We start from the raw sequence: 56,372 nt of genomic DNA, 5'->3' as shown, positions 1-56,372 counted from the left end.
CCACCGCACACTAAGGCGCCTCTCACGGGCGTCCCCGCCGCCGCGGCACCGGCCGACGCGGCTCCCGGCCCCGGCGCCCAGATCACGGACCGCCTGGCCGGCTGGGTCTCCGACCTCACCACCCTCCACGAACTCACCGAGCGGCTCATCAGGACCGCCACCCTCGACGAGGCCCTGCACGAGCTCCTCGGCGCCGGAGCCGCCCTCGTCGGCGCCCGCCGCGGCATGGCCGTCCTCGAACCCGCCGACGGCCTCGGCCCCACCACCACCGTCGGCCTCGGCCTCGCCCACGCCGACCTCGGCACCATCGAGACCGTCCCCCGCGGCGCCACCAGCTACGGCCGCCTCCTCGACGGGCTCCCCGACCCCTCCGATCCGGACCGCGTCCCGGAGCCCATCGCCATCCACGACGTCCGCACCGAGGAAGGCCTCGACCCCCGCCACCGCGAGGTCGCCGCCCGCCTCGGCTACGCCGCCAGCTACGCCCTCCCCCTCGCCACCGAGGAGACCGGCCGGCTCGGCGCCGGCGTCTGGCTCTACGACGAGCCGGCCGCCCCCACCGACCGCCAGCGCCACCTCGTCGGCCTCTACGGCCGCTTCGCCACCGAGCACCTCGCCCACCTCCTCCAGATCGAGCGGGCCCGCGTCCAGGTCTCCACGGTCGCCGAGGAGCTGCTCCCGAGCCGGCTCCCCCGCGTCCCCGGCGTCCGGCTCGCCGCCCGCCACCGCACCGGCCCCCGGGGCGGCGGCGACTGGTACGACGCCCTGCCGCTGCCCGACGGCGCCCTCGGACTCTCCGTCGGCTCCGTCTCCGGCACCGGGCCCAGCGCGCTGGCCGCGATGGGACGGCTGCGCGCCTCGCTGCGCGCGTACGCCGTGATGGAGGGCGAGGACCCGGTCGCCGTCCTCTCCGACCTGGAGCTGCTGCTCCGGCTCACCGAGCCGGCCCGCTCGGCCACCGCCCTCTTCGCCTACGCCGAGCCGGCCCGCCGCCGGCTCGTCCTCGCCGGCGCCGGCCACACCCCGCCGCTGCTGATCGGCGAGCGCCGCACCGAGTACGTGGAGACCTCCCTCTCCGCCCCGCTCGGCATGCTCTCCTGCTGGGAGGCGCCCAGCGTGGAGCTGTCCCCCGCGCCAGGAGAAACGGTGCTGCTGTACACGGACGGGCTGCTGCGGCGTACCGGCGACCCCATCGACCGGGCCTTCGCCCGGCTCCACGCGGCCGCCGCGAGCGTGCCCAGGACGGACCGGGACGATCCGGGCGCGGTCGCCGACCACGTCCTGCGGACCGTGCTTCCGGACGGGCTCGACCCGGCGGTGGAGGGCGAGGACGTGGTCCTGCTCGCCGCCCGCTTCGACTGATCCCGGCGGTGACCGCTCGGTAACGGGCCTTCCGGCCCTGGGCCCCCTTCCGTACGACCGTACGATGGAGGGGGTTCAGTGTCGTACCAAGAGGAGGCAGACCCGTGGCCGAAGAGCTCACTCCGGAGACCCCGGACGAGGCCGAGGAGCCGATCAAGCAGCGGAAGAACGGCCTGTACCAGGGCGTGTCCGACGAGCTGGCCGAGAGCATGAAGTCCGGCTGGGCCGACACGGAGCTGACCGGCCTCGTGCCGATCCCGCAGGCCGAGCGGACCGCCGCCCGGCGCTCCGCCCTCTCCGCCCGCTTCCCGGGCGAGCGCCTGGTGATCCCGGCCGGCAGCCTGAAGACCCGGTCGAACGACACCGAGTACAGCTTCCGCGCCTCCACCGAGTACGCGTACCTCACCGGCGACCAGACCCACGACGGCGTCCTCGTCCTGGAGCCGGTCGCGGACGGCCACGAGGCCACGATCTACCTGCTGCCCCGCTCGGACCGCGAGAACGGCGAGTTCTGGCTCGACGGCATGGGCGAGCTGTGGGTCGGCCGCCGCCACTCCCTCGCCGAGGCGGAGCAGCTGCTCGGCCTCCCGGCGAAGGACGTGCGCGAGCTGGCCGCCGCCCTCACCGAGGCCACCGGCCCGGTCCGTGCCGTGCGCGGCCACGACGCCGGCATCGAGGCCGCCCTCACCGACAAGGTCACCGCCGAGCGCGACGAGGAGCTGCGCGTCTTCCTCTCCGAGGCGCGGCTCGTGAAGGACGACTTCGAGATCGCCGAGCTGGAGAAGGCCTGCGCCTCCACCGCCCGCGGCTTCGAGGACGTCGTGAAGGTCCTCGACAAGGCCGAGGCCACCAGCGAGCGCTACATCGAGGGCACCTTCTTCCTCCGCGCCCGCGTCGAGGGCAACGACGTCGGCTACGGCACCATCGCCGCCGCCGGCCCGCACGCCTGCACCCTGCACTGGGTCCGCAACGACGGCGCCGTCCGCTCCGGCGACCTGCTCCTGCTCGACGCCGGCGTCGAGACCACCGAGCTCTACACCGCCGACGTCACCCGCACCCTGCCGATCAACGGCCGGTACACCGACGTCCAGCGCAAGATCTACGACGCGGTGTACGAGGCGCAGGAGGCGGGCATCGCCGCGGTGAAGCCCGGCGCCGCCTACCGCGACTTCCACGACGCCGCCCAGCGGGTGCTCGCCGAGAAGCTCGTCGAGTGGGGCCTCGTCGAGGGCCCGGCCGAGCGCGTCCTGGAGCTGGGTCTCCAGCGCCGCTGGACCCTGCACGGCACCGGCCACATGCTCGGCATGGACGTCCACGACTGCGCCGCCGCGCGCACCGAGGCGTACGTCGACACCACCCTGGAGCCGGGCATGTGCCTGACCGTCGAGCCGGGGCTCTACTTCCAGGCCGACGACCTGACCGTGCCGGAGGAGTACCGCGGCATCGGCGTCCGGATCGAGGACGACATCCTCGTCACGGAGGACGGCAACCGGAACCTGTCGGACCAGCTGCCCCGCCGGTCGGACGAGGTCGAGGCGTGGATGGCCGGCCTGAAGGGCTGACCCCGCACGCGTACGGGCCCCGTCGGCGACCTCGCCGGCGGGGCCCCGTCACGCCATCAGGAGGGACGGGCTGTCCTTCCACTTCAGGATCTTGTCGAAGCTGACGACCGCCCCGCCCCGGCCCGAGCGGCCGAACTGGACGTGGTCGGAGAGCTCCTCGATCAGGCGCAGGCCGCGGCCGCTCTCGGCGTCCGGACGGGCGGCCGGAGCGGGCGCCGGCGTCCCGGGGAAGCCCGGGCCCGCGTCGGCGACCTCGATGCGGCAGGTCTCGCCGTCGAGGAAGGCCGTCACCCGGTACGCCTCCGAGGCCCGGCCCGCGGCGGGGCCGCCGCCGTGCTCGACCGCGTTGGCACACGCCTCGGTCAGGGCCACCGACAGCTCGTAGGAGACGTCGGGATCGACCCCGGCCGTCTCCATGGTGCCGAGGAACAGGCGCCGGGCGAGCGGCACGCTCGCGGCCTCGCGCCGCAGATGGAGTGACCACCAGATGCTCATGCTCCAGCCTCCCGGCAGCGGCTCGACATACCCCTAGCTATTGCCGCGCGCGGCGGTCCGTAAGCGCCCGGAAGCGTCAAGAGCGCCCGTTCGGCGGACGCGAGGGGGTCGGACCCCGGTGTATGTCCGCCCGAACACCCCCAAGGCCGACCTTGCGGACCTGCCTCCTGCGGGCGGGTGCCCTGGTGCGATGATGGGGCCGCCATGTCTGCCCCCGCGCTCGCTCCACGGCTGCTGAGGGCCGCGGTGTTCACCGCGGTCTGCGTCGTGCTGTCCGCGCTTGGCCACGCCCTCGCCGCCTGCGCGGGCATCGCCCTGTGGACCCTCCTCGCCGGCTTCCTCGGCGTCTTCGGGGTCACGGTCCTGCTCACCGGGCGCGAGCGCTCGCTCGGCTTCGTCGTCGCCACCCTCGCGGGCGGACAGCTCGGGCTCCACCTCCTCTTCGGCCTCGGTCAGCGGCAGCTCGCGCCGATCGCCCAGGCCGACGACACGCTCGTCCGCATGGCGGCCAAGCTCGTCTGCGGCTCGGGCGCGGCCAACCTCACCCCCGGCGACGCCGCCGGGATCCTCGGCCGCGCCGGGATCGACCCGGCCGCCGCGTCCGCCCACGCGGGCGCGCACGGGGCCGGCGCACCCGCCGACGCGCTGCTGCCGAGCCTGCCGATGGCCCTCGGGCACCTGCTCGCCGCCCTGGTGGCCGGCTGGCTGCTGCGCCGGGGCGACCTGGCCCTGGTCCGGCTCGTGGAGCTCTCCGAGCAGCGCGCCGGCGAGCTCGCCGAGGGCGTCACCGTACGCTCCCTGCGCGCCGCGCTCCGCCTCGTCCGGGCGCTCCTCGCCGGCCTGGCGGCGCTGGCTCCGGCCGGTCCGCGCGGCCGGCCCCGCACCGCCCTCGACTCCCCGCCGCCGGTGGCCGGGGCGCTCCAGCACACGGTGATCCGCCGCGGCCCGCCGGCCGCAGCCTGCGTCCTCGCAGCCTGACGCGGTCCGCTCCAGGGGGAGCGGGGCCGCGCCCGTCCGCGCCCCTCCGCCCGGGTCCTCCCGTGGCGCCGCGGGCCGCCGGACCGGACCGCCTTCTCTCTCGCGGGCCCGCCACGGGTCCCCTCACCGAGCCGGAGTGTCTTCCATGAACCTGTCCCGCGTCGCCCTCGCCGCCGGCACCGCCGCCGCCTCCGTCGTCCTCCTGTCGGGTACGGCCTTCGCCCATGTGAGCGTGCAGCCGCAGGGCGAGGCCGCCAAGGGCGGCTACGCGACCGTGAACATCAAGGTCCCGAACGAGCGCGACAACGCCTCCACCGTGAAGCTGGAGGTCAACTTCCCGCTCGACCACCCGCTCGCCTCCGTCATGCCGCAGCCGGTCCCCGGCTGGAAGGCCGAGGTCACCAAGTCCAAGCTGGACAAGCCGCTGACGCTGCACGGCAAGCAGATCAACGAGGCCGTCTCCAAGGTGACCTGGACCGCGGACGGCTCGAAGATCGGCCCCGGCCAGTTCCAGCAGTTCCCGCTCTCCCTCGGCCAGCTGCCGGAGGACGTCGACCAGCTCGTCCTCAAGGCCATCCAGACCTACGACAACGACGAGGTCGTGCGCTGGATCGAGGAGCAGAAGGGCTCCGAGGAGCCGCAGAACCCGGCCCCGGTCCTGAAGCTCTCGGCCGCCGGCGCCGACCACCACGGCGGCGGCGCCACGCCCACCGCCTCGGCCACCGCCGCGACGGACGCGAAGGCCGGTCACGAGGACGGCGCCGGTGACCACACCGAGACCGCGTCCGCCTCCTCCAGCGACACCACGGCCCGTGTCCTCGGCGTCATCGGCATCCTCGTCGGCATCGCCGGCGTCGCCTTCGGCGTCCTCGCCGGCCGCCGCCGCTCGGCCTGACGCTCACCCCGGTCGGCATACCCGGCCCGCCGCGGCACACCCGGTACGCCTGGTGTGCCCGGCGCACCCGGCGCCCCCGGCGCCCGGTGAGAGCCGCACGTCCCGCACCTCCCGCACTCCGAAAGACACTCACCGCATGTCCACAGAGAAGACGTCCCCGTCGCAGAGCGGCGGGGACGGCACCACAGGCCGCCCCGGTCGGCGCACCCCGCTGATCATCGCGGCCGTCGCGATCGTCGCCGCCCTCGGCATCACCGCCGCGGTCGGCCTCGGCGGCGACGGCAAGAAGGACACCGCCTCCTCCGGCGTCGCCCAGATCGAGGGCGTCACCGAGAAGACCCGGGCCGCGACCGTCCTCGACCGGCCGTTCACCAAGCCCGACCTCGTCCTCACCGACACCAAGGGCGAGCGCTACGACCTGCGCGAGCGCACCAAGGGCAAGCCGACGCTCATCTACTTCGGCTACACCAACTGCCCCGACGTGTGCCCGCTGACGATGAGCAACATCGCCATCGCCAAGAAGCAGCTCCCCAAGGCCGACCAGGACAAGCTCCAGGTCGTCTTCGTCACCACCGACCCCGAGCGGGACACGGCCGCCTCGCTGGCCAAGTGGCTGCCGGGCTTCGGCGACCCGTCCTTCACCGGTCTCACCGGCGACTTCACGACGATCCAGGCGGGCGCCCGCTCGATCGGCATCGGCATCGACCCGCCGAAGAAGGAGAAGGACGGCACCGTCGTCTCCATGCACGGCGCCCAGGTCGTCGCCTTCTCCCCCACCACCGACCAGGGCTACGTCCTGTACGGGGAGGACGCCACCGTCGACGACTACGCCAAGGACCTGCCGAAGATCATCAAGGGAGAGAACCCGTGAACCGCCGCACCACCGCCCTGTCCGCCTCCGTGGCGCTCGCCGCCGCGCTCGCGCTCACCGGGTGTTCGTCCGACAGCGGAAAGCCCGAGCTGAAGGTCAGCGGCGCTTACATGCCCCAGCCCATGATGGACATGGCCGGCGGCTTCCTCACCATCGAGAACACCGGCGACACCGCCGACAAGCTCACCTCGGTCACCAGCCCGCTCTCCGACGACGTCACCATGCACGAGACGAAGAACCAGAAGATGCAGATGGTGAAGGCCTTCGACATCCCCGCCAACGGGGAGCTGAAGCTGGCCCGGGGCGGCAACCACCTCATGTTCATGGAGCTGAAGAAGAAGCTGAAGCAGGGCGAGAAGGTCAGCATCGAGCTGCACTTCGAGAAGGCGGACCCGATCACGGTCGAGCTGCCCGTCGAGGCCACCAACCACAACCCGCAGCAGCACTGAGCTCGTTGACGGAGTGACACAGTGACGACACCCACCGCCCCCCGCCTCGGCACCGCCCTGGCCCGGCTGCTCGTACTCGCGGCCGCGCTCCTGGGCGTGCTCCTCGCGGGCGCCGCCCCCGCCTCCGCGCACGCGGCGCTGACCGGGAGCGACCCCGGCGACGGGGCGGTGGTCGCCACCGCCCCCAAGGAGGTCGGCCTCACCTTCTCGGAGCAGGTCGCGATGAGCGCCGACTCGATCCGGGTCCTCGACCCCTCGGGCCGGCGCGCCGACACCGGCGAGATCATCGACCTGTGCAGCGGTGCCGTCGTCAAGTACGGCGTGGCCCTGCGGGCCGGTCTGCCGGACGGCACCTACACCGTCGCCTGGCAGACCGTCTCCGCCGACAGCCACCCGATCGCGGGGGCCTTCACCTTCTCCATCGGCGCCCCCTCCGCCACCTCGGTCGCGCTGCCCGAGCAGACGGCCGGCGGCGGGGTCGTCGGCGCCCTCTACGGGATCGCGCGCTATCTGTCGTACGCGGGCTTCGCCGTCCTCGTCGGCGGCGGCGCCTTCGTGCTGCTGTGCTGGCCGCGCGGCGCGGGCGTCCGGCCCGTGCAACGGACCGTGGTGCGGGGCTGGCTGACCCTCACCGGCGCCACCCTGGTCATGCTGCTGCTGCGCGGCCCGTACACCGGCTCCGGCAAGCTCGCCGACGTCTTCGACCTGGCCGGGCTCCAGGCCGTGCTCCAGACCAAGACCGGGGCCGCGCTCACCTCCCGGCTGCTGCTGCTCGGGGCCGCCGCGCTCTTCGTCGCCGTCCTCTTCGGCGCGTACGCCCGGCGCACCGACCCCAAGGAGCGCAAGGACCTCGCCTTCGGCCTGGGCCTCGGGGGCACCGTGGTCGCCGCGGGCATCGCCGGCACCTGGGCGCTCGCCGAACACGCCTCCACCGGCATCCAGCCCGGCGTCGCCATGCCGGTCGACATCCTGCACCTCCTGGCGGTCGCCGCCTGGCTCGGCGGGCTCACCACCCTGCTGGTCGCCCTCTACCGGGCGCCCTCCGTGGAACGCGCGGCCGTCGAGCGCTTCTCCCGGGTCGCCTTCGTCTCGGTCGCCGCCCTGGTGGCCACCGGCCTCTACCAGTCCTGGCGCCAGGTCGGCTCCTGGTCCGCCCTCACCGGCACCCGGTACGGGCAGCTGCTCCTGGTGAAGATCGGCCTGATGGCCGTACTCGTCGGCATCGCCTGGATATCCCGCCGCTGGACCCGACGCCTGGCGGAACGGACGGCGTCGGAGACCGAGGAAGAGGAGCTTGAGAAGGAGCTTGAGAAGGACCTTCAGGAGGAGCCCGAGGACGGGCTTGAGGACCGGCTTGAGGAAGATCTCGCGGGAGAGCTTGAGGGAGAGGGCCTTCAGGAGGGGACGGGCACCGCGGAATCCGCTCCCGGGGACGAGCCCGATCCCGAGCGGGCCGCCCAGCTCGCCCGCCAGCGGGCCGCCATGGCCACCGCGCGCCGGAAGAAGGCGCGGGACGCGGACCCCGAGCGGACCGGCCTGCGCCGCTCGGTGCTGACCGAGGCCGCCGTGGCCGTCGTCCTGCTCGCCGTGACCACCGTCCTCACCTCCACCGAGCCCGGCCGCACCGAGGAGGAGGCCGCCCGGAACGGCGGGACGACGGCCGGCTCGGCCGCGGTGCCCGACCGCCCGGTCGACATCCGCCTCCCCTTCGACACCGGCGGCGTGGACGGCAAGGGCGTCGTCCGGCTCAGCCTCGACCCGGGCCGCACCGGCGCCAACGCCCTGCACCTCTATGTGGAGCGCCCCAACGGCAAGCCGCTGGACGTCCCCGAGATCAAGGTGAACCTCACCCTGGAGGAGAAGGGCGTCGGCCCGCTTCCCGTCGCCCCCGACCGGATCCAGACCGGGCACTGGAGCGCGAGCGGCGTCCAGCTCCCGCTCCCGGGCGAGTGGCGGATCCAGGTGACGGTCCGCACCTCCGACATCGACCAGACCACCATCGAGAAGAACGTCAAGATCGGCTGAATGACCGTGAGCAACCCCGTGACCGGCCCCGCGCCCGACGGCGCCCCCGCCCCCGCCTCCGGCAGCGGCCACCTCGACATCTCCCGGCGCCGGCTGCTCGGCACCGTCGGCGCGGCGGGCGCGGCCGGCCTGGTGATCGGCGCCGCGGGCGGTGCCGGGATCGCGGCGGCCGTCTCGGAGGACGGCACCGCCACACCCGGGGCCGGCGGCTCCGGCGCCCTCACCTCGGTGGGCGCCACCGAGGTGGGGTTCCACGGGCGCCACCAGCCCGGGATCACCACCCCGCTCCAGTCGCGGGGCCATCTGATCGCCTTCGACCTCGCGCCGGGCGCGGGCCGCCGGGAGGCCGCCGCGCTGCTGCGCCGCTGGTCGGCGACGGCACGGACGCTGATGGCCGGGGAAGCGCCGGCCGAGGACACCGGGATCGCGCTGGACGCGGGCCCGTCCTCCCTCACGGTCACCTTCGGCTTCGGCCGCACCTTCTTCGACCGGACCGGCCTCGCCGCCCGGCGCCCGGCGCAGCTCGAACCGCTGCCCGCCTTCTCCTCCGACGCGGTCGACCCGAAGCGCTCGGAGGGCGATCTGTGGGTGCAGATCGGGGCGGACGACGCCCTGGTCGCCTTCCACGCGCTGCGCGCGCTCCAGAAGGACGCCGGGGACGCGGCCCGGGTCCGCTGGCAGATGAACGGCTTCAACCGCTCGGCGGGGGCGACCGCGCGCCCGATGACGGCCCGGAACCTGATGGGGCAGGTCGACGGCACGAACAACCCGAAGACCACCGACCCCGACTTCGACCGGCGGATCTTCGTCCCGGCCGGGGCGACGGGCGCCCAGGACTGGATGGCGGGCGGCTCCTACGCGGTCGTGCGGCGGATCCGGATGCTCCTGGACGACTGGGAGCGGCTGGCGCGGGAGAAGCAGGAGCAGGTCATCGGCCGCCGCAAGGCGGACGGGGCACCGCTCTCGGGCGGTTCGGAGACCACCCCGCTGGACCTGGACAAGCTGGGCCCGGACGGGAAGCCGGTCATCCCCGGCAATGCCCACGCCCGGATCTCCGCCCCCGAACAGAACGGCGGTGCGGCGATGCTGCGCCGGCCCTTCTCCTTCCACGACGGGATCGGCGCGGACGGCACCCCGGACGCCGGGCTCCTCTTCATCTGCTGGCAGGCCGATCCGCTGCGCGGCTTCGTGCCGGTGCAGCGGAAGCTCGACCGGGGCGACGCGCTGTCGGCCTTCATCCGGCACGAGTCGAGCGGTCTCTTCGCCGTGCCGGGCGGTGCCGCCGAGGGCGAGTACGTCGGCCAGCGGCTGCTGGAGTCCTGAGACCGACCGGGAACCGGAGGCCGACCGAGACCCGGAGGCCGACGGAAGCCCGGACGCCGGCCGAGGCTGCCCCGAGACCGGCTCCGAGGCCGGCTCCCGGTGCGGTCGGGGGGTCCGGGTCCGGGGCGGGTCGAGGGCTGAGACGGGGCGGGCGGCGGGGCCGGGGCGCATTAGGGTGACGGTATGTCCGCCACCCGGTACACCTACCTCGGTCCCGAAGGCACGTTCACGGAGGCCGCGCTGCGGAGCCTGCCCGAGGCGGCCACGCGGGAACTCGTCCCCATGGTCTCGGTCCCGGCCGCGCTCGACGCCGTACGGAACGGGGAGGCGGCCGCCGCGCTCGTCCCGATCGAGAACTCGGTCGAGGGCGGGGTGACGGCGACCCTCGACGAGCTGGCCTCCGGCGAGCCGCTGATGATCTACCGCGAGGTGCTGCTGCCGATCACCTTCGCGCTGCTCGTCCGCCCCGGGACCGCGCTGTCGGACATCAAGACGGTGACCGGCCATCCGGTGGCCCAGCCGCAGGTGCGCAACTGGCTGCGCAAGCACCTCCCGGAGGCGGTGTGGGAGTCGGCGGCGTCCAACGCGGACGGCGCCCGGCTGGTGCAGGAGGGGCGGTTCGACGCGGCCTTCGCGGGTGAGTTCGCGGCGGCGACGTACGGCCTGGAGGCACTGGTCAAGGAGATCCACGACGCGGAGAACGCGGAGACGCGCTTCGTGCTCGTGGGCCGGCCGGCCCGGCCCGCGGCGCCGACCGGCGCGGACAAGACCTCGGTGGTGCTGTGGCTGGGTGACGATCATCCGGGTGCCCTTCTGGAACTCCTCCAGGAGTTCGCGGTGCGTGGGGTGAACCTGATGCTGATCCAGTCCCGGCCGACGGGGGCGGGGATCGGGAACTACTGCTTCGCCGTGGACGCCGAGGGCCATGTCTCGGACCGGCGGGTCGCCGAGGCGCTGATGGGTCTGAAGCGGATCTGCCCGCAGGTGCGCTTCCTCGGCTCGTATCCGCGGGCGGGTGCGTCCCGCGCGGACGTCAGGCCGCTGCGGCGGGGGACCTCGGACGAGGAGTTCACGGCTGCCTCCGACTGGCTGGCGAGGGCCCAGGACGGCAGGGCCTGACCGCGATAGTGACCGAGCGGCGCGGTTCGCGCGTTCGTTCGTCCACAGGCAGGCATTGTTAGTCCTACCTGCATACTTTTCGGTTTCCCACATCAGTTATCCACAGGCCTGGCGAGCAGGCTGGGGACAAGTCGACACCCGCCCCCGACAAGGTCGACAAATCACCCCCGTCACCCCTCGCGCGCATGGCCTCCATCCACAGGGCCCACGGCCGTACGCGTCAGAGCAGGCCCACCGCACTCACCCTCCAGAGCGAGCGATTCCCCTCGAAATGAGTGCGGGAATCGTGTTTGATCACGCAATTCAGAGGTGGCGGACCCGGAATCCACAGAACTTCCTCACACCCTGTGGATAACTCGATTCCCCGGAATTCCCCGGACCCCAACAAGAGGCCCCAATTCGGGCATACCAACACGCCCTCTTTAATCCGGTGAGGGCGCGCGAGCGCACACCGGTAGCCTGGTGGGGTGATTGACCTTCGCCTGCTCCGTGAGGACCCCGACCGTGTTCGCGCCTCCCAGCGCGCCCGTGGAGAGGACGTCGGCCTCGTCGACGCCCTGCTCTCCGCCGATGAGCGGCGCAGGTCGTCCGGCGTCCGCTTCGACGAGCTCCGTTCCGAGCAGAAGTCGCTCGGAAAGCTGATCCCCAAGGCCACCCCCGAGGAGCGCGCCGAGCTCCTCCAGCGCGCCGAACAGCTCAAGACCGACGTCAAGGCCGCCGAGGCCGAGCAGAACGAGGCCGACGAGACGGCCCGCGCGCTCCTCCTCCGGCTCGGCAACATCGTCCACGAGGACGTGCCGGTCGGCGGCGAGGAGGACTTCGTCGTCCTGGAGACGCACGGCACCATCCGCGACTTCGCCGCCGAGGGCTTCGAGCCCAAGGACCACCTGGAGCTCGGCGAGGCGCTCGGCGCCATCGACGTCGAGCGCGGCGCCAAGGTCTCCGGCTCACGCTTCTACTACCTGACCGGCGTCGGCGCGCTCCTGGAGCTCGCGCTGGTCAACGCCGCCATCGCGCAGGCCACCGAGGCCGGCTTCATCCCGATGCTCACCCCCGCGCTGGTCCGCCCGCGCGCCATGGAGGGCACCGGCTTCCTCGGCCAGGCCGCGGAGAACGTGTACCACCTGGAGAAGGACGACTACTACCTGGTCGGCACCTCCGAGGTCCCGCTCGCCGCGTACCACATGGACGAGATCATCGACGCCGACAAGCTGCCGCTGCGGTACGCGGGCTTCTCGCCCTGCTTCCGCCGCGAGGCCGGCACGTACGGCAAGGACACCCGCGGCATCTTCCGCGTCCACCAGTTCGACAAGGTCGAGATGTTCTCGTACGTCGCGCCCGAGGACGCGGAGAACGAGCACAAGCGGCTCCTGGACTGGGAGAAGCAGTGGCTCACCTCCCTGGAGCTGCCCTTCCAGGTGATCGACGTCGCCACCGGCGACCTCGGCGCCTCCGCCTCCCGCAAGTTCGACTGCGAGGCGTGGATCCCGACCCAGGGCAAGTACCGCGAGCTGACCTCGGCGTCCAACTGCGACAGCTTCCAGGCCCGCCGCCTGTCGGTCCGCATGCGCGAGGAGCAGGGCGGCAAGAAGACCGTCCAGCCGCTCGCCACGCTGAACGGCACGCTGTGCGCCGTCCCGCGCACCATCGTCGCCATCCTGGAGAACCACCAGCTCGCCGACGGTTCGGTGCGCGTCCCGGAGGTCCTCCGGCCGTACCTGGGCGGACGCGAGGTCCTGGAGCCGATCGCCAAGTGAGCGCCTTCCCCTACCGTCTGGTCGCGACGGATCTCGACGGCACGCTGCTGCGGGCCGACGAGTCCGTCTCGGACCGCACCCGGGAGGCACTCGCCGCGGTGACGGCGGCGGGCGCCGCGCACATCGTCGTCACCGGCCGGGCGGTGCCCTGGACCCGGCACATCCTCGACGACCTCGGCTACGAGGGGATCGCGGTGTGCGGCCAGGGCGCGCAGGTCTACCACGCCGGCGAGCACCGGCTGCTGACCTCCCTCACCCTGGACCGGCAGCTCGCCGGGCTCGCCCTGTCCAAGATCGAGGCGGAGATCGGCCCGCTGGCGCTGGCCGCGAGCCGGGACGGCCTGGAGGGCGAGGTCCTGGTGGGCCCCGGCTACCGGGCCCAGGAGGGCCCGCTGCCCTTCGTGTCGTACGAGGACCCGGCCGAGGTGTGGGCGGCGCCGCTCACCAAGCTCTACCTCCAGCATCCGACGCTGAGCGACGACGAGCTGACCGCCGTCGCGCGCGCCACCGTCGGCGGCCTCGTCGACGTGGTCATGGCGGGCCCGGGGATCGTGGAGATCCTGCCGCTCGGCCTGAGCAAGGCCACCGGCCTCTCGCTGGCGGCGCGCCGGCTGGGCGTGAAGGCCGCGGAGACCATCGCCTTCGGCGACATGCCCAACGACATCCCGATGTTCGGCTGGGCCGCGCGCGGCGTCGCGATGGGCAACGCGCACGAGGAACTGCGGGCGATCGCGGACGAGGTGACCGACTCCAACGAGGAGGACGGCATCGCGGTCGTCCTGGAGCGTCTGCTGGCGCTCTGACCCGCGTCCCGTACCGCCGGGAATTCCGTGCGAAGGCCCGCTCCCTGAAGGAGCGGGCCTTCGTCGGTCGCGGCCCGCGCGGACCGGAGATCCGCGCGCTCGAAGCGGCCGCCACCGGGGGATCCCCCGTTTCCCCCGCACAACTAGTGTGCGCCGGGGGGACGTTCGGTCGCGAACGGTTTTCCGTGCGCCGGATGCCGGGTGAGCGGGTAGCAGGCGAGGCCGATGGCGAGCGAGAGGGCGTGCCCGAGGTCGGTGAAGGTGCGGTCCGTGAGCAGCGGGACGAGGAAGAAGGCCACCGCGGCGGCCAGGTAGAGCCATCGCCAGGGCCGGGCGACGCGGTAGGCGAGGATCCCCGCGGAGGCGGCGAGGCCATAGCTGACGCCGATGTCGACGACGTGCGCCATGCTCCGCGGCACGTCGTGGTGGGTGATCGCGTAGAGGACGACCTGCTGGCTGACGAGGGTGGCGGCGATGTGGGCGGCGGCCACCGTGAAGAGCCACTTCGGCGTACCCAGCCATCGCTCCACGGGCGCGTGGAGGAGCTCGAAGAGGAGCGCGTAGAAGACCAGCGCGGCCGGATCCTGGATCCAGAAGGCGCTGCCGAGCAGCGCGCGGACCGGGTGGCGGGCGAGCTGGTAGAGGTTGCTGCTGTTGCGGTGCAGCAGATAGGTGTCGAAGCCGTCGGGGGAGAGGGCGAGGACGAGGCTGGTGGTCGCGATGACCGCGAGCCAGAGATGCGTACCGGGTGACGAACGCACCCACGACCTGATCGGTCGGGATGGTTCGCCACCCGGAGTGGTTTCGCTCGGCACCCGTCAGTGCCTATCACCTGAAGCCGTGGGGCCCTGTGAGGCCCGGCGGGGCCTCAGAAGTTGATCATGTGGCCCGCGATGCCGTGGACGGCTTCCTTGACGGCCTCGCCCAGGGTCGGGTGGGCGTGGACGTTCCGCGCGACCTCGTGGACGGTGAGGTCCCACTGCTGGGCCAGGGTCAGCTCGGGCAGCAGCTCGGTGACGTCCGGGCCGATCAGGTGGGCGCCGACGATCTCGCCGTACTTGGCGTCGGCGACGATCTTGACGAAGCCGGTGGAGTCGCCGAGGCCGTGCGCCTTGCCGTTCGCCATGAAGGGGAACTTGGCGACCTTGACGTCGTAGCCCTTCTCGCGGGCCTGCGCCTCGGTGTAGCCGAAGCTGGCGATCTGCGGCTGGCAGTAGGTCGCGCGCGGGATCATGGCGTAGTCCAGCTCCATGGTCTCGGCGCCCGCGATGGTCTCGGCGGCGATGACGCCCATGGCCTCGGCGGTGTGCGCGAGCATCAGCTTCGCGGTGACGTCGCCGATGGCGTAGATGTGCGGGACCGAGGTGCGGCTGCGGCCGTCCACGTCGATGGCGCCGCGCTCGGTGAGGGCGACACCGGCGGCCTCCAGGCCGTAGCCGGTGACGTTCGGCGCGAAGCCGATGGCCTGGAGGACCTTGTCGGCCTCCAGGACCTTGCTCGCGCCGTCCTTGCCGGTGACGGTGACGCGGACCTGCGGGCCGGACTCGTCGATGGCGTCCACGCGGGTCGAGGTGAGGACGTCGATGCCGAGCTTGCGGTACTGCTTCGCCAGCTCCTTCGACACCTCCTCGTCCTCCAGCGGGGCCATCCGGTCGAGGAACTCGACGATGGTGACCTTGGTGCCGTAGTTGTTCAGCACGTACGCGAACTCGATGCCGATCGCGCCGGCGCCGGCGATGATGATCGACTTCGGGGCGTCCTCGGCGAGGATCTGCTGCTCGTACGAGACGACGCGGTCGCTCAGCGCGGTGCCGGGCAGCAGGCGCGGGCTGGCGCCGGTGGCGATGATGCAGTTGTCGAAGGTGATCGTCTGCGTCGTGCCGTCGGCCTTCGCCACCTGGAGGGTGTGCGCGTCGAGGAAGGTGCCCCGGCCGTCGAACTCCGTGATGCCGTTCTTCTTCATCAGGAAGTGGACGCCCTTGACACGGCCGTCCGCGACCGAGCGGCTGCGGCGGTAGGCGTCGCCGTAGTCGAAGGTCACCGAGCCGTCGACCTTGATGCCGAAGGTCTTGGCCTCGTGGTTGAAGATGTGCGCCAGTTCGGCGTTGCGGAGCAGCGCCTTGGTGGGGATGCAGCCGACGTTCAGGCAGACACCGCCCCAGTACTTCTCCTCGACGACCGCGACCCGCTTGCCCAGCTGGGCGGCGCGGATGGCGGCGACGTAGCCGCCGGGGCCAGCTCCGAGTACGACGACGTCGAAGCGGTCTGACATGACTGACTCCCGAGGGTGATGAGGGTGTTCGGTGCACGTACGAGCCCACAGTAGTCCGGTCGCCGGGGAGCGGCCGGGGAGATCCGCCACACCTGTGGACGAGTTGTAGGATGACTGGGCAACCGGGTGATCGATCGGATCGGGAGGTACGGGACGGATGGCGGCACTGAGAGCGGCGGGGCGGACCTCGCTGGTGGACTCCGCGGTGGAGCAGCTGCGGGCGCAGCTCGCCGAGGGCGAGTGGTCCGTCGGCGACCGCATCCCCACCGAGCACGAGCTCGCCCAGCAGCTCGGCGTCGGCCGCAACACCGTCCGCGAGGCGATCCGGGTCCTCGTCCACGCCGGGCTCCTGGAGTCCCGGCAGGGCAACGGCACCTTCGTCCGCTCCACCGCCGACCCGGCCGCGGTCCTGCGCGGGGTCCGGCACGCGGGCGCCCGGGACGTACTGGAGCTGCGGACCGCCCTGGAGGCGGAGGCCGCCAGGCTGGCGGCGGAGCGGCGGGACACCCACGACCTGCTGCGGCTGCGGGCCGCCCTGACCACCCTGCGCGAGGAGGGCGACCGGGACGCCGACGCCGACCTCGCCTTCCACCTCGCCGTGGTCGGCGCCACCCACAACGCCGCCTTCATCGAGGTCTACCGCTTCTTCTCCACCCAGGTCCACGAGGTGCTGGTGGAGGCGCTCGGCGACCGCGCGATGCCGCCGGTCGACATCGACGCCCACGAGGCGCTGATCGCCGCCGTCGAGGCGGGCGACGCGGACGCCGCCGAACGTCAGGCCCGCGAGCTGCTGCGGATACCGGCGGAGACCGTGGCGGCGCTCATGGCGGAGCGCGCCGACGGGACGCGGGCATGAGGGGCACGGAGACGGACCACGCGCGCGTGCTCGTCGACGCCGAGGCGGACGTACGGCCCTCGGCGGCGGGGGCGGCCGCCCGGCGGGCACTGCTCGCCCATCCGGTGCTGCTGCTCGTCGGCATCGTGCTCGCCTCGCTCAACATGCGGATCGCGCTGGCGAGCGTGGCGCCGCTGGTCGGCGAGATCGCCGGGAAGTTCGGCCTGTCCTCGACGGCCGGCTCCCTCATCACGTCGATCCCGGTGCTCTTCCTGGGGCTCGGCGCGCTCGTCGCCCCGTGGCTCGGCCGCCGCTTCGGCGCCGAGCGGATGGTCCTCGCCGCGCTGCTGCTGCTCGCCGTCGGCATCCTGGCGCGCCTGCTGCCGTCGGTCCTGGCGCTGTACGGCGGCGGAGTCCTCGTCGGCACCGCGATCGCCCTGCTCAACGTGCTGATGCCCGGGATCGTCAAGCGGGACTTCCCGGACCGGGCGGCCGCGCTGACCTCCGTCTACACGGGGGCGATGGTCGCCGGAGCCACGGTCGCCGCGGCCGCGGCCGTGCCCCTGGAGGAGGCCCTCGGCGGCGGCTGGCAGGGCTCGCTCGGCTTCTGGTCGCTGCTCGCCGTCGTGGCGGCGGTGGGCTGGCTGCCGCAGGTGCTGATCGCCCGGGGCCGTACCGGGCACGAGGTACGGGCCGTTCCGGCCGCCGGCGCGGCGCCCGCGCGCGTATGGCGCTCGGCGCTCGCCTGGCAGGTGACCCTCTTCATGGGCCTGCAGTCGGTCTGGTCGTACGTGCTCATCGCCTGGATGCCGACGATCTTCACCGACCACGGGATGAGCCGCTCCGAGGCCGGCGTGGTCTTCGCCTTCAACAACCTGATCCAGATCGCCGGGGCCTTCGTGGTGCCGCTGCTCGCGGGCCGCAGGCGCGGCCAGCGCCCGCTGGTGGTGCTGGTGACGGCGATGGTCGCGGCCGGGTACGCGGGGCTGCTCGTCGCCCCGGCCGAGGGTGCCTGGCTCTGGGCCGCGGTCCTCGGCGTCGGTCAGGGCGGTGCCCTGGGGCTGGCCCTGACCCTGATCGTGCTGCGGACCGGGGACGCCCCGACGGCCGCCCGGCTCTCCGGGATGGCGCAGACGGTCGGCTATCTGATGGCGGCCGCCGGGCCGCTCGCGGCCGGGGCCCTGCACCAGGCGACCGGTTCGTGGACGGTGCCGATCGCGCTGGTCCTCGGGGTGTGCGCGGCGGCCGCGGGCGTCGGCCTGCTCGCCGCCCGCGACCGTACCGTCTGACGTTCCGTCCGGAGGGGTGTCTACTCCTCGCCGGCCAGCGTCAGCGTGCGCAGCTTGTGGCCGGCGAACCAGGTGGCGCCGAGGGTGACGGCGACCAGAAGGACCGTCGCCGTCGGCAGGGCCACGTCCGAGCTGATCAGCCCGTCGCCGGTGACCTTCTCGGCGAGCGCCAGCGCCCACTGCTGGACGCTGAGGGTGCGGGCGCCGGCGATCAGGGAGCCGAAGAGCGCCTCCCAGACCAGGGCGTAGACGAGGCCGATGACCACGGCGTGCCGGCTGATCGTGCCGAGCAGCAGGAACAGCGCGCTGTAGGCGATGGAGGCCACCAGCGCGGCGACCGTGTAGGCGACGGCGACCTGCTGGCCGTTCCCGTTCAGGATGAAGCCGGCGATCAGGGTGGGCACGGCCGAGAAGGCCATGGTCACGGCGATGGCCACGATCAGCTTGGTCATGATGATCGTCGGGCGCTTCACCGGCTTGGAGAGCAGATAGACGATCGAGCCGTCGTCGATCTCCGGGCCGATCGCACCCGTGCCCGCGATGACGCCGATCAGCGGCACCATCGTGGCGAGCGCGAAGCCGCCGAGGAGATCGGCCGCGACCTGGTCGTCCGCGCCGTTGATGACGCGGACGGCCGTGGCGATGAGCAGGAGCAGCCCGGGCAGCAGGAAGAGGATCGCCGCCCGGCGGCGGCCGAGGAGGGCCCGGTAGGTGAGCCGGGCGACCGTGGGGTCGTACATCGGGGTCGTGCTCCTTTCAGGCCGCGACGAGATAAGAGAAGACGGATTCGAGGGACTCGTCGGACGGCGAGACCGTCAGCAGCCGGATCCCACGCGCGCGTGCCACCTGCGGCAGCAGCTCGGTGAAGCGTCCGAAGTCGACGGCCTGGATCCGAAGTCCGCCCTCCACGACGTCGACCTCGATGCCGGCCGTGGACGGGTCGGCGATCAGCGCGGCGGCGAGCGCCCGGTCGTCGCTGGAGCGGATCAGGTAGCGGTGCGGCCGGTCGGTCATCAGGCGGCGGATCCGGCGGAAGTCGCCGGAGGCGGCGTGCCGGCCGGCGACGATCACCTCGATGTGCGAGGCGAGCTGCTCGACCTCCTCCAGGATGTGCGAGGAGAACAGGACCGTGCGGCCCTCGGCGCCCATCCGGCGCAGCAGCTCCATGAGCTGCATCCGCTGGCGCGGGTCCATGCCGTTGAACGGCTCGTCGAGCAGCAGCACGGACGGCTCGTGGACGAGGGCCGAGGCCATCTTCACGCGCTGCCGCATGCCCTTGCTGTACGTGGCGATCTTCCGGTCCTGCGCGTGCTCCATCTCGACGGTCGCGAGGGCCTTCTGGGCCTCCGCGGCGCCGAGGCCCTGGAGTTCCGCGTTGGCCACCACGAACTCGCGGCCGGTGAGGAAGTCGTACATCGCCTCCCGCTCGGGGACGACGCCGATGGAGCGGTAGACCGACTCGTTGCGCCAGACCGGCTCGCCGTCGAGGGTCACGCTGCCCGTGGAGGGGTCGAGGAAGCCGCCCATCATGTTGATGAGCGTGGACTTCCCGGCGCCGTTGGGGCCGAGGAGGCCGGTCACGCCGGGGCCGATCGACATGGTGACGTCGTTGACGGCGACGACGTTGCCGAACCAGCGGGAGACGTGGTCGATGTGCAGGGTACTCACAGGCCGACCTTCCGGTAGCGGGCCATCAGGATGCCGTAGCAGCCGGCGATGAGGCCGAGGACCACCACGAGGTAGACCACGCCGGCTCCGGTCCCGACCGGCACCTCGCCGGGGAAGGAGGCGGGCGCGCCGAGGAAGGCGTTCTGCAGGCCGATGATCAGGGTGAGGGGCGAGAAGAGGCCGAGCCAGGCGATGGCGTCGGTGTTCTCGGTGGCGTAGGAGATGCCCTGGAGGGTGGAGACCGCGCCGTAGGAGATGGTGAGGACGGCGATCACCGCGGCGACGCCGAAGCCCCGGCGCGGGGTGAGCGCGGCCATGACCAGGCCGACGCCGCCGAAGAGCACCGACAGGAGCGCGACGGAGACGAGGCCCTGGCCGAAGAGCTTGGCCTGCTCGGCGAAGTCCATCTTGGCCAGCATCGAGCCGATCCACAGGATCAGCAGCGGGGACGCGGTGAGGATGAAGAGGGCCGAGGCCATGGCCCCGTACTTGGCGAGCACGTAGTCGACCCGCTCGATGGGGCGTGAGAAGTACAGCGGCACCGTGCGGAACCTGAGGTCCCGGGAGACCGACTGGGGGGCCTGGGAGGCCAGGTAGACGGCGATGACGAGCTGGAGGAGGACCGCGTACTGGGTGTACTCGACGAAGAGCTTGTCGGCCTTGGTGTACACCGAGATGGCGACGATGATCAGCGCCGGGGTGCACATGACGCCGAAGAGCAGCATCGGCAGCACCTTCGACTTGGCGCTGCGGCCCAGGCCGTACGCCCCGCGCAGCGACTGCGAGAAGAGCGAGCGGCGGGCGTAGGAGCGGCCGAGCCTCGGGCCGTCGTAGGACCGGTATCCGATGTTGTGGATCCGGGTGGTGTCGGGGGCGGCCCCGGGGGCGGGGGTGCTCATCGGGCCTTGACCTCCTCGTGCTGCGCGGCTGCCTCGGGACGGAAGACCTCGGCGATGTGGTGGCGGCGCTGCTCCATGCGGACCAGGCCGAGCCCGAGGCCGGCGACGGTGTCGCGCACCAGGTCGTACGTCTCCTCGCCGGGGGCCTCCAGGAGGAGGATGTGGCCGGCGCCGGGCAGGCCGTCCTCCACGCCCGCGTGCAGGGTGACGCCGGCGGCGGTGAGCGCCGCGCGGAGGGCGGCGGTGCCGTCCGGGTGGGCGTCGGAGTCGGTGACCTCGACCGCCAGGGTCGTGGTGGTGCGGGTGAAGTCGCTGGTGGAGCTGGACCTCAGCAGCTTGCCGCCGTCGATGACGACGACGTGGTCGCAGGTCCGCTCCAGCTCGCCGAGGAGGTGGGAGGTGACGAGCACGGAGATGCCGAAGTCGGTCCAGACGCGGCGGATGAGGCCGAGCATCTCGTCCCGGCCGACCGGGTCGAGGCCGTTGGTCGGCTCGTCGAGGAGGACCAGCTTGGGGTCGTGGACCAGGGCCTGGGCCAGCTTCACCCGCTGCTTCATGCCGGTCGAGTAGCCGCCGATGGGGCGGTAGCGCTCCTCGTACAGGCCGACGTGACGCAGGGTGTCGGCCGTCCGCTCGCGGGCGGCGGTCGGCGGCAGGCCGGACATCCGCGCCATGTGGACGACGAACTCGGTGGCCGAGACGTCCGGCGGCAGGCAGTCGTGCTCGGGCATGTACCCGACGCGCTCGCGGATCTCGGGGCCGTGCGTCGAGACGTCGAGGCCCAGGACCTCGGCGCGGCCCTCCGTGGCGGGGGAGAGGCCGAGCAGGATCTTGATCATCGTGGACTTGCCGGCTCCGTTGGCACCCACCAGTCCGGTCACACCGGGCCCGATGTCCAGGGAGAGCCGGTCGAGAGCGGTCACCCGGGGGAACCGCTTGCTGAGGCTTTCGGTGGCGATCACAGTCACGCTTCGACGGTAGTGGCGCGCGCCACAGCAGTCGTCAGCCCTACGGATCGATCCCTCTCCGACTTCCGGCGTACGAACCCTGAGAGCGCTCGCGACGAAAGTCGTCGCGGTCTCGGGGACGGAGTTTTCCACAGGGTCTCGTGCACACCCCTTGACGTAGCCGCCAGGCATTGTCACATTCATCGGTGTCAAGTTACGGACGCGTAGGGCGACCAAGCGCTCACACGGGACGGGCGGGTGGCATGACCTCAGCAGTGGCAAGCGAACTGACCGCGGAACTGCGGGGGTTCAGGGAAGTACAGCAGCTCTCCTACGCCTGCGCGGAAGCGGTCGCGGCCCAGCTCAGGCCGGGCGTGACCGAGCGCGAGGCGGCGCGGATGCAGCGCGAGTGGCTGTACGAGCGCGGGGTGAAGGACTGGTTCCACCGTCCCTTCGCCTGGTTCGGGGACCGCACCGCCTTCGTCGACTTCAGGATCCCCCTGCAGTTCTTCCCCACCGACAAGCGCCTGGAGCCGGGGATGCCCTTCATCCTCGACATGGCGCCCGTCTACAAGGGGTACACGGCCGACATCGGCTACAGCGGCTGCCTCGGGCTCAATCCGCTGCACGACAAGCTCCTCGCCGATCTGCGCGAGCACCGCGAGCTGATCCTCCGCGAGGTGCGCGAGCGCCGCAGCCTGCGCGAGATATACGAGGACGTGGACCGGCTCATGGTCCGCCAGGGGTACGCCAACCGGCACCGGGCCTATCCCTTCGGCGTGATCGCCCACAAGATCGACCGGGTGAAGGAGCGGAGGTTCGCCCCCACCCTGTTCGGCTTCGGCACCCAGTCCCTCAAGGGCCTGCTGAGCGACGCCGTGCACGGCCACCGGGACGGCTGGTCGCCGCTGTGGTCCCCCTACAAGTTCTCCGACCACCCGCCCACCCCGGGCCTCTGGGCGGTCGAGCCGCACCTCGGATTCCGGGGGACGGGCGCGAAGTTCGAGGAGATCCTGGTCGTCACCGACTCCAGGGACCCCGAGCAGAGCGCGTTCTGGCTGGACGACGACCTGCCGCACGTGCGGCGGTGGAACGAAGGAGCGGTCTGATGGCGGGCGCGGGACTCAAGGGGGCGCGGGAGCGCCGGGTCCGTACGGGCGGGATCGAGCTGTGCGTCGCCGAGCTCGGCGACGCCGACCGGCCGACGGTGCTGCTCGTGCACGGCTACCCGGACTCGAAGGAGGTCTGGTCCGAGGTCGCGGCACGGCTCGCCGAGGAGTTCCACGTCGTGCTCTACGACGTGCGGGGCCACGGGCGTTCGACGGCGCCGGCGCCGCTGCGCGGCGGCTTCACCCTGGAGAAGCTGACCGACGACTTCCTCGCCGTCGCCGACGCGGTCAGCCCGGACCGGCCGATCCACCTCGTCGGGCACGACTGGGGCTCGGTGCAGTCGTGGGAGTTCGTCACCGTGCCGCGCACCGAGGGCCGGATCGCCTCCTTCACCTCCATGTCGGGCCCGTCGCTCGACCACTTCGGGCACTGGATCAAGAACCGGATGACCCGCCCCACCCCGCGCCGGGTCGGGCAGCTCCTCGGCCAGGGCGCCAAGTCCTGGTACGTGTACATGCTGCACACCCCGGCGCTGCCGGAGATGGCCTGGCGCGGTCCCCTCGGCAAGCGCTGGCCGAAGCTCCTGGAGCGGATCGAGAAGGTCCCGGCCGGCGACTACCCGACGGCCTCGCTGCCCGACGACGCGGCCACCGGCGCCTGGCTCTACCGGGACAACGTCAGGGCGCGCCTCTCCCGGCCCCGCCCCGACGCCTTCGCGCACGCGCCCGTGCAGCTGATCACCCCGACCGGGGACTCCTTCCTCTCCGAGCGGCTCTACGACGACCTGGGCACCTGGGTGCCGGAGCTCACCCGGCGCACCCTGCCCGCGAAGCACTGGGTGCCGCGCACCCGCCCCGACCAACTGGCGGCGTGGATCACGGACTTCGTCCGCACCCACGAGGAGCCGGAGACGCGGGCGCCCCGACCGGTGGCGGAGTCGACCGCGAAGAGCGGCGTGAAGCCGGAGTACGCGGAGCGGTTCGGCGGCCAGCTGGTGCTGGTCACCGGCGCCGCCAGCGGCATCGGGCGGGCCACCGCCTTCGCCTTCGCGGAGGCCGGTGCCCGGGTCGTCGCGGTCGACCGGGACGCCGAGGGCGCGGCCAGGACGGCCGAGATGGCCCGGCTGATCGGCGCCCCGGAGGCGTGGGGCGAGGCCGCGGACGTCTCCGACGAACAGGCGATGGAGAAGCTGGCGGCCAAGGTGGCCGACGAGTACGGGATCGTCGACGTCCTCGTCAACAACGCGGGGATCGGCCTCACCGGATCCTTCTTCGAGACGACCGGCGAGGAGTGGAAGCGGGTCCTGGACGTCAATCTGTGGGGCGTGATCCACGGTTGCCGGGTGTTCGGGGCGCAGATGGTGGCGCGCGGCCAGGGCGGCCACATCGTCAACACCGCCTCGGCGGCGGCCTTCCAGCCCTCGCGGGCGCTGCCGGCGTACAGCACCTCGAAGGCGGCGGTGCTGATGCTCAGCGAGTGCCTGCGGGCCGAGCTGGCGGACCGCTCCATCGGGGTGAGCGCGGTCTGCCCCGGGATCGTCAACACCAACATCACCGCGACCGCCCGCTTCGCCGGGGTCACGGACGCGGCGGAGGAGAAGCGGCGGCAGCAGAAGGCCTCGCGGCTGTACGGGCTGCGGAACTATCCGCCGGAGAAGGTGGCGGACGCGATCCTGGACGCGGTGCTGCACGACCGGGCCGTCGTGCCGGTCACCCCGGAGGCCCGGGGCGCCCACGCCCTCTCCCGGCTGGCCCCGGGCGCGCTGCGCGCCCTGGCCCGCTGGCAGCCGCCGGCGTAACCGCGGGGGCCCGGGCGGGCGGTCGGTCGTACGATCCCTCGCAGCAGGGGCCCCGCGCGGGGTGGAACGATCGGCCGGTGGGAGCGGGATGTCCGAGCAGTCAGCAGTGCGAGCGGAGTACCGGATCGAGGACCTCTCCCATCACAGCGGGGCCACGGTCCGGACCATCCGCGCCTACCAGGACCGCGGCCTGCTGCCCCGCCCGGAGCGGCGGGGCAGGTCGAACGTGTACGGGGACAGCCATCTGGCCCGGCTGCGCCAGATCGCCGACCTCCTGGACCGGGGCTACACGCTGGCCTCGATCAAGGAGCTCCTCGACGCCTGGGACACCGGACGGGGGCTCGGCGGGGTGCTCGGGCTCGTCGCGGAGGTCCAGGGGCCGTGGACGGACGAGGAGGCGGCCCGGATCACCCGCGCGGAGCTCGACGCCCGCTTCGGCGGCGACCCGGACGAGGACGCCGTGCGGGAGGCGGTCGAGCTCGGCGTCCTGGAGCGGGTGCCGGGCCGGGAGGCCGAGGAGTACCTGGTCCCCAGTCCCCAAGAGCTTGCGGTGGCCGTGGAGTTGCACGCGGCCGGTGTGCCGCTCTCCGCGATCACCGGTCATCTGAGGGAACTTCGGGAGCAGGTCGAGCACATAGCGTCCCGTTTCCTGGAGTTCACCACCGAGCACGTCTTCGCCCGTTATCTGGAGCACCGGCCGCCGACGGACTCCGACGCGGCCGAGGCGGCGACGATGGTGCGGCGGCTCCGCCCGCTCGCCCAGCAGACGGTGGACGCCGAACTGGCCCGCGCCATGCGAATCCTGGCGACCCGTCACCTCCAGGTCCACCTCTCGCCCGAGGGACCGCCGCCGAGGGGCGACGAGCCGCGTCCGGTGCCGATCCCGGCGGACACGATCAGGGCCGTACAGGCGCTGGTTGGCCCGGAGGCCGTCGCGGCGTTCCTGACGGCGGCGGCGGAACGCGAGGTCAACAAAAGGACATTGGACGCATTGACGCTAAATGCCCTGAATTCCCCCACCGTTCAATAAACCGCTTGATTCCCTGGGGCAGTTGTCCACAGAATCCTCAACTGGCTTGTGGATAACTCATGTTGGCTGTGGATCAAACCTGAACGGGGAAGAACGATGGACGAACGTCGCACGGTGAAGGTGTCCAAGTACCTCTCGAAGCACCTGCGGCACCAGCCGGAGAGGATCGGCCTGGTCCTGGACGCGCACGGCTGGACCGAGATCGACGCGCTGCTCGCCGCCGCGGCCGCCCACGGCTTCCCGATCGCCCGCGCGGAGCTGGACCACGTGGTCGCCTCCAACGACAAGCGGCGGTTCGCCGTCGAGGGCACCCGGATCCGGGCCAACCAGGGCCACACGATCAGCGTCGACCTCGGCCTGCCGGCCGCCGAACCGCCCGCGTACCTCTACCACGGTACGGTCGCCGACCGGCTGCCCGCGATCCGGGCGGAGGGCCTGCGGCCCATGGCCCGCCACGACGTCCACCTCTCCCCCGACCGCGAGACGGCGACCCGGGTCGGGGCGCGACGGGGCCGGCCGGTGGTGCTGAGCGTGGACGCGGGGGCGATGCACCGGGCGGGCCACGAGTTCCGGGTCAGCGCCAACGGGGTCTGGCTGACGGCCGCCGTACCGGCGGAGTTCATCCGCTTCCCCGACTGAGCCGGGCGGCCACCGCCCGGATCCGTCCCCCACAGGCCTCCCCCACGGCTGAGGCATGATCGGGTCATGTCGCACCCGCACCTGCCCAGCACCCAGGCCGCCGTCAACGCCGTCCGCGCCCTCGCCCGGGAGTTCGGCCTGGAGTTCACCGTGACCGACGACATCGGCGCGGACCAGACCTCGCGCCGCACCGCCGCCGGCGCCTTCCGCGTACTGGACGAGGACGGCTCGCTGCCGCACGAGGCCTATGTCGAACTCGGCGGCTCGCCCTCCGTCTCCGTACAGCTCTACCCCGAGGACGACGCCCGGATCATCGTGGACGGCGTCGAGTTCGCCGACGTGCCGAGGGACGCCGTCCCCGGCTTCGTACGGGCGCTCCACACCGGTCTCGCCCACGTGAAGGGACGGTTCTTCCCGCCCGGCCAGTGGCTGATCGTCCCGGTGCCGGGCGGCGCGACGTACAAGGAGCTCATCCCGCAGATGACACTCACCCCGTGGCTGAGCTCCCGCGTCCGCTGACGGATTCCGTATCCGGTCAGCCGAGGCGCGCCAGGGCCTCCGTGGCGATCGACTCGAAGACGTCCCGGTCGGCGGCGAACACCGAGTCCTGGATCGGCCAGTGGATCACGATCTCGGTGAAGCCGAGGTCGCGGTGGGTGCCGGCGAAGTCCACGAAGGCCTCCAGGGAGGAGAGCACCCCGTTCTTCTCCGGGGTGAAGCCGGTGAGCAGGACCTTGTCCAGCTCGGCCACGTCCCGGCCGACGTCCGCGCACGCCTTGCCCAGCCGCTCGACCTGACCGCGCAGGGCCTCCACCGACTCGGCCGCCGTCCCCGACTCGTACAGCTTCGGGTCGCCGGTCGTCACCCACGCCTGCCCGTGGCGGGCGGCGAGCCGCATCCCGCGCGGGCCGGTCGCGGCGATCGCGAAGGGCAGCCGGGGGCGCTGCACACAGCCCGGGATGTTGCGGGCCTCGTCGGCCGAGTAGAACGCGCCGCGCTCCGTCACCGCGTCCTCGGTGAGCAGCCGGTCGAGCAGCGGGACGAACTCGGCGAGCCGGTCGGCCCGCTCCTTCGGCGTCCACGGCTCCTGGCCGAGCGCGGTGGCGTCGAAGCCGTTACCGCCGGCGCCGATGCCGAGGGTGACCCGGCCGCCCGAGACGTCGTCGAGCGAGATGAGCTCCTTGGCCAGCGTCACCGGGTGCCGGAAGTTGGGCGAGGTGACGAGGGTGCCCAGGCGCAGCCGGTCCGTGGCGGTCGCGGCGGCGGTCAGGGTCGGCAGGGCGCCGAACCACGGGCCGTCCCGGAAGGTGCGCCAGGACAGGTGGTCGTAGGTGTACGCGGCGTGGAAACCGAGCTCCTCGGCCCGCTGCCAGGTGGCACGGCCCCCCTCGTGCCAGCGGTCGACAGGAAGGATCACGGTGCTCAGACGCAGACTCATGCCCCGAGCGTACGTCGACCACGCGACGGGGGCCTTCCCGCGGGCCCGCCCCCGAAGACGTCCAGCTCACACGCTCCCTCCCCGCCCGGCCACTCAAATGTGCGGGGACACGCACGCCCGTGCGTCCGGTGCGGCACCATAAGGAGGTGACCTCTCCCCACCTCTCCTCCCGTGCTTCCTCCCGGCCCGCCCGTCTCGTCGCCACCGATCTCGACGGCACCCTCCTGCGCGACGACAAGTCGGTCTCCGAGCGGACCGTGGCCGCCCTCGCCGCGGCCGAGCGGGCGGGGATCGAGGTCTTCTTCGTCACCGGCCGCCCGGCCCGCTGGATGGACGTGGTGAGCGCCCACGTCCACGGCCACGGCCTCGCCATCTGCGCCAACGGCGCGGCCGTCGTCGATCTGCACGCGGGCGGCACCTTCCAGCAGGTGCGCCCGCTGCCCCGGCCCGCCGCCCTCGACGTCGTACGCGCCCTGCGGGCCGCCGCGCCCGGCACCAGCTTCGCCGTCGAGATGACCACCGGGATCCACTACGAGCCGCTGTACCCGCCGTTCTTCCTCGACCCCGGCGCCACCGTCGCCACCGCAGAGAAGCTGCTCTACGAGGAGGCGCCCGACGCCGCCGCTCCCGTCCTCAAGCTGCTCGCCCAGCACCCCGAGCTCGACCCCGACGTGTTCCTGGCGACGGCCCGGGAGGCCGCCGGCCACCTGGCCTCCTTCACCCGCTCCAGCCCCACCGCGCTCATCGAGATCAGCGCCCTCGGCGTCTCCAAGGCGTCGACGCTCGCCCTCTGCTGCGAGCAGCGCGGCATCGCGCCGGACGAGGTGGTGGCCTTCGGCGACATGCCGAACGACATCGAGATGCTGAGCTGGGCCGGCCGCTCGTACGCGATGGGCAACGCCCACCCCGACGTCGTCGCCGCCGCCTCCGGCCGCACCATCGGCAACAACGACGACGGCGTCGCCGTCGTCATCGAACAGCTCGTCGCCGAAGCGGTCGCGGCGCGCAGCGCGGGCGACGAGCTCTAGAGCGGCGCCTCCCACACCACCGACGTGCCGCCGCCGTCCTCGGCGAGGCCCGGGCCGCACCAGCTCGCGCCGCCGAGGGACTCGGCGCGGCGGGCGAGGTTGCGCAGTCCGCTGCGACGGCCGCCCTCGGGCAGGCCGACGCCGTCGTCCGCGACCGTGAGCCGCACGCCTGGCGTCCCGTCCGGCAGCGTCACGGTCGCGTCGACGGCGACCTCGATGCGGCCGGCCGAGGCGTGCCGGAAGGCGTTGGAGAGCGCCTCGCGGAGCGCGGCGATGAGGTTCTTGCCCGTCAGCTCGCCGACGGTGGCGTCGATCGCGCCGAGGAAGCGGTGCGCGGGCTTGAAGCCCAGCGGCACCGCCGCCATGTTGATCTCCCGCAGCACGCGCGTGCGCAGCCCCGACGGCGCCTCCGCCGGGCCCTGCTGCAGGGCGAAGATCGCCGTGCGGATCTCCTGGATGGTCACGTCCAGCTCGTCCACGGCCTTGCCGACGCCCTCCTGGACGGCCGGCACCACCGCCTTCCGCTGGGCGCTCTCCAGCATCATCCCGGTGGCGAAGAGCCGCTGGATGACGAGGTCGTGCAGGTCACGGGCGATCCGGTCGCGGTCCTCGAAGACCGCGAGCCGCTCCCGGTCGCGCTGGGCCTCGGCCATCATCAGCGCGAGCGCGGCCTGCGAGGCGAACTGGGTGGCGAGGGTCCGCTCCGCCTCGGAGAAGGGCCGGGCGCCCCGGGCCCGGGGCATCGCGAGCGCGCCGAGCACCCGGCCGCCGCTCTGCAGCGGCAGCAGCATGCTCGGCCCGTAGAGGGAGGTCAGCCGGCTGATCATGCGCGGGTCGGTGGAGGCGTCCTGGACGAAGACCGCCTCGCCCTCCAGGAGGAGCTCCACGACCTGGCTCTCCGGCGGGATCACCATGCCCAGGGACTTGGTGGCGCGGGCCGACGAGACGGCGACGATCTCCAGGCCGCCCTCCTCGGCGGGCAGCAGCACGATCCCGGCGTCCGCGTCGGCGAGCCGCCGGGCCTGTTCGGCGACGACGGCGAGGGCGTCGTCGGCGTCGCCGCCGGAGAGCAGGGCGGTGGTGACGGCGACGGAACCGTCGATCCACCGCTCCCGCTGGCGGGCGGCCTCGTAGAGACGGGCGTTGCCGATGGCGATGCCCGCCTCGGTGGCGAGCACCCGGACCATGTGCTCGTCGTAGTCGTTGAACTCCTCGCCGTCCCGCTTCTCCGCGAGGTAGAGGTTGCCGAAGATCTCGCCCTGGACGCGGATGGGGACGCCGAGGAAGGTCCGCATGACCGGATGGCCGGGCGGGAAGCCGGCCGAGCGCGGATCGGCGGAGAGATCGGCGAGCCGGATCGTCCGGGGCTCGCGGATGAGCGCGCCGAGCAGCCCGGCGTGCCCGTCCGGCCGGCGCCCGATGAGCCGGGCCACGTCCTCGCCGACGCCGTACGTGACGAAGTCGGAGAGGCCCTTGCCCTCCTCGTCGACGACCCCGATGGCCGCGTAGCGGGCGCCGGCCAGCTCGGCCGCGGTCTCGCAGATCCGGTCGAGGGTGGTGTGGAGTTCGAGCCCGGTGCCCACCGACCGCATCGCCTCGAGCAGCTGCGGCACGCGGGCGGTCAGCTCCGTGGAGAGCCCCTGAAGGCTGCGGGTGGCCTCGGTGGCGGCGACCAGGGGGTCCGGGGAATCGGGCGTGGCGGCGGTCATGGCCCTGAGCCTAGTTAGTCCTATTTGGAGAGAAAAGTCGGACGGCCGGACGGGGTCGGCGTGGCACCGGCGAGGAGCAGATCGGTCGCCCGCTCCTGCTCCAGCATCCGCCGCAGCGGCCCGTCCGCGGCGGCGAGCTCGGCGTACGGTCCGCGCTGCACGGTCCGGCCGCCGTCCAGGACCACCACCTCGTCGACCGCGTCGAGCCCGTGCAGCCGGTGGGTGATGAGGACGGTGGTACGGCCTTCGGTGGCGCGGAGCAGGTCGTCGGTGAGGGCGTCGGCGGTGGCCAGGTCCAGGTGCTCGGCCGGCTCGTCGAGGACGAGGACCGGGAAGTCGGCGAGGAGCGCGCGGGCCAGCGCGAGCCGCTGCCGCTGGCCGCCGGAGAGCTTCGACCCGTGCTCGCCCACCAGGGTGTCGAGCCCGTCGGGAAGTCCGTCGACCCAGTCGAGCAGCCGGGCCCGGCGCAGCGCCTCCCGCAGCTCCCCGTCGCTCGCGTCCGGCCGGGCGAGCCGCAGGTTCTCCCGCAGGGAGCTGTCGAAGAGGTGCGCGTCCTGCGCGCACAGGCCGACGAAGCGGCGTACGTCGTCGCCGTCGAGCTCCCACGCGGGCACCCCGCCGATCCGGTACGTCCCCGCCTCCATGTCCAGGAAGCGCAGCAGCACCTGGGCGAGCGTGGTCTTGCCGGAGCCGGAGGCGCCGACGACGGCGACCCGGCGCCCGGCGTCGAGGGTGAGCGCGAAGCCGTCGAGCGCGGGCCGCTCCTGCCCGGCGTACCGGGCCGAGAGCTCCGCGAGCTCCAGCGGGAACGGCCCGGCCGGGGGAGCGGCGGGCACCGCCGGCTCGTGTACGGGGACGGGCGCGTCGAGCACCTCGAAGACCCGCTCGGCGCTGTGCCGGACCCGCCGGCGGTACTGCACGGCGAGCGGCAGCCCGGTCACGGCCTCGAAGGCGGCGAGCGGGGTGAGGACGACGACCGCGAGCGCGACGCCGTCGAGCCTGCCGTCCCGGACGGCCTGCACGCCGACCCAGGCCGCGGCGACCACCGTCAGACCGCACACCAGGGCCGAGAGCCCGGCGCCGAGCGCGGCCGCGGCGGACTGCCGGGAGGCGATGCCGGTGAGGGTCCCGTCGGCGGCCCGCGCCCGGTCGAGCCGGTCCCTCAGCGCGCCCGCCACGGTCAGCTCGGCGCAGCCGCGCAGCGGATCGGCGACGGCCGTCGCGAGCGCCCCGCGCGCCGGGGCGAGCCGCTGCTCGGCCCGGCGGGCCAGCGCGGCCCCCAGCGGCGGCACGAGCACACCCGCCACGAGCAGGCCCACCGCGAGCACGGCGCCCGCCTCGGGCAGCAGCCAGGCGGTGAAGCCGACCGCGCCGAGCCCGACGACGAGCGCGGCACCGGCCGGAAGCAGCCAGCGCAGCCAGTAGTCCTGGAGGGCGTCGACGTCGTGGACGAGCCGGGCGAGCAGGTCGCCGCGCCGGGTGCGGCTCAGTCCGGCCGGGGCGATCCGCTCCAGGCGGGAGTAGACGGAGACCCGCAGTTCGGCGAGCATCCGCAGCACGGCGTCGTGCGAGACCAGCCGCTCGGCGTACCGGAAGACGGCCCGCCCGATGCCGAAGGCGCGGGTGGCGGTCACGGCGACCATGAGGTGCAGCACGGGCGGCTGCTCCGAGGCCCGCGAGATGAGCCATCCGGACACGGCCATGAGTCCCACGGCCGACCCGAGCGCGAGGCTCCCGAGCAACAGCGCGAGCCCCATCCGCCCCTTGAGCTCCCCGGCCATGGACCGGACACGGGCGAGCGCGCCTCGCTCCGGTACGGACCCCGGCCCGGCCGCCTCCGCGGCGGGCACGGCCTCGGCCACGGCCTCGGGGGCGACGACGGGAGCCGCCGACACGGGCCCGTCCGCGCTCTCCGCGCCCCCGGCGGCCTCATCCTCCGGTACGGCCACCGTCCCGACCGTCACCACGCGGTCCGCCACCGCGAGCAGCGCCGGCCGGTGCACCACGAGCAGCACCGTCCGCCCGGCGGCGAGCCGCCGCACCGCGTCGACGATCCCCGCCTCCGTCTCCCCGTCGAGCGCCGCCGTCGGCTCGTCGAGGAGCAGCAGCGGCCGGTCCGCGAGGAAGGCCCGCGCCAGCGCGAGCCGCTGCCGCTGCCCCGCCGAGAGCCCGGCGCCGTCCTCGCCGAGGACGGTCCCGGCCCCCTCGGGCAGCGCGTCCACGAAGGCGTCCGCCCCGGCGTCCCGGAGCGCCGCCCGCACCTCCTCGTCATCGGCCCCCGGCCGGGCGAGCCGCACGTTCTCGGCGATCGTCCCGGCGAAGAGGTACGGCCGCTGGGGAACCCACGCGATCCGCTCGCGCCAGGCCTCCGGGTCCAGCTCCGCCAGGTCCACGCCCCCGATCCGTACGCTGCCCTCCTCCGGCTCCGTGAAGCCGAGGACGACGTCGAGCAGGGTCGACTTCCCGGCGCCGCTGGGCCCGACGAGCGCGACCGTCTCCCCCGGCTCGACGGTGAGGCTCGCCGCGTCCAGGGAGGGCTCCGCGCGCCCCGGGTGGCGGACCGTCACCCCGTCGAGCTCCAGCCGCGTCTCGGCCGGCACCGGCCGCGTACCGCCGCCGCGCACCGGGGTCTCCAGGACCTCGAAGATCTCCTCGGCCGCCGCCAGCCCCTCCGCCGCCGCGTGGAACTGGGCGCCGACCTGACGCAGCGGCAGATACGCCTCGGGGGCGAGGACCAGGATGACGAGCCCGGTGTAGAGGTCGAGGGTGCCGTGGACGAGCCGCATGCCGATGGTGACGGCGACCAGCGCCACCGACAGAGTGGAGAGCAGCTCCAGGGCGAAGGAGGAGAGGAAGGCGATCCGCAGGGTGCGCATGGTCGCCCGCCGGTAGTCGGCGGTGATGGCGCGGATCGACGCGGCCTGGGCCTTCGCCCGGCCGAAGACCTTGAGGGTGGGCAGCCCGGCGACGACGTCGAGGAAGTGGCCGGAGAGCCGGGAGAGCAACTTCCACTGCCGGTCCATCCGGGCCTGGGTGTACCAGCCGATCAGGATCATGAAGACCGGGATGAGCGGCAGGGTGACGACGATGATGGCGGCCGAGACCCAGTCCTCGGTGACGATCCGCGCGAGGACCGCAACCGGGACGACGACGGCGAGACCGAGCTGGGGCAGGTAGCGGGCGAAGTAGTCGTCGAGCGCGTCCACACCTCGGGTGGCGAGCGCGATGAGCGAGCCGGTGCGCTGCCCGCCGAGCCAGCCGGGCCCGAGGGCGGTGGCCCGCTCCAGGAGCCGGCCGCGGAGTTCGGACTTGACCGCCGCGCTGGCCCGGTGGGCCGCGAGCTCGGTCAGCCAGGAGACCAGCCCTCGGGCCACCGCGACCCCGGCGAGCAGCAGCAGGGGAGTGGACAGCGCGGAAACCGAGAGGCCCTGTTGGAAGGCGCCCACCACGATCTCGGCGATGAGCATCGCCTGGGCGACGACCAGCCCCGCCCCGACCAGGCCGAGCACCACGACCGCGACGAGGAAGACACGGGTCGCCCGGGCGTACCGGAGGAGACGCGGGTCGATCGGTTTCACGTGAAACATTCCCCTCTGAAGGAAAGCGCCCAGGGCATCGGTTTCACGTGAAACATGCCCCTCTGCATCGTCGCCCGGGCCCTCGCGGACCCGGGCGACGACGGCACTGGCAGGCGCCGGCGGCTGCCCTAGTGGGCGTCGGCGATGTGCTGGGTGCCGATCCGCTTGCGGAAGACCCAGTAGGTCCAACCCTGGTAGAGCAGGACCAGCGGCGTGGCGATGGCCGCGCACCAGGTCATGATCTTGAGCGTGTACGGGCTCGACGACGCGTTCGTGACCGTCAGGCTCCACGCGGGGTCGAGCGAGGACGGCATGACGTTCGGGAAGAGCGCCAGGAACAGCATCGCGACCGCGGCGGCGATCGTCACCCCCGAGAGCGCGAACGACCAGCCCTCGCGCCCCGCCTTGATGGCGCCGATCGCGCCGACCAGCGAGACCGCCGCGACGAGCATCGCCGCGAGGCTCCAGGCGTCACCCGAGTCGACCTGGGTCCAGAGCAGGAAGGCGACCGCGAGGACCGCCGTGACCAGCCCCAGCCGGAGGGCGAGCGTCCGGGCGCGAACCCGGATGTCGCCGACCGTCTTCAGGGCCACGAAGACCGTGCCGTGGAAGGTGAAAAGGGTGAGCGTCACCAGTCCGCCGAGGAGCGCGTACGGGTTGAGCAGGTCCCAGAAGGTGCCGACGTACTCCATGTTCCCGTCGATCTTCACGCCGTGGACGATGTTGCCGAAGGCGACGCCCCACAGGATCGCGGGGATCAGCGAGGTCCAGAAGATCGCCTGCTCCCAGTTGCGCTGCCAGTTCTCCTCGGGCCGCTTGGCCCGGTACTCGAAGGCGACGCCGCGGATGATGAGGCAGACCAGGATGATCAGCAGCGGCAGGTAGAAGCCGGAGAAGAGGGTCGCGTACCACTCGGGGAAGGCGGCGAAGGTCGCGCCGCCCGCGGTCAGCAGCCACACCTCGTTGCCGTCCCAGACGGGTCCGATGGTGTTGATCAGGACCCGCTTCTCGGGCCGGTTCCGGGCGAGCAGCTTGGTGAGGATGCCGACCCCGAAGTCGAAACCCTCCAGGAAGAAGTAGCCGGTCCAGAGGACGGCGATGAGTACGAACCAGACGTCGTGGAGTTCCATGCCTCGATCTCCTGAGCCTCAGTACGAGAAGGCCATGGGCCGGTCGGGGTCACGGGTGTCCCCGCCGATCTTGGTGGGCGGGTTGAGGTCGTCCTCGGTGAGCTCGGGCGGGCCGGCCTTCACGTACTTCACCATGAGCTTGACCTCGATGACGGCGAGGACCGCGTAGAGCGTGGTGAAGACGATCATCGAGGTGAGCACCTCTCCCTGGGAGACCCCGGGGGAGACGGCCGAGCTGGTCTTCATGACGCCGTAGACCACCCAGGGCTGGCGGCCCATCTCGGTAAAGATCCAACCCCAGGAGTTGGCGATCAGCGGGAAGAGCATGGTCCAGAGGGCCACGACCCAGTACCACTTGCCGATCTTCGGGCTGAGCGCCTTGTTCCCGAAGAGGACGAGGTTCGGCACTTCGTCCTCACCGGTCCGCAGGCCGGGGGCGATCAGGAACTTCTTGCGGGTCAGCCAGAGCCCGACGACGCCGATGGCGAGCGACGCCATGCCGAAGCCGATCATCCAGCGGAAGCCCCAGTAGGCGACGGGGATGTTGGGCCGGTAGTCGCCGGGCCCGAACCTCTCCTGCTCGGCCTTGTTGACGTCGTTGATGCCGGGGACGTACGAGTGGAAGTCGCCGTTGGCGAGGTAGGACAGTATCCCGGGGATCTCGATGGCGACCTCGTTGTGGCCCTTGTCCACGTCGCCGATCGCGAAGATCGAGAAGGGCGCGGGCGCCTCGCCGTCCCACAGCGCCTCGGCGGCGGCCATCTTCATCGGCTGCTGCTTGAACATGACCTTGCCGAGCATGTCACCGCTGATGGCGGTGCCCAGGCCGGCGATGATCAGCGTGATCAGGCCGAGCCGCAGCGAGGTCCGCATCACCGGGACGTGCCGCTTGCGCATCAGGTGGAAGGCGGAGATGCCGACCATGAAGGCGCCACCGACGAGGAAGGCGGCCGTCATGGTGTGGAAGAACTGGGTGAGGGCGGTGTTCTGGGTGAGCACCGCCCAGAAGTCCGTGAGCTCGGCGCGGGCGCCCTGGCCCCGGTCCTCGTTGATGCGGTAGCCGACCGGGTGCTGCATCCAGGAGTTGGCGGCCAGGATGAAGTACGCGGAGAGGATCGTGCCGATCGACACCATCCAGATGCAGGCGAGGTGGATCTTCTTCGGCAGCTTGTCCCAGCCGAAGATCCACAGGCCGATGAACGTGGACTCGAAGAAGAAGGCGATGAGCGCCTCGAAGGCCAGCGGGGCGCCGAAGATGTCACCGACGAAGCGGGAGTAGTCCGACCAGTTCATGCCGAACTGGAACTCCTGCACGATGCCGGTGACGACACCCATCGCGATGTTGATGAGGAAGAGCTTCCCCCAGAACTTGGTCGCCCGGAGGTACTTCTCCTTCCCGCTCCGCACCCAGGCGGTCTGGAGCCCCGCGGTGAGCGCGGCGAGCGAGATCGTCAGCGGGACGAAGAGAAAGTGGTAGACGGTGGTGATGCCGAACTGCCAGCGCGCCAAAGTCTCCGGCGCCAAAGCGAGGTCCACGTCGTCTTCTCCTTACATCGCCGTGGTCACATCGGCAGTTTGCCCCTTTGATCCCCCCTGTTACGGGACGAACGGGACACGCTTGTGAACGCGTTCACATTCACAAGCATTATGACTCATCCGAAATCCGTACTGGAGGGTGGGGGGCTGTACCGAAGGTCACACCTTCCCAAGGCCTTCAACATATTGTTGAATTCGGCCCATGACCCTTCGGATACGCCTCAGTTGGCCGGCCGGTCACACCACGGCCACCCTCGACGAGACCCCCACGAGCACGGCGCTCCTGGGGGCTCTGCCGATCGTCTCCACCGCCCGCACCTGGGGCGAGGAGGTCTACTTCGACACTCCGGTCTCGGTGCCGCGCGAGGAGGGGGCGCGCCAGGTCGTCGACCCCGGCACGGTGGCCTTCTGGACCGACGGCGACGCCCTCGCCCTCCCCTACGGGCCGACCCCGATCTCACGGGGCGAGGAGTGCCGGCTGGCGAGCCCGTGCAATCTGCTGGGCTCGCTCGACGAGGACCCGCGGATCCTGGCCACCGTCCGTGACGGCGACCCGATCCGCGTGGAACTCGCCTGAGCGGCACGCCCCCGGGCCGTCAGGCTCCCGGAGGCATCTGCCCGAGCCGTCAGGCTCCCTGGCGGAAGCCCTCCGTCACCTTGAGGAACAGGTCGTTCGCCTCGGTCTCGCCGATCGTGACGCGCACGCCCTCCCCCGCGAACGGCCGCACCACCACACCGTGCCGCTCGCACTCCGCCGCGAACTCCATGGTCCGCTCGCCGAGCCGCAGCCAGACGAAGTTCGCCTGGGCGTCCGGCACCGTCCAGCCCTGGGCCACGAGCCCCGCGCGGACCCGCTCGCGCTCCGCCACCAGCGAGCCGACCCGGCCGAGCAGTTCGTCCTCGGCACGCAGCGATGCCACCGCCGCGTCCTGCGCCAGCTGGCTCACGCCGAACGGCACCGCCGTCTTGCGCAGCGCCGCCGCCACCGGCTCGTGGGCGATCGCGAAGCCGACCCGCAGCCCCGCCAGGCCGTACGCCTTGGAGAAGGTGCGCAGCACCGCCACGTTCGGCCGGTCGCGGTAGAGCTCGACGCCGTCCGGGATGTCGGCGTCGCGGACGAACTCCTTGTACGCCTCGTCGATCACGACCAGGACGTCGGAGGGCACCCGGTCCAGGAAGCGCTCCAGCTCCGCGCGGCGCACCGCGGTGCCCGTGGGGTTGTTGGGGTTGCAGACGAAGATCAGCCGGGTGCGGTCGGTGATCGCCGCGGCCATCGCGTCGAGGTCGTGCGTCTCGTCGTCCTTCAGCGGCACCTGCACCGAGGTGGCCCCGCTGATCTGCGTGATGATCGGGTAGGCCTCGAAGGAGCGCCAGGCGTAGATCACCTCGTCGCCGGGGCCCGAGGTCGCCTGGAGCAGCGACTGGGCGACGCCGACCGAGCCGGTGCCGGTGGCGATGTGGGAGACCGGGACGCCGAAGCGGTCGGCCAGCTCGGCGGACAGGGCGGTGCAGGCCATGTCCGGGTACCGGTTGAAGCTCGCGGCGGCGGCCAGCGCGCTCTCCATCACACCCGGCAGCGGCGGGTAGGGGTTCTCGTTCGAGGACAGCTTGAAGGCGACCGGGCCGCCCGCCGCGGCCGGCTTGCCCGGCTTGTAGGTGGGGACGCCGTCCAGCTCGGCGCGGAGCTTAGGGGTGGACGCGCTCGTCCCGCTGGTCTCGCTCACAGTGTGGCCTCCTCGACCGTCCGTACCGCCAATGCTTCTCACTTTATGAGGATTCCGGCCCGCTGCGAATGGGCTGTGGACAACAGCCCTGCAACGCTGTGGAAAACCCCCTCCGCCCGTCCGCCCCGAGCGAGGGGGCGCGCGCACGGGTGGCGCGCGCCGGTGGCGAGCGCCGTGGCGCGCGTCCCCCGTAGAGGTGAGTTGAGACCTCTTCGAGACCTGGCCCCCACACCAGGCCCATCCCGCCGGACAACATCAAGTCGCATGAAGAAACCCCCAACTACCTTGGATTCTCTTCTATTTGAGCCTGCTCGACCATGCAGAAACGTGCCTGTCAATGCCTGCATATGCGACCGTCCCGCCCACCCCACATCGCCCTACTATCGGCTCGCCATGACAGCAGCAGGGAAGCACCAGGTGAGCCGGGCACAGACCCGGGGAAACCGGCAGGGCCGGGCAGGCATCCGGGACGTGGCCGCCGCCGCCGGGGTCTCCATCACGACTGTCTCCGACGCGCTCAACGGCAAGGGCCGACTCCCGGACGCCACCCGCAGGCACGTCCGCGAGGTCGCCGACCGGCTGGGCTACCGCCCCTCCGCGGCGGCCCGCACGCTCCGCACCGGCAAGTCGGGACTCATCGGCCTGACCGTGACGACATACGGGGATGAACCTTTCACCTTCACGGAGTTCGCCTACTTCGCGGAGATGGCCAGGGCCGCCACGTCGGCCGCGCTCGCCCGCGGCTACGCCCTCGTCATCCTCCCCGCGACATCACGCCATGACGTCTGGTCGAACGTCGCCCTCGACGGCACCGTCGTCATCGACCCCTCCGACCACGACCCGGTCGTCACCGAGCTCGTCCGCCAGGGCCTCCCCGTCGTCTCCGACGGACGCCCCGCCGGCACGCTCCCGGTGACCGCCTGGGTCGACAACGACCACGAGGCCGCCGTCCTCGCCCTCCTCGACCACCTCGCCGACGCCGGCGCACGCCGGATCGGCCTCCTCACCGGCACCACCACCGACACCTACACCCGCCTCTCCACCACCGCGTACCTCAACTGGTGCGAGCGGGTCGGACAGGACCCCGTCTACGAGGCCTACCCGGCGCACGACCCGTGCGCGGGCGCCGTCGCGGCCGACCGGCTGCTCGCCCGCCCCGACCGTCCCGACGCCGTCTACGGCCTCTTCGACCCCAACGGCACCGACCTCCTCGCCGCCGCCCGCCGCTACGGGCTGCGCGTCCCGGACGACCTGCTGATCGTGTGCTGCAGCGAGTCCACCGTCTACGCCACCACCGAACCGCCCATCACGACGCTCTCGCTCAAACCGCGGCGCATCGGCACCGCCGTCGTCCAGCTCCTCATCGACGCCATCGAAGGGATCGAGGGCGACGGTCCGCTCGAACAGGTGATACCGACCGAGCTGATCGTCCGCACCTCCTCGCAGCGCCGGTCGCCGCGGACGACGGTGAGCCCGCCGCGCTCACCCGCGAAGGACTGACGGGCCACAGGCCCGGACGACCGACGTCACCCTCCGGACTCCGGCCGCGCCGAAAGAGCGGCCGGACGAACGCCCCCGCACCATCCGAGTAACCGAGCACCACCCGAGTGACCGAGCATCACCCGAGTACGACCGAGCACCACCCCGGGGGCGACGCGCAGCACGAGGCGAGCCCGCCCCGGCACGACGCAGCACGACCCCGAGAACGAGCGCCGTCCCGTCCCTGCCCGTGGGCGGAGACGGCGAAACCGGGCACCCCACCGGACCCGACCCTGGACTGGACCTTCTCAATTCGGGCGAAACAACCGGTGAACCCGGAGCGAACCCGGATTCACCACCCCTGGTGCGTCACACAGGCGGACCCTCATTCCTATGATGGGCGCACGACACCGCGGACCCCCCGACCAGGCCGGTCCGCGATGTGCAGGGCATCGCGACGGTGGTGGAGGGGTCGATGACTCAGGGGGCCGGGCAGGATCCCGTGGAACGCACGGCGACATTGCGTGACTTCCGCGTACCCCCGTACGCCCGGGTGCCCGTGCAGGGCCACGCGGGCGAGCCGCCGGCCCCGCCCGCCGACCCCACGCTCCACCTGGGCACCCGCCCGGCCGCGTACCCCGAGCCGGTCGCGTTCCCGGAACCCCCGGCAGGGCCCAAGGCCCCCTCGTACCCCGAGGCACCCGCGTACCCCGAGGCCGCTGCGCGCCCCGAACCCGCCGCCTACGCCGAGGCCCCCGTACGCCCCGAACCGGTCGCGTACCCCGAGCCTCCGGTCCCGGGCGCGCCCGCCGGTGCCGCCCATCCCCTGGCCGCCGCCTCGGCCGCCGCACCCGTCGCCGCCTCCGCCCACCCCGGTGCGGACGGCTTCCCCGACGACTTCCCGGACGGGTACACGCCCACCGAGCGCGACCTCCCGGTCATCCAGCGCGGCGACACCCTCCAGGTCCCCGTCGCCCCGGCCGCCGCTCCCGCGCCCGTGCCCACCGGCGACGGCCCCGGGCCGCTCTACGTCGTCGGCGACGTCCACGGCTACCTCGACGAGCTCGTCGCCGCCCTCCGCGCCCAGGGCCTCGTGGACGAGAACGGCGGCTGGGCCGCGGGCAACGCCCGGCTCTGGTTCCTCGGCGACTTCACCGACCGCGGACCCGACGGCATCGGCGTCATCGACCTCGTCATGCGGCTCTCCGCCGAGGCGGCCGCCGCCGGCGGCTACTGCAAGGCGCTCATGGGCAACCACGAGCTGCTCCTCATCGGCGCCAAGCGCTTCGGCGACACTCCCGTCAACTCCGGGGCCGGCACCGCCACCTTCCAGGCCGCCTGGCTGCTCAACGGCGGCCAGAAGCACGACATGGACCGCCTCCAGGACGTCCACCTCCAGTGGATGTCCCGGCTCGACGCCGTCGTCCGCGAGGACGACCACCTCCTGCTGCACTCGGACACCACCGCGTACCTCGAATACGGCCAGACGATCGAGGACGTCAACGACACGGTCCACGAGGTCCTCACGCGCAACGACGCCGACGAGGTCTGGGACCTCTTCCGGAAGTTCACCAAGCGCTTCGCCTTCCGCGACGAGGGCGGCCCGCAGGCCGTCCAGGAGCTGCTCGGCACCTACGGCGGCTCCCGGATCGTGCACGGCCACAGCCCGATCCCGTACCTCCTCGGCCAGGTCGGCACGGAGGACGGCGAGGAGGAGTCCCGCCCGGTCGTCGACGGCCCGCACGTCTACGCCGACGGTCTCGCCATCGCCATGGACGGCGGTGTCACCATGGCCGGAAAGCTGCTGGTGGTCCAACTCCCGCTGGGGGACTGACCCCCACCCTGTGCATCCGGAGCGGGCGAATTCCGGAAACCCCCTGTCAGCGCGCACGGTCACGGCCCTACCATCGGTCTCCCCAGTTAGGCAGGCTCTCCTCCGCTTCCGCCCGGACCGCCGTTCCGCACGGCCGGTCCCGGCCCATCGAGCATCGGGGGATGCACATGAACGTGGCTCCGCACCTGCTGACCGAGGACCGCGCCGAGTACGAGCGGGTCCTCGACGACGCACTGCGCACCGCTCCGGAACGGCCGGAACTCGCCGGAGCGGGCACCCGGCTGACCATCGGTCAGCTGCGCGCGATGGCCCTGAACGCGACAGCGCTGATCACCGCCGCGGCGGCGAGCGAGTACGAGCACTTCACCAAGGTCCGCGAAGCGGACCGTGCCGCCTCCAACCGCCCCCGGACCCCCGCCCCCGACGAGTCCCCGGGCGCCGTCGCGGTCCTCATCGTCCTCGTCCCGGTCCTCGCCGGCGCCGCCGCCGCGATCTTCCTCCTGGTCGGCGCCGTGGTCCGCTGGCTCGCCCCGGACGCCGCCCTCGGCACCACACTGCTCACCGCCGGCCTGGTCTTCGGCGCCCTCGCCGCCGCCGGACTGCTCTGCGCGGGCGCCGGGCTCCTCCTGACCGCCCTCCGCAACAGCCCCGCCGAGACCGGCGCCCCCGACGACGAACTCGCCCGGGCCCGCGCCGCCTGGCGCCACGCCCTCCTGGAGCGCGGCGTCGTCCCCTTCCTCCAGGCCGCCCTCACGGCCACGGCCACCGACCCCGGCCGGGACGCGGGGCCCCCGCCCCCGTGACGCACCCCGGCCCGCGATCCCCCCGTGGACCGCGGGCCGGGGTGGGTCTCGTACGGCCGGTCGCTACTCCGCCATCGGCAGGTAGACGCGGTTGCCGGAGGCGGCGAACTCCGCCGACTTCTCGGCCATGCCGGCCTCGATCTCGTCCTTCTTCAGGTCACCGCCGTGCTCACGGCGGATGTCCTGGGAGATCTTCATCGAGCAGAACTTCGGACCGCACATCGAGCAGAAGTGGGCGGTCTTCGCGGGCTCCGCCGGCAGCGTCTCGTCGTGGAACTCACGGGCGGTGTCCGGGTCGAGGGCCAGGTTGAACTGGTCCTCCCAGCGGAACTCGAAGCGCGCGTCGGAGAGCGCGTCGTCCCACTCCTGCGCGCCCGGGTGCCCCTTGGCCAGGTCCGCCGCGTGTGCCGCGATCTTGTACGTGATGACACCGGTCTTCACGTCGTCGCGGTTCGGCAGGCCCAGGTGCTCCTTGGGCGTCACGTAGCAGAGCATCGCGGTGCCCCACCAGGCGATCATCGCCGCGCCGATGCCGGAGGTGATGTGGTCGTAGGCGGGCGCGACGTCCGTGGTCAGCGGGCCGAGCGTGTAGAACGGCGCCTCCTCGCAGATCTCCTGCTGGAGGTCGATGTTCTCCTTGATCTTGTGCATCGGGACGTGGCCCGGGCCCTCGATCATCGTCTGCACGTTGTGGCGCTTGGCGATCGTGTTCAGCTCGCCGAGCGTGCGCAGCTCCGCGAACTGGGCGTCGTCGTTGGCGTCCGCGATCGAGCCGGGGCGCAGACCGTCGCCGAGCGAGTACGTGACGTCGTACGCCGCGAGGATCTCGCAGAGCTCCTCGAAGTTCGTGTAGAGGAAGTTCTCCTTGTGGTGCGCGAGGCACCAGGCGGCCATGATCGAGCCGCCGCGCGAGACGATGCCGGTCTTGCGGCGCGCGGTGAGCGGCACGTACGGCAGGAGTACGCCGGCGTGCACGGTCATGTAGTCCACGCCCTGCTCGGCCTGCTCGATGACCGTGTCCTTGTAGATCTCCCAGGTCAGTTCCTCGGCCTTGCCGTCGACCTTCTCCAGGGCCTGGTAGAGCGGCACGGTGCCGATCGGCACGGGGGAGTTGCGCAGCACCCACTCGCGGGTGGTGTGGATGTTGCGGCCGGTGGACAGGTCCATGACCGTGTCGGCGCCCCAGCGGGTCGCCCAGGTCATCTTCTCCACCTCCTCCTCGATGGAGGAGGTGACGGCGGAGTTGCCGATGTTGGCGTTGACCTTCACCAGGAACCGCTTGCCGATGATCATCGGCTCGATCTCCGGGTGGTTGACGTTGGCCGGAAGCACCGCGCGGCCCGCCGCGATCTCCTCGCGGACGACCTCGGGGGAGACGTTCTCCCGGATCGCCACGTACTCCATCTCCGGGGTGATCTCGCCCCGGCGGGCGTACGCGAGCTGGGTCACGGCCTGCCCGTCGCGGCCCCGGCGGGGCAGCCGCGGACGGCCGGGGAAGACCGCGTCGAGGTTCTTGAGCCCGCCGCCGCGCGGCGAGGTGTGCTTGATGCCGTCGTCCTCGGGGCGGACCGGGCGGCCCGGGTACTCCTCGGTGTCGCCGCGCGCGATGATCCAGTTCTCGCGGAGCGGGAGCAGGCCCCGGCGCACGTCGGTGTCGACGGCGGGGTCGGTGTACGGGCCGGACGTGTCGTACAGCGTCACGTCCTTGCCGTTGGTGAGGTGCACCTGGCGGACGGGCACCCGGAGGTCGGGGCGGGAGCCCTCGACGTATCCCTTGTGCCAGCCCGGCGTGCGCTCGTCCTGGCTGGAAGCAGGCGTGCGTGCATCCTGAAGGGTCATGTGACCGAATCTCCCTACGCCGGCATTACCCGGTAACAGGTTCGGCGGTCGGCGCAGCCTCCTCCCGTACGTGTGCGTACGGTGATCAGCGCCCTCTCAGCCCGGTGCTCCGAGCTCCCGCGTGTGCAAAGGTGTCACGAGGCTAGCGCCCTCCCGGGCGTGCTGAACAGTGGGCCCCCACCGTTCTTGCGATGATCGGTCGGTGACTCCCCCCCAGCAGTCCCCCGATCCGCACGGCCACGAGCACGGCCACGAGCACGGGCACGGTTTCGGCCGGCCCGGTCCGGACCACGGTTCCGGCCATGGGCACAGCCACAGCCACGGGCCCGCCGCGCCCGTCTCGCGCCATCTGCGAAGAGTCATCGCGGCCGTCCTCATCCCCTTCGCCACCGCCGTGGTCGTCGGCCTCGTGGTGCTCTGGCCCGGTGGCACTCCGGCGCACGAGCGGACCGGCGTCGGCTTCGACCGGCAGACCGAGCAGGGCAAGGTCGTGGCGGTCGAGCAGGTGGACTGCAAGGACGTGAACGCCGCGCAGGTGCCGCCCACCGGCGACACCTCCACTCCGCAGGGCCGCGAGGCGGTCAACGCGCAGCAGGGGCAGTGCGAGAAGGCGACGATCGAGGTCACCAGCGGTCCGGACAAGGGGCGGCAGTTCACCGAGATCGTCCAGCCGGACGCCCCGCGCCAACTGGAGGAAGGCCAGGGCGTGGTGGTCGCCTACGCCCCCGACGCCCCGAAGGACCTGCAGTACTCGGTGACGGACGTGAACCGGAAGGTGCCGATGGCGGTCCTCGCCGGCATCTTCGCGCTCGCCGTCGTGCTCGTCGGCCGCATGCGGGGCGTCATGGCGCTGATCGCGCTCGCGGCGAGCTTCCTGGTGCTCACCCTCTTCATCCTGCCCGCGATCCTGGAGGGGTCGAACCCGCTGATCGTGGCGGTGGTCGGGTCGAGCGCGATCATGCTGCTCGCCCTCTACATGTGCCACGGCCTCTCGGCCCGGACCTCGGTCGCGGTCCTGGGCACGCTGATCTCGCTGCTCCTGATCGGCCTGCTCGGCTCCTTCTTCATCGGCTGGGCCTCGCTCAGCGGCAACACCGACGACTACACCGGGCTGATCCACGGCCTCTACCCGGAGATCGACATGTCCGGCCTGCTGCTCGCCGGTGTGATCATCGGTTCGCTCGGTGTCCTGGACGATGTCACCGTCACCCAGACCTCGGCCGTCTGGGAACTGCACCAGGCCGATCCGGACATGGGACCGCGCGCCCTGTACCGGGCCGGGATCCGGATCGGCCGCGACCACATCGCCTCGGTGGTGAACACGCTGGTCCTGGCCTACGCCGGCGCCTCACTCCCGCTGCTCCTGCTCTTCACCATCGCGGAGAGCAGCATGGGGACGGTGGCCAACAGCGAGCTGGTGGCGGAGGAGATCGTCCGGACGCTGGTCGGCTCGATCGGTCTGGTCGCCTCGGTGCCGGTCACGACGGCACTCGCGGCGCTCGTGGTCTCGGCCGACCGTCCCTCGGCGGCGGAGGCCGGCGGCCGGGCGGCGGGCCGCGGCGGACGGCGGCGCCGCGCGAAGTGACGCGTGCGCGGCGGCCGTACGGGGCGGGCCGCGGCGGCGGCCGGGCGGAGCGGGGCGCCTGCGGCGGTCGTACGGGAGGGGTGACCGGCGTCGGCGGTACGGGAGGGGTCCCGGCGTCGGGCGTACGGGAGGGGCGCCGGCGTCGGACGTACGGAGTGGTGTCCGTCAGGCGGGACCGGCGCTCTCCTCGGCGAGGATCTTGCCGAGCGCGGCCTCCAGACTGTCCTCGAAGTCGCCCAGCGCCTGTTCCTGACCGAGCGGCACCAGCTTGTCCGTGCGGTCGAGGAAGGCGACCAGCGGCGGGGCGCTGGCACGGAAGAGGGCGCGGTCACCGCCCACCTGGAGCCGGATGGAGACGTCCGACAGGCCCTCGGGGTCGGTCGGGGCGATGTGGACGTCGCCGTCGCCGCTGGGGCGGTTGATCCCGTCGAGCAGCAGCTCTCTGCCGAACGCCCAGGTCACGGGCGCGTCTCCGGGGAGGTGGAAGGTCATCCGCACCGCGTAGGGATCCCGGGTCTCGTATCGCAGTTCGACTGGGATCTTGAAGGAGAGCTCCTCGGAGACGAGGAAGCTCATCAGGACCTCGGCCTGAACCGACTCTCGCATCATGTACCCCGCAGTAGATGGAGCAGTTGTGTAAACACAGCTGCTGAAAGCTGTGACCGAAACGGCCAGGAATGATCCCCCGTGGCCCTCTTGACGCAATCGTGCTGTACGCGCTAGCGGATCACAAGGAGTGATTTTTCAGATACTGATAGAGAAGGCGAGCGAACTGAAGAGGTTTCCGATCTCCGTCTGTAGCCGCTCGACTGCTGGGAGCAACCGTTCTTCCTGGTGAAGCGGTAGAGAAATGGCCAGAGTGGCCGCCGTGTTGCCCACCGTGATGGGGATGGCGGCGCAAACCGTGCCGAGCGCATATTCCTGACGCTCCACCAGGGGCTCCATTCGCCCCAAACCGCCCAAACGCTCCAAAAGCATCCGCCGATTACGCACCGTGTACGGAGTGATGGCTTCCACGGGGTGCCGGTCAAGGTGGTCTTGACGAGATTTCAGATCGAGTTGGCTGAGCAGACACTGGCCGATCGCATGGGCGTGTCCGGTCTCCCGGAAGTCGGCCCACTCCTCCACCGCGGGGGAGTTGGGGGTGTCCGCCACGGAGATCAGCTCGATCTCGCCGTCGCGGTAGATCGCGAAATAGACGGGTACACCGATCTCGTCCCGCCAGTGGGCAAGGGAGTCCTCGATCTTGATGCGACGATTCTGCACAGCCCCGCCGCCGGCCAACCTGGCGGCTGCCTCGCCGAGATAGAACGCACCCTTGTCGCGGAGCAGATAGCCCTCGTGCGTCAGGGTGCGGAGAAGGTGGTACGTCGTGGGCAGCGGGAGATTGGTCTCCCGGGCGAGCTGCTTGGCGGGGGCACCGTCCGCGTGGGAGGCCACGGCCTCCAGAAGTCTCAGCGCCCGCTGCACCGAGCCGATCAGGGTCGGCGCAGCTGTCTGCGTGGCCATGGCCAAAGGTCACCCCCAGGCGTGACAACGGATGCGCTGCATCCGTTCGCGGGGGCCGCCCCCGCGCACCCGCCGGGCCTGGGACGCCTATGGGGTCCGATGGACGGACCCCTCAGGGACGAGCGGGAAACCGCTGGTCTGCCGGAGATCTACGCCCGTAGTCCCCGACTCGGCGGAGATCTGCCACTCTAGTGGCTTGTCCTCGCCCCTCACCCCGTTTCCACCAGCGCGTTCCCTCTGCCGGGCTAACGCCCGGCAGACGCTGAATACCGATGAGTAGCTTGTGCTACCAGTCGCGATCCGACTTCGACGGGGTGCCGAACTTCCGTACGGCGTAGATGAGTCCGGCCACGAGCGCGACGAACAGCAGCACCTTGAACAGCACGCTGATCACGAAGGTCAGGATGCTGGTGATGACGCCGCCGAAGACGAGCAGGACCAGAGCGGGTATGGCGACCCACTTCACCCACCACGGCAGCCCCGCGAGAATCTCCTGTACGGCCATGGCGCGCTCCTTCGCTCTCGACGCCCTGTCCGGAACCCTTCGTCCCCGACGCTTCAAGGCTAGGCGGGGCACTCGGCCCGGCGGGGCCCCGGAAGCCCGGGCTCTCCCCTGATCCACCCCCTAGGGGAACCAGGGGTCCGGCCCGGAGAGTCCGCGAGCCGCCGGCGCCCTCACGCCTCCGGCGGGGAGAAGACCACCAGGACCCGCAGGTCCTCGCTGATGTGGTGGAAGCGGTGCGGCACCCCGGCCGGCACATAGACGACGCTGCCCCGCGCCACCTGCGTCGTCTCCTCCCCGACGGTGATCGCCGCCCGCCCGGACACCACGAAGTACACCTCGTCCTGAGCGTGCGGCGACTGCGGGTCCAGCTCGCCCGCGTCGAGCCCGTACAGCCCCACCGACATGTTCCGCTCACGCAGGAACTGGAGGTACGCCCCCTGGTTGGCGAGGCGCTCCGCCTCGAGTTCGTCCAGCCGGAATGCCTTCACTGCCGTTCGCCCCTGCCCTCAGCCCGATGGTCTCTGCCACGATCAGACACATGAAGAATTTCCTAGTCAAGACGCTCGCCAACGCGGGCGCCCTCGCCGTGGCGATCTGGCTCTTCGAGGGCATCACGCTGACCGGTGACGACGAGATCACGGCCAAGGCGATCGGCAGCCTGCTGCTCGTCGCCCTCGTCTTCGGCCTCGTCAATTTCCTGGTCAAGCCGATCGTGAAGCTGCTGACGCTGCCCCTCTTCATCCTGACCCTCGGCCTGATCACCCTGGTGGTCAACGCCCTGATGCTGCTGCTCACCTCGTGGCTGGCCGAACAGTTCGACCTCAGCTTCCACGTGGACGGCTTCGGGACCGCCATCCTCGGCGGCCTGGTCATCTCCGTCGTCTCGTGGGCGCTCAACGTGCTCCTCCCGGACGGCGACTGAGCGACCGCCATGACCTACCGCGTCTGCTTCGTCTGCACCGGCAACATCTGCCGCTCCCCGATGGCCGAGCACGTCTTCCGCGCGCGCGTGGAGGAGGCCGGCCTCGGCGGGGCGGTCGAGGTGGACAGCGCGGGCACCGGCGGCTGGCACGAGGGCGACGCGGCGGACCCGCGCACCGTCGCCGTCCTGGAGGAGCACGGCTACACCTCCGCCCACACCGCCCGTCGATTCCGCGCCTCCTGGTTCCCCGACCTCGATCTGGTGATCGCGCTCGACGAGGGCCACGTCCGGGAGCTCCGCCGCCTCGCCCGCACCCCCGACGAGGCGGCGAAGATCCGGCTGCTCCGCTCGTACGACCCCGCCGCCGGGGACGCGCTGGACGTCCCCGACCCCTACTACGGCGGGCCTGAGGGCTTCGAGGAATGCCTGGAGATGGCCGAGGCCGCGAGCGAGGGACTCCTCGCCGCCGTCCGCGCCGGAATCGGGGAGAGACGTCGGGGGGACGAGAGCATGGAAAGGACCACGTGAACCCGTTGATCCCTCAGGAACGGCGCCACCCCGACGAGGGGCCCGGCGACGGGACGCTCGCCGTGCGGGCCGGGCTGCCCGAGCCCGTGAAGCACGAGCCGACCCTTCCGGGGCCGGTCTTCGCCGCCCACTTCCACCTGCCGGGCGAACCCACCGGCCCGTACACCTACGGCCGTGACGAGAACCCGACCTGGACCCATCTGGAGCGGGCCATCGGCACCCTGGAGGCGCCCGGCGAGACCGGTGTCGAGACCGTGGTCTTCGCCTCCGGCATGGCCGCCATCTCCGCCGTGCTCCTCTCCCAGCTCTCCGCCGGCGACGCCGTCGTCCTGCCGTCCGACGGCTACCAGGCCCTGCCGCTCCTCCACGAACAGCTGCGCGCGTACGGGATCGAGGTGCGCACCGCGCCCACCGGCGGCGACGCCCAGCTCGACGTGCTCGACGGCGCCCGGCTGCTGTGGATCGAGACCCCGTCCAACCCCGGGCTCGACGTCTGCGACATCCGCCGGCTCGTCGCCGCGGCGCACGCCGGCGGGGCGCTCGTCGCCGTCGACAACACCCTCGCCACGCCGCTCGGCCAGCGCCCGCTCGAACTGGGCGCGGACTTCTCGGTGGCCAGCGACACCAAGGGCATGACCGGCCACGGCGATGTGCTGCTCGGCCACGTCAGCTGCCGCGACCCGCTGCGGGCCGCGGAGGTACGGCGCTGGCGCAAGGTCGTCGGCGCGATCCCCGGGCCCATGGAGACCTGGCTCGCCCATCGCTCGCTGGCCACGCTCCAGCTGCGGATCGACCGCCAGTGCGCGACGGCCCTGGAACTCGCCCGTGTCCTCGCCGAGCACCCCGACGTGACCGCTCTGCGCCACCCCGGGCTCCCGGAGGACCCCTCGCACGCGATCGCCTCGCGGCAGATGCGCCGCTTCGGCTCGGTCATCTCCTTCGAGCTCGCCGACCGCGCCTGGGCCGAACGCTTCCTGGAGGAACTGCGCCTGGTCGACGACGCCACCAGCTTCGGCGGGGTGCGCTCCTCGGCCGAGCGGCGCGGGCGCTGGGGCGGGGACGCCGTCGCGGAGGGCTTCATCCGCTTCTCCGTGGGCGCCGAGGACCCGGAGGACCTGATCGCCGACGTGCTGCGGGCCCTCGACGCGACGCGCAAGGCCGTCGGCTAGCGGCCCCTCCGGAAGCGGAACCGGGACCGGCCCGCCGCGCACCCGCGTCACGGTGCGCGGCGCCGGTTCCGGATCGCGGGGGAGTGATGCGTTTCAGCCCGACGGGAACGGGCCATTTTCTTCCCATGACCGAACGGCCCGTGGTCAAGCGCACCGCACGCGCCATCCTGCTCGACGGAGACGACCTCATCCTCATCAAGCGCACCAAACCGGGGATGGATCCTTACTGGCTGACGCCCGGTGGCGGCGTCGAGCCCTCCGATTCCACCGTCGTCGAGGCCCTGCACCGCGAGGTGCACGAGGAACTCGGCGCCAAGATCGTCGATGTGGTCCCCTGTTTCGTCGACACCGTCGAGCACATCGTCGACGGCGGGGTCTCCGGCGTGAAGGTCCAGCACTTCTTCGTCTGCCGCCTGGAGTCGATGGACCTCGGCCTCCGGCACGGCCCCGAGATGGACGAACCGGTCGGCGAGTACGAGATCGTCCGGGTGCCCTTCAGCCGCGTCGGGATCGCCGCCGTCCACCTGGTGCCGCTCTCACTGCGCCACTACCTCGACGGGAACATCGAGGGCGTCCGCGCCATGCACGCCCCCGACCTCGGCTGACCCGGCCCCCACCGTGGCGAGCTCCGCCAGGAAGTCATGGCGGATCCGCTCGGTGGGGACACCCGAGCCGCGGAGCACGTCGATGCCCTCCCGCACCATGCCGAGCGGGCCCGAGAGATAGGCGTCCCGCTCGGTCCAGGGGCCCGCCGCGCGGACGGCCTGCGGCAGCGGGCCCTGCGCCTCCGTGACGGGATGGACGGCGAGCCACGGAAAGGTCCGCTGGAGCCGCAGCAGGGTGTCGATGTCATAGAGGTCGTGGCCGCTGCGGGCGCCGTAGAACACGTCGACCTTCCTGCGGTCACCGTGCTCGGCGACGTCCTCGACCAGCGCCTTGATCGGCGCGATGCCGGTCCCGCCGCCCAGGCAGAGCAGCCCGGTGTCGGCGGCGTGGTCGACCGTCATGGAGCCGGCCGGCGGGCCGAGCCGGAGCACGTCCCCGGGCCGGGCCCGGTGGACCAGCGCCCCGGAGACCCAGCCCGCCGGGACCGCCTTCACATGGAGGGTGAGCAGTCCGTCCGGCCGGGGTGCCGAGGCGAAGGAGTAGTGCCGCCAGACGCGCGGCCACCAGGGCGTCTCCAGCGTGGTGAACTGCCCGGCGAGGAACGGGTAGGGCGCGTCGGGCCGCAGGGTGAGCACGGCGACGTCGGGGGTCCGCAGATCGTGCGAGACCACCTCGGCCTGCCAGAAGGCCGGCGCCTTCGTCTCGTCCTCGGCGGCCGCGTCGATCATGAGCTGCGAGATCGCCGTGTACGCCCGGACCCAGGCCGCCTCGGTCTCCCCGTCCCAGCTCCGCTCCGCGTACCGCGCGAGCGCGCCGATCAGCGCCTCGCCGACCGCCGGATAATGGGCCGCCTCGACGCCGTACTTCCGGTGTCCCCGGCCGAGATGGCCCAGGTACTCGACGAGGAAGGCGCTGTCGTCCATCCGCTCGGCGACCGTGAGCAGGGCCTTGAGCAGCCGGTCCCGCTGGGTGTCCATCGCGGCGGGGAACAGCTCGCGCAGGGCCGGGGTCCGGATGAAGAGCAGCGCGTAGAAGTACGAGGTCACCTTGTCGGCGACCGGGGCGATCTCCTCAAGGGTGCGACGGACGAGCACCGCATCCGGGGAGGGCTCTGATATTCGGGCCCCCGTCCCGCCCGTCATGCTGGTCGGACCATCCATCATGTGCCTCGCCTCATGCAGCCGGCTTCCGTCTTCGCAGCATGGCGGCCGACGGAGGGACTTCGGGCGGAAAGCGGTGTTCTCGGGCCAAAGGGCGGGGTTGCGGACTAGGCTCCACTCTTTCGGCGCGCACGGGTGTTTCACGTGAAACACCGACGGAAAACCTCTGGACGGGTCCGAAAACCTCTGGACGGCAGATCACCCCGTCGGAGAGCCTGGCCGTCATGCCGATCTCCCCCACCGCCCTCGCCCAGCTCCCCATCCGGCGTCTCGACCCCACCGATCTCCTGGCCTGCGCCGATCTCTCCGAGAACCGCGGCTGGCCCCGCGAGGAGCACAAGTGGGGGCTGCTCCTCACCGCGGGCACCGGGTACGGCATCGACTCCCCGGACGGCGAGGGACTGCTCGCCTGTTGTGTGGTCACCTCCTACGGCCCCGGCCTCGCGGCCATCGGCATGGTGCTCGTCGACGGGCACCATGCCCGGCAGGGCGTGGGACGCCGACTGATGCGCCACGTGCTGGAGCAGGCCGGGGACACCCCGCTCACCCTGCACGCCACGCCGAACGGGCAGCCGCTCTACGAGGGGCTCGGCTTCACCGAGATCGGCCGTGCCGAGATGGTGAAGGGGCGCTTCTCCGCCGCCGTACCCGCGCCTCCGGTCGCGGTCCGTCCGGCCACCGCGGAGGACCTCCAGGAGGTGCTCCGCCTCGACCACGAGATCTTCGGCCTGGACCGGACCCCGCTCATCACCCGGCTCCCGGCCTTCGCCGACCATCTGCGGGTCGCCGTCGAGGACGGCGCGATCACCGGCTTCGCCGCCGCCTGGCCCAACATGGACACCCATGTCGTCGGGCCGCTGATCGCCCGTGACACCGCCACCGCCCAGGCGCTCGTCGCCTCGCTGGCCGAAGCCACGGACCGTCCGCTCCGCACCGACGTCGACGTCCGCCACACCGAGCTGCTCGGCTGGCTCAAGGGCAACGGCCTGGCCCCGATCGCCGAGAACGCGATGATGATCCGCTCCGCCCCGGACCTCCCGGGCGACGCCTCCCGCCGGTTCGCCCCGCTGACCGTCGCGGCGGGCTGACCTCCAGGGGCGGCCGCACCTTCAGGGGCGGGCCGGTCTTCAGGGGCCTGCTCGGGGACCCGGGGAGCCGATACTTGCAGACGCGCACTATTGCGGATCATCGTCTACCCTGGATCCCGAGCGGCTCGACCGACCAGGAGCAGCACGAGGAGAGACCATGACCGCGACGGACCCCGCCCTCACCGGACTCGCCCAGCGCTGGTGCGCCCTCTCCCTGTTGCACGGCCGGATCGAGTCCCACATCGAGCGCGCCCTGGAGTCCGGACACGGTCTGAGCGCCCGCGAGTACTCGCTCCTCGACGTCCTCAGCCGCCAGCACGACGGGCCCGGCGGACACCTCCAGATGAAGCAGGTCGCCGACGCCGTGGTGCTCAGCCAGAGCGCCACCACCCGGCTCGTCACCCGCCTGGAGGACCGGGGCCTGCTCACCCGCTACCTCTGCGCCACCGACCGGCGCGGCATCTACACCGATGTCACCGAGTCCGGCCAGAAGCTCCTCGCGGAGGCCCGCCCCACCAACGACCGGGCCCTGCGCGAGGCCCTGGACGAGGCCGCGAAGAACCCCGAGCTCGCCTCCCTGGTCCATGTCCTCGAAGGCGAGACCGCCACCGTCTGACGATCGGCCCGGCCCTTACGCTGCGGGCATGAGCGATCTTGAGATCCGTCCCGCCACCACCGAGGACGTGCCGGCCATCGTCGCGATGCTCGCCGACGACCCCCTCGGCGCCCAGCGGGAGTCCCCGGACGACCCGGCACCGTACCTCTCCGCCTTCGCCCGGCTCGCGGAGGACCCGAACCAGCACCTCGTCGTGGCCGCACGCGGCGGGCGGGTCGTCGGCACGCTCCAGCTGACGGTCATCCCCGGGCTCTCCCGGCGCGGCGCCACCCGCGCCCTGATCGAGGGCGTACGGATCCACGCCGACGAACGCGGCAGCGGCCTGGGCACCCGGCTCGTCGAATGGGCCATCGACGAATCCCGGCGCCTGGAGTGCGTACTGGTCCAGCTGACCTCCGACGTCACCCGCACCGACGCGCTCCGCTTCTACGAGCGACTCGGCTTCGAGGCGAGCCACGTGGGCTTCAAGCTCGCGCTCTGATCTGCGGGGGATGTCCGTGTTTCACGTGAAACACGGACATCCGCGTCCTCGGGACCGGCTCAGAGTCCCCGCCACCCCTTCTCGTCCACACCGCCCGGGACCGCGTCCCCGGGCTCGTACGGCTCCCGGGTGAAGACGAAGGAGCCGAGGTCGAGGTGGCTGACGCCGCCGTCGGGCCGCCGCACCACTCGGAGCCTCTCCCCCGCGTAGTAGCCGTCGAGCCCGATCCAGCCGCCCTCGGGCAGCGCCCGGAAGCGGGCACCTCGGCCGGGCCCGCGCAGGGGCTCCAGGACGAGCCCGCGCTCGGCGCCGAGCCGCAGAGCGTAGGAGTACGTGCCCCAGTACCAGGGACCGGTCAATGCCAGGAGCTCCCGGTCGACCTCGACCTCGGGCAGCGGCCGCCACGGCTCCGGGAACCGCGGCTCGGCCTCCGCCACGATCCGTACGAGGTCGGTGGCGACGAGCCCGGGCTGCGGACCGCTCGTGGCGTTCGCGAGCGCCACGCCGACCAGGCCCTCCTCGACGTCGACCCAGAGGCCCGCGACGAAACCGGGCAGGGAACCGCCGTGCCCGATGAGCGTGCCGCTCTCCTTCCGGGCCACCTGGAGACCGAGGCCGTAGCCCATCAGCGGATCGCCGACGGCCGGCGGACCCACGGGAACCCGCATCTCGGCGACGGAGGAGGCGCTCAGCACCCGCTCGTCGCCCTCGGCGAGGAAGACACCGAACCGGCAGAGGTCCGCCGCCGTCGACCACAGCCGGCCGGCCGCGCCCATCACCCCGAGGTCCTCGGAAGGCTCCGGAAGCATCACATCGGCCCAGGGGTGCACCGCCCAGCCCCCGGCGTGCGGGGCGACCGGCTCCCCCGTCGTCCGTTCCATGCCCAGCGGCTCCAGGATCTCGGTGCGCAGCGCCTCCTCCCAGGAGACCCCGCGCACCGCCTCGACCAGCGCGCCGAGCAGGGTGTAGCCGGGGTTGGAGTAGTGGAAGGTGCGGCCCGCCGGATGGAGGACGGGCGTCTCCCCCAGCACGTCGGAGAGCTCGGGCCGCGAGGATCCGGGCGTCCGCTCCCACCAGGGGGAGGGCGTCTCCGCCGCGAGCCCCGCGGTGTGGCCGAGCAGCTGGGCGAGGGTCGCCTCGCCCACTCCGGTGCCGGGAAGGTGCTTCTCCAGCGGGTCGTCGAGCCCGAGCAGCCCCTCGTCCCGCAGCCTGAGGACGAGGACGGCGGTGAACACCTTGGTGATCGACCCGATCCGGTACTGCGTGTCGGCGTCCGGGGCGTGCCCGTCGACACAGCTGCGGGAACCGCTCCAGACCATCGCTCCCCCGCGGGCGACGGCCCCCACGAACGACGGCGCGCGGCCCTCGCTCTGGGCGCGGGCCACGCGGTGCAGCAGGGAACGCTCGGTGGTGGGCAGCAGGGCTTCGAAAGCTGAGGTCATGGGACCGATCATGCCCCGCCGCCCCGCCGCGGCACGATCAGGTTTGTGCCATGTCCACGAAGCGCGAGTAGTGGCCCTGGAAGGCCACGGTGATGGTGGCCGTGGGGCCGTTACGGTGCTTGCCGACGATGATGTCGGCCTCGCCCGCGCGAGGCGACTCCTTCTCGTAGGCGTCCTCGCGGTGGAGCAGGATGACCATGTCGGCGTCCTGCTCGATGGAGCCGGACTCACGGAGGTCGGAGACCATCGGCTTCTTGTCGGTGCGCTGCTCGGGGCCACGGTTCAGCTGGGAGAGCGCGATGACCGGGAGCTCCAGCTCCTTGGCGAGGAGCTTGAGGTTTCGCGACATGTCGGAGACCTCCTGCTGACGGCTCTCCTGCCGCTTGGAACCGCCGGACTGCATCAGCTGGAGGTAGTCGATGATGACCAGCTTGAGGCCGTTGCGCTGCTTGAGCCGGCGGCACTTGGCGCGGATCTCCATCATCGACAGGTTCGGGGAGTCGTCGATGTAGAGCGGCGCCTGGGAGACGTCGGGCA

At 72.2% G+C, this 56,372-nt stretch carries 52 protein-coding genes and 1 riboswitch (2 of these 53 cut by a window edge); of the genes, 31 read left to right on the top strand and 21 right to left on the bottom strand.

The annotated features are described in order from the left end of the window. Together ABZ621_RS14860 and ABZ621_RS14855 are read left to right on the top strand one after the other, a co-directional pair. Positions 1-1,362: the 3' portion of a PP2C family protein-serine/threonine phosphatase gene (locus tag ABZ621_RS14860; protein WP_360604342.1), read on the top strand. It extends 132 nt beyond the left edge of the window; only the last 1,362 of its 1,494 coding nucleotides appear in the window; its start codon lies off the left edge, out of view; it ends in the stop codon at positions 1,360-1,362. A 104-nt stretch (positions 1,363-1,466) separates the two neighbouring features. After that, positions 1,467-2,924: an aminopeptidase P family protein gene (locus tag ABZ621_RS14855; protein ID WP_360604340.1), complete on the top strand. Its 1,458-nt coding sequence runs from the start codon at positions 1,467-1,469 to the stop codon at positions 2,922-2,924. A 48-nt stretch (positions 2,925-2,972) separates the two neighbouring features. Here the strand turns inward: ABZ621_RS14855 and ABZ621_RS14850 are convergent, their stop codons facing one another. After that, positions 2,973-3,419: an ATP-binding protein gene (locus ABZ621_RS14850; protein ID WP_360604338.1), complete on the bottom strand. Its 447-nt coding sequence runs from the start codon at positions 3,417-3,419 to the stop codon at positions 2,973-2,975. 204 nt (positions 3,420-3,623) lie between these two features. Between ABZ621_RS14850 and ABZ621_RS14845 the strand changes: the two genes are divergently transcribed. From ABZ621_RS14845 to ABZ621_RS14805, 9 genes are all read left to right on the top strand, one after another. Then, positions 3,624-4,397, top strand: coding sequence for a hypothetical protein (locus ABZ621_RS14845; RefSeq protein WP_360604336.1), 774 nt, complete (start codon positions 3,624-3,626; stop codon positions 4,395-4,397). A 145-nt stretch (positions 4,398-4,542) separates the two neighbouring features. Beyond that, positions 4,543-5,292 carry a YcnI family protein gene (locus ABZ621_RS14840; RefSeq protein WP_360604334.1) on the top strand — a complete coding sequence of 250 codons (750 nt, stop codon included), beginning with the start codon at positions 4,543-4,545 and terminating at the stop codon, positions 5,290-5,292. A gap of 136 nt (positions 5,293-5,428) precedes the next feature. Further along, positions 5,429-6,163 (top strand): SCO family protein, encoded by a 735-nt coding sequence (locus tag ABZ621_RS14835; protein WP_360604332.1) that lies wholly within the window; start codon positions 5,429-5,431, stop codon positions 6,161-6,163. Next, entirely contained in the window at positions 6,160-6,612 is a 453-nt protein-coding gene (locus ABZ621_RS14830) for a copper chaperone PCu(A)C (protein WP_360604330.1), read from the top strand. The genes ABZ621_RS14835 and ABZ621_RS14830 overlap by 4 nt, the downstream gene beginning before the upstream one ends. A 57-nt stretch (positions 6,613-6,669) precedes the next feature. Continuing rightward, the gene (locus tag ABZ621_RS14825; RefSeq protein ID WP_360604677.1) at positions 6,670-8,637 is read left to right on the top strand and encodes a copper resistance protein CopC; all 1,968 of its coding nucleotides are present in this window, start codon (positions 6,670-6,672) and stop codon (positions 8,635-8,637) included. Further along, positions 8,638-9,960, top strand: coding sequence for an iron uptake transporter deferrochelatase/peroxidase subunit (gene efeB, locus ABZ621_RS14820; protein ID WP_360604328.1), 1,323 nt, complete (start codon positions 8,638-8,640; stop codon positions 9,958-9,960). A gap of 183 nt (positions 9,961-10,143) precedes the next feature. Next, positions 10,144-11,079, top strand: coding sequence for a prephenate dehydratase (gene pheA / locus ABZ621_RS14815; RefSeq protein ID WP_360604326.1), 936 nt, complete (start codon positions 10,144-10,146; stop codon positions 11,077-11,079). A gap of 467 nt (positions 11,080-11,546) precedes the next feature. Next, a complete protein-coding gene (gene serS / locus ABZ621_RS14810; RefSeq protein ID WP_360604324.1) occupies positions 11,547-12,836 on the top strand; it encodes a serine--tRNA ligase in 1,290 nt (429 codons plus the stop codon). Continuing rightward, positions 12,833-13,639 (top strand): HAD family hydrolase, encoded by an 807-nt coding sequence (locus ABZ621_RS14805; protein WP_360604322.1) that lies wholly within the window; start codon positions 12,833-12,835, stop codon positions 13,637-13,639. Before serS ends, ABZ621_RS14805 begins: the two co-directional genes overlap by 4 nt. Before the next feature lie 143 nt (positions 13,640-13,782). Here ABZ621_RS14805 and ABZ621_RS14800 read toward each other — a convergent pair whose 3' ends face one another. Together ABZ621_RS14800 and lpdA are read right to left on the bottom strand one after the other, a co-directional pair. Next, complete coding sequence (locus ABZ621_RS14800) at positions 13,783-14,400, bottom strand: rhomboid-like protein (RefSeq protein WP_360604320.1); 618 nt, start codon at positions 14,398-14,400, stop codon at positions 13,783-13,785. Between the two features lie 107 nt (positions 14,401-14,507). Beyond that, positions 14,508-15,911 (bottom strand): dihydrolipoyl dehydrogenase, encoded by a 1,404-nt coding sequence (gene lpdA, locus ABZ621_RS14795; RefSeq protein ID WP_360604318.1) that lies wholly within the window; start codon positions 15,909-15,911, stop codon positions 14,508-14,510. A gap of 157 nt (positions 15,912-16,068) precedes the next feature. Here lpdA and ABZ621_RS14790 point away from each other — a divergent pair, with 157 nt between their 5' ends. Both ABZ621_RS14790 and ABZ621_RS14785 read left to right on the top strand, forming a co-directional pair. Beyond that, positions 16,069-16,767 carry a GntR family transcriptional regulator gene (locus tag ABZ621_RS14790; RefSeq protein WP_360604316.1) on the top strand — a complete coding sequence of 233 codons (699 nt, stop codon included), beginning with the start codon at positions 16,069-16,071 and terminating at the stop codon, positions 16,765-16,767. Then, a complete protein-coding gene (locus tag ABZ621_RS14785; RefSeq protein WP_360604314.1) occupies positions 16,764-18,035 on the top strand; it encodes an MFS transporter in 1,272 nt (423 codons plus the stop codon). Before ABZ621_RS14790 ends, ABZ621_RS14785 begins: the two co-directional genes overlap by 4 nt. Before the next feature lie 20 nt (positions 18,036-18,055). Here ABZ621_RS14785 and ABZ621_RS14780 read toward each other — a convergent pair whose 3' ends face one another. Genes ABZ621_RS14780 through ABZ621_RS14765 form a run of 4 tightly spaced genes read right to left on the bottom strand, consistent with a single transcriptional unit; the run spans position 18,056 to position 21,564 of the window. Next, complete coding sequence (locus ABZ621_RS14780) at positions 18,056-18,775, bottom strand: ABC transporter permease (protein ID WP_360604312.1); 720 nt, start codon at positions 18,773-18,775, stop codon at positions 18,056-18,058. 16 nt (positions 18,776-18,791) lie between these two features. Beyond that, entirely contained in the window at positions 18,792-19,703 is a 912-nt protein-coding gene (locus tag ABZ621_RS14775; protein WP_360604310.1) for an ABC transporter ATP-binding protein, read from the bottom strand. After that, on the bottom strand, positions 19,700-20,602 hold the full coding sequence (locus ABZ621_RS14770) for an ABC transporter permease (protein ID WP_360604308.1): 903 nt from the start codon (positions 20,600-20,602) through the stop codon (positions 19,700-19,702). The genes ABZ621_RS14775 and ABZ621_RS14770 overlap by 4 nt, the downstream gene beginning before the upstream one ends. Continuing rightward, the gene (locus ABZ621_RS14765) at positions 20,599-21,564 is read right to left on the bottom strand and encodes an ABC transporter ATP-binding protein (protein ID WP_360604675.1); all 966 of its coding nucleotides are present in this window, start codon (positions 21,562-21,564) and stop codon (positions 20,599-20,601) included. Before ABZ621_RS14765 ends, ABZ621_RS14770 begins: the two co-directional genes overlap by 4 nt. Positions 21,565-21,812: 248 nt before the next feature. Between ABZ621_RS14765 and ABZ621_RS14760 the strand changes: the two genes are divergently transcribed. The 5 genes from ABZ621_RS14760 (at position 21,813) to ABZ621_RS14740 (ending at position 26,645) form a co-directional block, all read left to right on the top strand. Continuing rightward, complete coding sequence (locus ABZ621_RS14760; protein WP_360604306.1) at positions 21,813-22,658, top strand: M24 family metallopeptidase; 846 nt, start codon at positions 21,813-21,815, stop codon at positions 22,656-22,658. Continuing rightward, positions 22,658-24,457 carry an SDR family oxidoreductase gene (locus tag ABZ621_RS14755; RefSeq protein ID WP_360604304.1) on the top strand — a complete coding sequence of 600 codons (1,800 nt, stop codon included), beginning with the start codon at positions 22,658-22,660 and terminating at the stop codon, positions 24,455-24,457. Before ABZ621_RS14760 ends, ABZ621_RS14755 begins: the two co-directional genes overlap by 1 nt. 88 nt (positions 24,458-24,545) lie before the next feature. Continuing rightward, complete coding sequence (locus ABZ621_RS14750) at positions 24,546-25,487, top strand: MerR family transcriptional regulator (protein WP_360604302.1); 942 nt, start codon at positions 24,546-24,548, stop codon at positions 25,485-25,487. Positions 25,488-25,583: 96 nt separating this feature from the next. Then, a complete protein-coding gene (locus ABZ621_RS14745) occupies positions 25,584-26,126 on the top strand; it encodes an RNA 2'-phosphotransferase (protein ID WP_360604300.1) in 543 nt (180 codons plus the stop codon). A 66-nt stretch (positions 26,127-26,192) separates the two neighbouring features. Further along, positions 26,193-26,645, top strand: coding sequence for a hypothetical protein (locus ABZ621_RS14740; protein WP_360604298.1), 453 nt, complete (start codon positions 26,193-26,195; stop codon positions 26,643-26,645). A gap of 16 nt (positions 26,646-26,661) precedes the next feature. Here the strand turns inward: ABZ621_RS14740 and ABZ621_RS14735 are convergent, their stop codons facing one another. Beyond that, on the bottom strand, positions 26,662-27,564 hold the full coding sequence (locus tag ABZ621_RS14735; RefSeq protein ID WP_360604296.1) for an LLM class flavin-dependent oxidoreductase: 903 nt from the start codon (positions 27,562-27,564) through the stop codon (positions 26,662-26,664). Between the two features lie 146 nt (positions 27,565-27,710). Between ABZ621_RS14735 and ABZ621_RS14730 the strand changes: the two genes are divergently transcribed. Beyond that, complete coding sequence (locus ABZ621_RS14730) at positions 27,711-28,592, top strand: HAD hydrolase family protein (RefSeq protein WP_360604294.1); 882 nt, start codon at positions 27,711-27,713, stop codon at positions 28,590-28,592. Here ABZ621_RS14730 and ABZ621_RS14725 read toward each other — a convergent pair. From ABZ621_RS14725 to ABZ621_RS14710, 4 genes are all read right to left on the bottom strand, one after another. Beyond that, complete coding sequence (locus ABZ621_RS14725; protein ID WP_360604292.1) at positions 28,589-30,301, bottom strand: GAF domain-containing protein; 1,713 nt, start codon at positions 30,299-30,301, stop codon at positions 28,589-28,591. The genes ABZ621_RS14730 and ABZ621_RS14725 overlap by 4 nt on opposite strands. 20 nt (positions 30,302-30,321) lie before the next feature. Then, positions 30,322-33,879 carry a thiol reductant ABC exporter subunit CydD gene (cydD, locus tag ABZ621_RS14720; RefSeq protein WP_360604290.1) on the bottom strand — a complete coding sequence of 1,186 codons (3,558 nt, stop codon included), beginning with the start codon at positions 33,877-33,879 and terminating at the stop codon, positions 30,322-30,324. A 128-nt stretch (positions 33,880-34,007) separates the two neighbouring features. Continuing rightward, positions 34,008-35,009: a cytochrome d ubiquinol oxidase subunit II gene (gene cydB, locus ABZ621_RS14715; RefSeq protein ID WP_360604288.1), complete on the bottom strand. Its 1,002-nt coding sequence runs from the start codon at positions 35,007-35,009 to the stop codon at positions 34,008-34,010. Positions 35,010-35,027: 18 nt separating this feature from the next. Then, positions 35,028-36,545, bottom strand: a complete 1,518-nt coding sequence (locus ABZ621_RS14710; protein WP_360604286.1) for a cytochrome ubiquinol oxidase subunit I — start codon at positions 36,543-36,545, stop codon at positions 35,028-35,030. Between the two features lie 202 nt (positions 36,546-36,747). Here ABZ621_RS14710 and ABZ621_RS14705 point away from each other — a divergent pair, with 202 nt between their 5' ends. Further along, on the top strand, positions 36,748-37,122 hold the full coding sequence (locus ABZ621_RS14705) for a cyclophilin-like fold protein (protein ID WP_169094032.1): 375 nt from the start codon (positions 36,748-36,750) through the stop codon (positions 37,120-37,122). Between the two features lie 49 nt (positions 37,123-37,171). Here ABZ621_RS14705 and hisC read toward each other — a convergent pair whose 3' ends face one another. Further along, positions 37,172-38,269: a histidinol-phosphate transaminase gene (gene hisC, locus ABZ621_RS14700; RefSeq protein ID WP_360604284.1), complete on the bottom strand. Its 1,098-nt coding sequence runs from the start codon at positions 38,267-38,269 to the stop codon at positions 37,172-37,174. A 393-nt stretch (positions 38,270-38,662) separates the two neighbouring features. Between hisC and ABZ621_RS14695 the strand changes: the two genes are divergently transcribed. From ABZ621_RS14695 to ABZ621_RS14685, 3 genes are all read left to right on the top strand, one after another. Beyond that, on the top strand, positions 38,663-39,769 hold the full coding sequence (locus tag ABZ621_RS14695; RefSeq protein ID WP_360604282.1) for a LacI family DNA-binding transcriptional regulator: 1,107 nt from the start codon (positions 38,663-38,665) through the stop codon (positions 39,767-39,769). Between the two features lie 439 nt (positions 39,770-40,208). Beyond that, entirely contained in the window at positions 40,209-41,582 is a 1,374-nt protein-coding gene (locus tag ABZ621_RS14690; RefSeq protein ID WP_360604673.1) for a metallophosphoesterase, read from the top strand. Positions 41,583-41,743: 161 nt separating this feature from the next. Further along, the gene (locus tag ABZ621_RS14685) at positions 41,744-42,385 is read left to right on the top strand and encodes a hypothetical protein (protein ID WP_360604280.1); all 642 of its coding nucleotides are present in this window, start codon (positions 41,744-41,746) and stop codon (positions 42,383-42,385) included. 63 nt (positions 42,386-42,448) lie between these two features. Here ABZ621_RS14685 and thiC read toward each other — a convergent pair whose 3' ends face one another. Beyond that, positions 42,449-44,224, bottom strand: coding sequence for a phosphomethylpyrimidine synthase ThiC (gene thiC / locus ABZ621_RS14680; protein ID WP_360604278.1), 1,776 nt, complete (start codon positions 44,222-44,224; stop codon positions 42,449-42,451). Beyond that, positions 44,219-44,355, bottom strand: a riboswitch (TPP riboswitch). It overlaps the preceding gene by 6 nt. A gap of 38 nt (positions 44,356-44,393) precedes the next feature. Here thiC and ABZ621_RS14675 point away from each other — a divergent pair. Further along, positions 44,394-45,809, top strand: coding sequence for a YibE/F family protein (locus tag ABZ621_RS14675; RefSeq protein ID WP_360604276.1), 1,416 nt, complete (start codon positions 44,394-44,396; stop codon positions 45,807-45,809). A 165-nt stretch (positions 45,810-45,974) separates the two neighbouring features. On the opposite strand, the gene ABZ621_RS14670 is transcribed toward ABZ621_RS14675, so the two are convergent. The 4 genes from ABZ621_RS14670 to ABZ621_RS14655 all read right to left on the bottom strand — a co-directional run bounded on the left by ABZ621_RS14670 (position 45,975) and on the right by ABZ621_RS14655 (position 48,311). After that, on the bottom strand, positions 45,975-46,415 hold the full coding sequence (locus tag ABZ621_RS14670; RefSeq protein ID WP_360604671.1) for an SsgA family sporulation/cell division regulator: 441 nt from the start codon (positions 46,413-46,415) through the stop codon (positions 45,975-45,977). Positions 46,416-46,553: 138 nt separating this feature from the next. Further along, positions 46,554-47,318 (bottom strand): helix-turn-helix domain-containing protein, encoded by a 765-nt coding sequence (locus ABZ621_RS14665; protein WP_360604274.1) that lies wholly within the window; start codon positions 47,316-47,318, stop codon positions 46,554-46,556. A gap of 286 nt (positions 47,319-47,604) precedes the next feature. Next, the gene (locus ABZ621_RS14660; RefSeq protein ID WP_360604272.1) at positions 47,605-47,823 is read right to left on the bottom strand and encodes a DUF5326 family protein; all 219 of its coding nucleotides are present in this window, start codon (positions 47,821-47,823) and stop codon (positions 47,605-47,607) included. Between the two features lie 170 nt (positions 47,824-47,993). Beyond that, a complete protein-coding gene (locus tag ABZ621_RS14655; RefSeq protein ID WP_360604270.1) occupies positions 47,994-48,311 on the bottom strand; it encodes a cupin domain-containing protein in 318 nt (105 codons plus the stop codon). A 50-nt stretch (positions 48,312-48,361) separates the two neighbouring features. Between ABZ621_RS14655 and ABZ621_RS14650 the strand changes: the two genes are divergently transcribed. From ABZ621_RS14650 to ABZ621_RS14635, 4 genes are all read left to right on the top strand, one after another. Beyond that, complete coding sequence (locus ABZ621_RS14650; RefSeq protein WP_360604268.1) at positions 48,362-48,745, top strand: phage holin family protein; 384 nt, start codon at positions 48,362-48,364, stop codon at positions 48,743-48,745. Positions 48,746-48,754: 9 nt separating this feature from the next. Further along, positions 48,755-49,273, top strand: coding sequence for a low molecular weight protein-tyrosine-phosphatase (locus ABZ621_RS14645; protein WP_360604266.1), 519 nt, complete (start codon positions 48,755-48,757; stop codon positions 49,271-49,273). Next, positions 49,270-50,442 (top strand): cystathionine gamma-lyase, encoded by a 1,173-nt coding sequence (locus ABZ621_RS14640; protein ID WP_360604264.1) that lies wholly within the window; start codon positions 49,270-49,272, stop codon positions 50,440-50,442. The genes ABZ621_RS14645 and ABZ621_RS14640 overlap by 4 nt, the downstream gene beginning before the upstream one ends. A gap of 125 nt (positions 50,443-50,567) precedes the next feature. Continuing rightward, entirely contained in the window at positions 50,568-51,047 is a 480-nt protein-coding gene (locus ABZ621_RS14635) for an NUDIX hydrolase (RefSeq protein WP_360604262.1), read from the top strand. Here ABZ621_RS14635 and ABZ621_RS14630 read toward each other — a convergent pair. Next, the gene (locus tag ABZ621_RS14630; RefSeq protein WP_360604669.1) at positions 50,979-52,208 is read right to left on the bottom strand and encodes a globin domain-containing protein; all 1,230 of its coding nucleotides are present in this window, start codon (positions 52,206-52,208) and stop codon (positions 50,979-50,981) included. The two genes, ABZ621_RS14635 and ABZ621_RS14630, sit on opposite strands and share 69 nt — an antisense overlap. A 224-nt stretch (positions 52,209-52,432) precedes the next feature. Here ABZ621_RS14630 and ABZ621_RS14625 point away from each other — a divergent pair, with 224 nt between their 5' ends. The 3 genes from ABZ621_RS14625 to ABZ621_RS14615 all read left to right on the top strand — a co-directional run bounded on the left by ABZ621_RS14625 (position 52,433) and on the right by ABZ621_RS14615 (position 54,393). Further along, positions 52,433-53,296 (top strand): GNAT family N-acetyltransferase, encoded by an 864-nt coding sequence (locus ABZ621_RS14625; protein ID WP_360604260.1) that lies wholly within the window; start codon positions 52,433-52,435, stop codon positions 53,294-53,296. Between the two features lie 157 nt (positions 53,297-53,453). Then, complete coding sequence (locus ABZ621_RS14620; protein WP_360604258.1) at positions 53,454-53,912, top strand: MarR family transcriptional regulator; 459 nt, start codon at positions 53,454-53,456, stop codon at positions 53,910-53,912. A 28-nt stretch (positions 53,913-53,940) separates the two neighbouring features. Then, positions 53,941-54,393 carry a GNAT family N-acetyltransferase gene (locus tag ABZ621_RS14615; RefSeq protein WP_360604256.1) on the top strand — a complete coding sequence of 151 codons (453 nt, stop codon included), beginning with the start codon at positions 53,941-53,943 and terminating at the stop codon, positions 54,391-54,393. Between the two features lie 59 nt (positions 54,394-54,452). Here the strand turns inward: ABZ621_RS14615 and ABZ621_RS14610 are convergent, their stop codons facing one another. Both ABZ621_RS14610 and dnaB read right to left on the bottom strand, forming a co-directional pair. Continuing rightward, positions 54,453-55,835 carry a serine hydrolase domain-containing protein gene (locus tag ABZ621_RS14610; protein ID WP_360604254.1) on the bottom strand — a complete coding sequence of 461 codons (1,383 nt, stop codon included), beginning with the start codon at positions 55,833-55,835 and terminating at the stop codon, positions 54,453-54,455. A gap of 37 nt (positions 55,836-55,872) precedes the next feature. Further along, on the bottom strand, positions 55,873-56,372 hold the 3' portion of the coding sequence (gene dnaB, locus ABZ621_RS14605; protein ID WP_169094051.1) for a replicative DNA helicase. The gene runs 1,006 nt beyond the window's last position; the window shows 500 of its 1,506 coding nt (coding positions 1,007-1,506); its start codon lies beyond the right edge, outside the window — the gene reads right to left on this strand; it ends in the stop codon at positions 55,873-55,875.

The organism is Streptomyces sp. NPDC007863, from assembly GCF_040633895.1.
Classification (GTDB): Bacteria; Actinomycetota; Actinomycetes; order Streptomycetales; family Streptomycetaceae; genus Streptomyces.
This window is presented reverse-complemented; position numbering and strand designations above follow the sequence as displayed.

Excerpts from the sequence above, each read along its gene's own strand:
- ABZ621_RS14850 (WP_360604338.1), bottom strand. The coding sequence starts at position 3,419 with ATGAGCATCTGGTGGTCACTCCATCTGCGGCGCGAGGCCGCGAGCGTG.
- ABZ621_RS14845 (WP_360604336.1), top strand. The coding sequence starts at position 3,624 with ATGTCTGCCCCCGCGCTCGCTCCACGGCTGCTGAGGGCCGCGGTGTTC.
- ABZ621_RS14840 (WP_360604334.1), top strand. The coding sequence starts at position 4,543 with ATGAACCTGTCCCGCGTCGCCCTCGCCGCCGGCACCGCCGCCGCCTCC.
- ABZ621_RS14835 (WP_360604332.1), top strand. The coding sequence starts at position 5,429 with ATGTCCACAGAGAAGACGTCCCCGTCGCAGAGCGGCGGGGACGGCACC.
- efeB (WP_360604328.1), top strand. The coding sequence starts at position 8,638 with ATGACCGTGAGCAACCCCGTGACCGGCCCCGCGCCCGACGGCGCCCCC.
- pheA (WP_360604326.1), top strand. The coding sequence starts at position 10,144 with ATGTCCGCCACCCGGTACACCTACCTCGGTCCCGAAGGCACGTTCACG.
- lpdA (WP_360604318.1), bottom strand. The coding sequence starts at position 15,911 with ATGTCAGACCGCTTCGACGTCGTCGTACTCGGAGCTGGCCCCGGCGGC.
- ABZ621_RS14790 (WP_360604316.1), top strand. The coding sequence starts at position 16,069 with ATGGCGGCACTGAGAGCGGCGGGGCGGACCTCGCTGGTGGACTCCGCG.
- ABZ621_RS14785 (WP_360604314.1), top strand. The coding sequence starts at position 16,764 with ATGAGGGGCACGGAGACGGACCACGCGCGCGTGCTCGTCGACGCCGAG.
- ABZ621_RS14780 (WP_360604312.1), bottom strand. The coding sequence starts at position 18,775 with ATGTACGACCCCACGGTCGCCCGGCTCACCTACCGGGCCCTCCTCGGC.
- ABZ621_RS14770 (WP_360604308.1), bottom strand. The coding sequence starts at position 20,602 with ATGAGCACCCCCGCCCCCGGGGCCGCCCCCGACACCACCCGGATCCAC.
- ABZ621_RS14760 (WP_360604306.1), top strand. The coding sequence starts at position 21,813 with ATGACCTCAGCAGTGGCAAGCGAACTGACCGCGGAACTGCGGGGGTTC.
- ABZ621_RS14755 (WP_360604304.1), top strand. The coding sequence starts at position 22,658 with ATGGCGGGCGCGGGACTCAAGGGGGCGCGGGAGCGCCGGGTCCGTACG.
- ABZ621_RS14750 (WP_360604302.1), top strand. The coding sequence starts at position 24,546 with ATGTCCGAGCAGTCAGCAGTGCGAGCGGAGTACCGGATCGAGGACCTC.
- ABZ621_RS14745 (WP_360604300.1), top strand. The coding sequence starts at position 25,584 with ATGGACGAACGTCGCACGGTGAAGGTGTCCAAGTACCTCTCGAAGCAC.
- ABZ621_RS14740 (WP_360604298.1), top strand. The coding sequence starts at position 26,193 with ATGTCGCACCCGCACCTGCCCAGCACCCAGGCCGCCGTCAACGCCGTC.
- ABZ621_RS14735 (WP_360604296.1), bottom strand. The coding sequence starts at position 27,564 with ATGAGTCTGCGTCTGAGCACCGTGATCCTTCCTGTCGACCGCTGGCAC.
- ABZ621_RS14725 (WP_360604292.1), bottom strand. The coding sequence starts at position 30,301 with ATGACCGCCGCCACGCCCGATTCCCCGGACCCCCTGGTCGCCGCCACC.
- cydB (WP_360604288.1), bottom strand. The coding sequence starts at position 35,009 with ATGGAACTCCACGACGTCTGGTTCGTACTCATCGCCGTCCTCTGGACC.
- ABZ621_RS14705 (WP_169094032.1), top strand. The coding sequence starts at position 36,748 with ATGACCCTTCGGATACGCCTCAGTTGGCCGGCCGGTCACACCACGGCC.
- ABZ621_RS14695 (WP_360604282.1), top strand. The coding sequence starts at position 38,663 with ATGACAGCAGCAGGGAAGCACCAGGTGAGCCGGGCACAGACCCGGGGA.
- ABZ621_RS14685 (WP_360604280.1), top strand. The coding sequence starts at position 41,744 with ATGCACATGAACGTGGCTCCGCACCTGCTGACCGAGGACCGCGCCGAG.
- thiC (WP_360604278.1), bottom strand. The coding sequence starts at position 44,224 with ATGACCCTTCAGGATGCACGCACGCCTGCTTCCAGCCAGGACGAGCGC.
- ABZ621_RS14670 (WP_360604671.1), bottom strand. The coding sequence starts at position 46,415 with ATGCGAGAGTCGGTTCAGGCCGAGGTCCTGATGAGCTTCCTCGTCTCC.
- ABZ621_RS14665 (WP_360604274.1), bottom strand. The coding sequence starts at position 47,318 with ATGGCCACGCAGACAGCTGCGCCGACCCTGATCGGCTCGGTGCAGCGG.
- ABZ621_RS14660 (WP_360604272.1), bottom strand. The coding sequence starts at position 47,823 with ATGGCCGTACAGGAGATTCTCGCGGGGCTGCCGTGGTGGGTGAAGTGG.
- ABZ621_RS14650 (WP_360604268.1), top strand. The coding sequence starts at position 48,362 with ATGAAGAATTTCCTAGTCAAGACGCTCGCCAACGCGGGCGCCCTCGCC.
- ABZ621_RS14645 (WP_360604266.1), top strand. The coding sequence starts at position 48,755 with ATGACCTACCGCGTCTGCTTCGTCTGCACCGGCAACATCTGCCGCTCC.
- ABZ621_RS14635 (WP_360604262.1), top strand. The coding sequence starts at position 50,568 with ATGACCGAACGGCCCGTGGTCAAGCGCACCGCACGCGCCATCCTGCTC.
- ABZ621_RS14630 (WP_360604669.1), bottom strand. The coding sequence starts at position 52,208 with ATGGATGGTCCGACCAGCATGACGGGCGGGACGGGGGCCCGAATATCA.
- ABZ621_RS14625 (WP_360604260.1), top strand. The coding sequence starts at position 52,433 with ATGCCGATCTCCCCCACCGCCCTCGCCCAGCTCCCCATCCGGCGTCTC.
- ABZ621_RS14620 (WP_360604258.1), top strand. The coding sequence starts at position 53,454 with ATGACCGCGACGGACCCCGCCCTCACCGGACTCGCCCAGCGCTGGTGC.
- ABZ621_RS14615 (WP_360604256.1), top strand. The coding sequence starts at position 53,941 with ATGAGCGATCTTGAGATCCGTCCCGCCACCACCGAGGACGTGCCGGCC.
- ABZ621_RS14610 (WP_360604254.1), bottom strand. The coding sequence starts at position 55,835 with ATGACCTCAGCTTTCGAAGCCCTGCTGCCCACCACCGAGCGTTCCCTG.